The sequence below is a fragment of the Trinickia sp. NRRL B-1857 genome (assembly GCF_050470685.1).
Classification (GTDB): Bacteria; Pseudomonadota; Gammaproteobacteria; order Burkholderiales; family Burkholderiaceae; genus Trinickia.
In genome coordinates, this window is the sequence record NZ_JBFLUK010000001.1 from 860119 (window position 1) to 917789 (window position 57671).

General features: G+C 62.4%; 50 protein-coding genes (1 of these 50 running past the window's edge). 22 read left to right on the top strand and 28 right to left on the bottom strand.

All coding sequences use genetic code 11. The annotated features are described in order from the left end of the window. The 4 genes from cpaB to AB1286_RS03835 all read right to left on the bottom strand — a co-directional run. Window positions 1–849: the 5' portion of a Flp pilus assembly protein CpaB gene (cpaB, locus tag AB1286_RS03820; RefSeq protein WP_430362010.1), read on the bottom strand. 66 nt of this gene lie to the left of the window's left edge; 849 of the gene's 915 nt are visible here — the first part of the coding sequence; it begins with the start codon at window positions 847–849; its stop codon lies off the left edge, out of view. 76 nt (window positions 850–925) lie between these two features. Continuing rightward, entirely contained in the window at window positions 926–1393 is a 468-nt protein-coding gene (locus AB1286_RS03825; RefSeq protein WP_430362011.1) for a TadE family protein, read from the bottom strand. Next, window positions 1390–1899 carry an A24 family peptidase gene (locus AB1286_RS03830; protein WP_430362012.1) on the bottom strand — a complete coding sequence of 170 codons (510 nt, stop codon included), beginning with the start codon at window positions 1897–1899 and terminating at the stop codon, window positions 1390–1392. The genes AB1286_RS03825 and AB1286_RS03830 overlap by 4 nt, the downstream gene beginning before the upstream one ends. Window positions 1900–2027: 128 nt before the next feature. After that, window positions 2028–2195, bottom strand: a complete 168-nt coding sequence (locus tag AB1286_RS03835; RefSeq protein WP_102646698.1) for a Flp family type IVb pilin — start codon at window positions 2193–2195, stop codon at window positions 2028–2030. A gap of 659 nt (window positions 2196–2854) precedes the next feature. On the opposite strand from AB1286_RS03835, the gene AB1286_RS03840 reads away from it, so the two are divergent. From AB1286_RS03840 to AB1286_RS03855, 4 genes are all read left to right on the top strand, one after another. Beyond that, window positions 2855–4141, top strand: a complete 1287-nt coding sequence (locus AB1286_RS03840) for a collagen-like triple helix repeat-containing protein (RefSeq protein ID WP_430362013.1) — start codon at window positions 2855–2857, stop codon at window positions 4139–4141. Between the two features lie 24 nt (window positions 4142–4165). Then, a complete protein-coding gene (locus AB1286_RS03845; protein WP_430362014.1) occupies window positions 4166–5398 on the top strand; it encodes a collagen-like triple helix repeat-containing protein in 1233 nt (410 codons plus the stop codon). 134 nt (window positions 5399–5532) lie between these two features. Further along, the gene (locus AB1286_RS03850) at window positions 5533–7209 is read left to right on the top strand and encodes a ShlB/FhaC/HecB family hemolysin secretion/activation protein (RefSeq protein ID WP_430362015.1); all 1677 of its coding nucleotides are present in this window, start codon (window positions 5533–5535) and stop codon (window positions 7207–7209) included. A gap of 146 nt (window positions 7210–7355) precedes the next feature. Beyond that, complete coding sequence (locus AB1286_RS03855) at window positions 7356–7862, top strand: DUF2147 domain-containing protein (RefSeq protein ID WP_430362016.1); 507 nt, start codon at window positions 7356–7358, stop codon at window positions 7860–7862. A gap of 80 nt (window positions 7863–7942) precedes the next feature. Here AB1286_RS03855 and AB1286_RS03860 read toward each other — a convergent pair whose 3' ends face one another. From AB1286_RS03860 to typA, 6 genes are all read right to left on the bottom strand, one after another. Beyond that, entirely contained in the window at window positions 7943–8353 is a 411-nt protein-coding gene (locus AB1286_RS03860) for a transposase (protein WP_430362017.1), read from the bottom strand. 99 nt (window positions 8354–8452) lie between these two features. Then, window positions 8453–9550 carry a cell division protein ZapE gene (gene zapE / locus AB1286_RS03865; RefSeq protein ID WP_430362018.1) on the bottom strand — a complete coding sequence of 366 codons (1098 nt, stop codon included), beginning with the start codon at window positions 9548–9550 and terminating at the stop codon, window positions 8453–8455. A gap of 105 nt (window positions 9551–9655) precedes the next feature. Further along, a complete protein-coding gene (gene lpdA / locus AB1286_RS03870) occupies window positions 9656–11086 on the bottom strand; it encodes a dihydrolipoyl dehydrogenase (protein WP_430362019.1) in 1431 nt (476 codons plus the stop codon). A gap of 106 nt (window positions 11087–11192) precedes the next feature. Then, window positions 11193–12455: a 2-oxoglutarate dehydrogenase complex dihydrolipoyllysine-residue succinyltransferase gene (odhB, locus tag AB1286_RS03875; RefSeq protein ID WP_430362020.1), complete on the bottom strand. Its 1263-nt coding sequence runs from the start codon at window positions 12453–12455 to the stop codon at window positions 11193–11195. Window positions 12456–12582: 127 nt separating this feature from the next. Continuing rightward, entirely contained in the window at window positions 12583–15444 is a 2862-nt protein-coding gene (locus AB1286_RS03880) for a 2-oxoglutarate dehydrogenase E1 component (RefSeq protein ID WP_430362021.1), read from the bottom strand. Between the two features lie 250 nt (window positions 15445–15694). Beyond that, entirely contained in the window at window positions 15695–17521 is a 1827-nt protein-coding gene (typA, locus tag AB1286_RS03885; RefSeq protein ID WP_430362022.1) for a translational GTPase TypA, read from the bottom strand. Between the two features lie 319 nt (window positions 17522–17840). Here typA and AB1286_RS03890 point away from each other — a divergent pair, with 319 nt between their 5' ends. The 4 genes from AB1286_RS03890 (at window position 17841) to AB1286_RS03905 (ending at window position 22917) form a co-directional block, all read left to right on the top strand. Beyond that, the gene (locus AB1286_RS03890; RefSeq protein ID WP_430362023.1) at window positions 17841–18320 is read left to right on the top strand and encodes a MarR family winged helix-turn-helix transcriptional regulator; all 480 of its coding nucleotides are present in this window, start codon (window positions 17841–17843) and stop codon (window positions 18318–18320) included. 118 nt (window positions 18321–18438) lie between these two features. Beyond that, window positions 18439–19941: an efflux transporter outer membrane subunit gene (locus AB1286_RS03895; RefSeq protein WP_430362024.1), complete on the top strand. Its 1503-nt coding sequence runs from the start codon at window positions 18439–18441 to the stop codon at window positions 19939–19941. 101 nt (window positions 19942–20042) lie between these two features. Beyond that, window positions 20043–21305 carry an efflux RND transporter periplasmic adaptor subunit gene (locus tag AB1286_RS03900; protein ID WP_430362025.1) on the top strand — a complete coding sequence of 421 codons (1263 nt, stop codon included), beginning with the start codon at window positions 20043–20045 and terminating at the stop codon, window positions 21303–21305. A 52-nt stretch (window positions 21306–21357) separates the two neighbouring features. Beyond that, the gene (locus AB1286_RS03905; protein WP_430362026.1) at window positions 21358–22917 is read left to right on the top strand and encodes a DHA2 family efflux MFS transporter permease subunit; all 1560 of its coding nucleotides are present in this window, start codon (window positions 21358–21360) and stop codon (window positions 22915–22917) included. A gap of 76 nt (window positions 22918–22993) precedes the next feature. On the opposite strand, the gene truB is transcribed toward AB1286_RS03905, so the two are convergent. The 5 genes from truB to rimP form a co-directional block, all read right to left on the bottom strand. Continuing rightward, a complete protein-coding gene (gene truB / locus AB1286_RS03910; RefSeq protein WP_430362027.1) occupies window positions 22994–23968 on the bottom strand; it encodes a tRNA pseudouridine(55) synthase TruB in 975 nt (324 codons plus the stop codon). A gap of 58 nt (window positions 23969–24026) precedes the next feature. Continuing rightward, window positions 24027–24395 carry a 30S ribosome-binding factor RbfA gene (rbfA, locus tag AB1286_RS03915; RefSeq protein ID WP_430362028.1) on the bottom strand — a complete coding sequence of 123 codons (369 nt, stop codon included), beginning with the start codon at window positions 24393–24395 and terminating at the stop codon, window positions 24027–24029. A gap of 140 nt (window positions 24396–24535) precedes the next feature. Beyond that, window positions 24536–27451, bottom strand: coding sequence for a translation initiation factor IF-2 (gene infB, locus AB1286_RS03920; protein WP_430362029.1), 2916 nt, complete (start codon window positions 27449–27451; stop codon window positions 24536–24538). A 95-nt stretch (window positions 27452–27546) separates the two neighbouring features. Then, entirely contained in the window at window positions 27547–29022 is a 1476-nt protein-coding gene (gene nusA, locus AB1286_RS03925) for a transcription termination factor NusA (protein WP_430362030.1), read from the bottom strand. After that, window positions 29019–29477, bottom strand: a complete 459-nt coding sequence (rimP, locus tag AB1286_RS03930; RefSeq protein WP_430362031.1) for a ribosome maturation factor RimP — start codon at window positions 29475–29477, stop codon at window positions 29019–29021. The genes nusA and rimP overlap by 4 nt, the downstream gene beginning before the upstream one ends. Between rimP and AB1286_RS03935 the strand changes: the two genes are divergently transcribed. Then, window positions 29437–29604, top strand: a complete 168-nt coding sequence (locus tag AB1286_RS03935; RefSeq protein WP_430365138.1) for a hypothetical protein — start codon at window positions 29437–29439, stop codon at window positions 29602–29604. The two genes, rimP and AB1286_RS03935, sit on opposite strands and share 41 nt — an antisense overlap. A gap of 221 nt (window positions 29605–29825) precedes the next feature. Here the strand turns inward: AB1286_RS03935 and rluB are convergent, their stop codons facing one another. Both rluB and scpB read right to left on the bottom strand, forming a co-directional pair. Next, window positions 29826–31586 carry a 23S rRNA pseudouridine(2605) synthase RluB gene (rluB, locus tag AB1286_RS03940; RefSeq protein WP_430362032.1) on the bottom strand — a complete coding sequence of 587 codons (1761 nt, stop codon included), beginning with the start codon at window positions 31584–31586 and terminating at the stop codon, window positions 29826–29828. A gap of 59 nt (window positions 31587–31645) precedes the next feature. Further along, window positions 31646–32731 (bottom strand): SMC-Scp complex subunit ScpB, encoded by a 1086-nt coding sequence (gene scpB / locus AB1286_RS03945; protein WP_430362033.1) that lies wholly within the window; start codon window positions 32729–32731, stop codon window positions 31646–31648. Between the two features lie 740 nt (window positions 32732–33471). Here scpB and AB1286_RS03950 point away from each other — a divergent pair. Next, window positions 33472–33870 carry a transposase gene (locus AB1286_RS03950; RefSeq protein WP_430362034.1) on the top strand — a complete coding sequence of 133 codons (399 nt, stop codon included), beginning with the start codon at window positions 33472–33474 and terminating at the stop codon, window positions 33868–33870. A 205-nt stretch (window positions 33871–34075) separates the two neighbouring features. After that, window positions 34076–34333, top strand: a complete 258-nt coding sequence (locus AB1286_RS03955; protein ID WP_430362035.1) for a hypothetical protein — start codon at window positions 34076–34078, stop codon at window positions 34331–34333. A 204-nt stretch (window positions 34334–34537) separates the two neighbouring features. On the opposite strand, the gene AB1286_RS03960 is transcribed toward AB1286_RS03955, so the two are convergent. Beyond that, window positions 34538–34849, bottom strand: a complete 312-nt coding sequence (locus AB1286_RS03960; protein ID WP_430362036.1) for a hypothetical protein — start codon at window positions 34847–34849, stop codon at window positions 34538–34540. Between the two features lie 288 nt (window positions 34850–35137). On the opposite strand from AB1286_RS03960, the gene AB1286_RS03965 reads away from it, so the two are divergent. The 3 genes from AB1286_RS03965 (at window position 35138) to AB1286_RS03975 (ending at window position 36690) form a co-directional block, all read left to right on the top strand. Next, window positions 35138–35815: a YdcF family protein gene (locus AB1286_RS03965; protein WP_430364979.1), complete on the top strand. Its 678-nt coding sequence runs from the start codon at window positions 35138–35140 to the stop codon at window positions 35813–35815. A gap of 155 nt (window positions 35816–35970) precedes the next feature. Continuing rightward, a complete protein-coding gene (locus AB1286_RS03970; protein WP_430362037.1) occupies window positions 35971–36261 on the top strand; it encodes a hypothetical protein in 291 nt (96 codons plus the stop codon). A gap of 171 nt (window positions 36262–36432) precedes the next feature. Further along, window positions 36433–36690 carry a DNA-binding protein gene (locus AB1286_RS03975; protein ID WP_102646598.1) on the top strand — a complete coding sequence of 86 codons (258 nt, stop codon included), beginning with the start codon at window positions 36433–36435 and terminating at the stop codon, window positions 36688–36690. A 551-nt stretch (window positions 36691–37241) separates the two neighbouring features. Here AB1286_RS03975 and bamC read toward each other — a convergent pair. The 4 genes from bamC to AB1286_RS03995 form a co-directional block, all read right to left on the bottom strand. Continuing rightward, window positions 37242–38462, bottom strand: a complete 1221-nt coding sequence (gene bamC, locus AB1286_RS03980; RefSeq protein ID WP_430362038.1) for an outer membrane protein assembly factor BamC — start codon at window positions 38460–38462, stop codon at window positions 37242–37244. A gap of 140 nt (window positions 38463–38602) precedes the next feature. Continuing rightward, the gene (locus AB1286_RS03985; protein ID WP_430362039.1) at window positions 38603–38836 is read right to left on the bottom strand and encodes a hypothetical protein; all 234 of its coding nucleotides are present in this window, start codon (window positions 38834–38836) and stop codon (window positions 38603–38605) included. A 991-nt stretch (window positions 38837–39827) separates the two neighbouring features. Beyond that, window positions 39828–40283, bottom strand: coding sequence for a hypothetical protein (locus tag AB1286_RS03990; RefSeq protein WP_430362040.1), 456 nt, complete (start codon window positions 40281–40283; stop codon window positions 39828–39830). After that, window positions 40265–41545 (bottom strand): DUF6402 family protein, encoded by a 1281-nt coding sequence (locus AB1286_RS03995; protein ID WP_430362041.1) that lies wholly within the window; start codon window positions 41543–41545, stop codon window positions 40265–40267. Before AB1286_RS03995 ends, AB1286_RS03990 begins: the two co-directional genes overlap by 19 nt. A 610-nt stretch (window positions 41546–42155) precedes the next feature. On the opposite strand from AB1286_RS03995, the gene AB1286_RS04000 reads away from it, so the two are divergent. Further along, window positions 42156–42818, top strand: a complete 663-nt coding sequence (locus AB1286_RS04000) for a dihydrofolate reductase family protein (protein ID WP_430362042.1) — start codon at window positions 42156–42158, stop codon at window positions 42816–42818. A 789-nt stretch (window positions 42819–43607) separates the two neighbouring features. Continuing rightward, a complete protein-coding gene (locus AB1286_RS04005) occupies window positions 43608–45455 on the top strand; it encodes a DUF4832 domain-containing protein (RefSeq protein WP_430362043.1) in 1848 nt (615 codons plus the stop codon). Here the strand turns inward: AB1286_RS04005 and AB1286_RS04010 are convergent. Further along, window positions 45432–46199: a tetratricopeptide repeat protein gene (locus AB1286_RS04010; protein WP_430362044.1), complete on the bottom strand. Its 768-nt coding sequence runs from the start codon at window positions 46197–46199 to the stop codon at window positions 45432–45434. The genes AB1286_RS04005 and AB1286_RS04010 overlap by 24 nt on opposite strands. Window positions 46200–46373: 174 nt before the next feature. Between AB1286_RS04010 and AB1286_RS04015 the strand changes: the two genes are divergently transcribed. The 3 genes from AB1286_RS04015 to AB1286_RS04025 all read left to right on the top strand — a co-directional run bounded on the left by AB1286_RS04015 (window position 46374) and on the right by AB1286_RS04025 (window position 47624). Next, entirely contained in the window at window positions 46374–46673 is a 300-nt protein-coding gene (locus AB1286_RS04015; protein ID WP_430362045.1) for a hypothetical protein, read from the top strand. A gap of 139 nt (window positions 46674–46812) precedes the next feature. Then, window positions 46813–47160, top strand: coding sequence for an ArsR/SmtB family transcription factor (locus AB1286_RS04020; protein ID WP_430362046.1), 348 nt, complete (start codon window positions 46813–46815; stop codon window positions 47158–47160). Further along, window positions 47157–47624, top strand: a complete 468-nt coding sequence (locus tag AB1286_RS04025) for an SRPBCC family protein (RefSeq protein ID WP_430362047.1) — start codon at window positions 47157–47159, stop codon at window positions 47622–47624. Before AB1286_RS04020 ends, AB1286_RS04025 begins: the two co-directional genes overlap by 4 nt. A 217-nt stretch (window positions 47625–47841) precedes the next feature. On the opposite strand, the gene AB1286_RS04030 is transcribed toward AB1286_RS04025, so the two are convergent. Next, window positions 47842–49080 (bottom strand): MFS transporter, encoded by a 1239-nt coding sequence (locus tag AB1286_RS04030; RefSeq protein WP_430362048.1) that lies wholly within the window; start codon window positions 49078–49080, stop codon window positions 47842–47844. Window positions 49081–49820: 740 nt separating this feature from the next. Between AB1286_RS04030 and AB1286_RS04035 the strand changes: the two genes are divergently transcribed. Next, window positions 49821–51617 carry a S10 family serine carboxypeptidase-like protein gene (locus AB1286_RS04035; RefSeq protein ID WP_430362049.1) on the top strand — a complete coding sequence of 599 codons (1797 nt, stop codon included), beginning with the start codon at window positions 49821–49823 and terminating at the stop codon, window positions 51615–51617. Between the two features lie 46 nt (window positions 51618–51663). Beyond that, a complete protein-coding gene (locus tag AB1286_RS04040; RefSeq protein ID WP_430362050.1) occupies window positions 51664–52062 on the top strand; it encodes a 2-oxoglutarate dehydrogenase in 399 nt (132 codons plus the stop codon). A gap of 30 nt (window positions 52063–52092) precedes the next feature. Here the strand turns inward: AB1286_RS04040 and AB1286_RS04045 are convergent, their stop codons facing one another. Continuing rightward, on the bottom strand, window positions 52093–53049 hold the full coding sequence (locus AB1286_RS04045) for a LysR family transcriptional regulator (protein WP_430362051.1): 957 nt from the start codon (window positions 53047–53049) through the stop codon (window positions 52093–52095). Between the two features lie 81 nt (window positions 53050–53130). Continuing rightward, window positions 53131–54387 carry an MFS transporter gene (locus tag AB1286_RS04050; protein WP_430362052.1) on the bottom strand — a complete coding sequence of 419 codons (1257 nt, stop codon included), beginning with the start codon at window positions 54385–54387 and terminating at the stop codon, window positions 53131–53133. Between the two features lie 287 nt (window positions 54388–54674). Between AB1286_RS04050 and fliD the strand changes: the two genes are divergently transcribed. Further along, window positions 54675–56102: a flagellar filament capping protein FliD gene (gene fliD / locus AB1286_RS04055; RefSeq protein ID WP_430362053.1), complete on the top strand. Its 1428-nt coding sequence runs from the start codon at window positions 54675–54677 to the stop codon at window positions 56100–56102. Between the two features lie 28 nt (window positions 56103–56130). On the opposite strand, the gene AB1286_RS04060 is transcribed toward fliD, so the two are convergent. Together AB1286_RS04060 and AB1286_RS04065 are read right to left on the bottom strand one after the other, a co-directional pair. Next, complete coding sequence (locus AB1286_RS04060; RefSeq protein WP_430362054.1) at window positions 56131–56829, bottom strand: OmpA family protein; 699 nt, start codon at window positions 56827–56829, stop codon at window positions 56131–56133. Window positions 56830–56863: 34 nt separating this feature from the next. Further along, window positions 56864–57628, bottom strand: coding sequence for a flagellar motor protein (locus AB1286_RS04065; protein WP_430362055.1), 765 nt, complete (start codon window positions 57626–57628; stop codon window positions 56864–56866). Between the last annotated feature and the right edge of the window lie 43 nt (window positions 57629–57671).

Genomic DNA, 57671 nt, shown 5'->3' on the forward strand with positions numbered 1-57671 from the left:
CGTCGCATGGGCATACGCGGGTGCACGCGCAGGAGCCGTTTCGCGCGCGAGCTCGCTCAACGAAACACCGGCGGCCGCCTGCGCGGAAGGCGCGTCGTCGGTACGGCGCAATGCACTTACGCGCAGCGCACCGGGCCCCGAACCATTAGGCGCGATGCTTTCCTCATCGCGAGGATTGCGCAGCGCCAGCAGGACATGGCCCGCGCTATCGGCCAATGCAAGCCGGTCGACGTCGGCTGTCGGCACGGCCAATACCGCCGTACGGGCACCTACGCCGAACTGCGAGGGATTGCCCGCGCCCGACGCCGTCGTGCCGAACGCGAGTACGCGTACGCGCGAAAGCAACAACCGAGTTTGCGATTGAGCAATCTCGGCATGCGGCCCGGCACCCATGCCATCGCGCTTGAGCGTGAGGAAGACATCGACGAAGTTACCCGGGCGTACGCGCTCGCCGACGGAGCTGGCCTCATCGACATGGATAGCCACGGCGCGCTCGCCCGGCGCAACTTGTTCCGCGAATCCCGACGACAACGCAGCTTCGAGTACCGGCACGTTCGCACCGATGTCCGCGAGCGGCACCCGCCGCGCAACGAGAGACGGTTCGGCGAAGGCGCCGCTCGGACGCACCGGCAGCATGACGACACGCAAATCCCCATCGGCGATCGGCGCACCGGCCGGCAGCACATGCGTGGCGATCACGACGGGATACGTCACGGGCGCGACGGCAGTCTTTACGACAGTGGGCGCCGCAGTCGGACGCCGGCTCAGCGCCCATGCATAGAACGCGAGCAGCAGCGCTGCTGCGAGCAAGGCGATCGCCGCCATCTTCGTTATGTTCAGATGCCTCATGCTCCGATCCTCGCTCTCACGCTGAGTGCGAGCCTCGCGTCGCCCGGCCCGCTGTGGATGCGCAATCGGCGATGGTTCATAACACGTTCTCCGGATCGAGTTGAACGGTTGCCGCGCTAGACAACGTTTGCGGTAGAGCGAGACTTAAGAGCGGCAGTCTCGGCACGAGCGGATGATTCGCGTAATCGTAGGTGAGCGTGATCCGCATGCACGACATCGCGCCGTCATAGGTACAGCCTTGAACCTGCGAGGCGCACTGCGCGTATGCGCCGAGCCACCCGGTCGATTCGTTCGCCACGATGCATGCGTTGCTGCCGCGTGCCGCCAAGGCCGCTGCGATACTAGTCGCGCTTTGATAATTGAGCGCCGCGCGCGCACCCTCCTCGGCGGCTAGCGTGAGGTTCTGCTCGGCGACGAACAACACGCTGTACGTCACGATGCCGTACAACGCCAAAAACAAGAGCGGGAACACGAGTGCGAACTCCACGGCCGCGCTGCCGGCGCAGCGCATACCTTGGCGCGACGAACGAGCGATGCGCTTCAATGCATCGCTCCCGTCAGCGCACGTCCCAGTAGATGAAGCGATGCGGCGCCGACGAGCAGCGCCGCGTATGGCGTTGCACGGCGCGCCCCAATCGCGAACGTCGGCTGACCGCCCGGCCAGGGCACCCAACGCGAGCCGGCGCCGGATCGCATCCGCGCGTGGGCAAGCAGCGCGACGACGTGCAACGCCGACGCGATACTCGCGATCACCCATACGCCGAGCAACGCCGTGGCCCCGCACCAGGCACCGACTACGGCAAACACTTTCACGTCGGCGGCGCCCATGACACCAAGCACGAAAAACGGTAGCAACGCGACGAAGCCCGCGAGCGCACCGAAAGCGGCCGAGGCCGGCGTGAGCTGAAGCGGCGCGACGTGCATCGCGGCGCACACGAACGCGGCCACGGCGCCGACAGCGGCGAGCGCATTCGGCACGCGGCGTACGCGGCAGTCGAACCAAGCGACGAACACGGCCCAGACGGTAAATACAGCGCTTGAAAGCAGCATGCGTATTATCGAAAAGCCCTAAAACGACCGAACCGATCCCTGCCGATTGCCGAAGCAATCAGCACATTCCCAACGCTCTCGAGAAAAGCGTAAATCGGCTATTTAATATTTCGTTACAACTAGCGCAATCAGGTCTTGATAGCGGCGGCAACGGTGGTGAACACCGCTTGGATATTCGTGCTGACGGAGCCGACCACCGTGGCGATAGCGGCTGCGATGAGCCCGGCGATCAGTGCATATTCGATGGCGGTTACGCCGCGGTCTTCGATAAGGAAACGCTTGACGAGCTTGTTCATGATGCCCCTCGAAAAATCGACGAACGTCGCGCGGGATTCGCTCGCCGGCATGCAACGAAAGGCCGGAGCAAGCTTCGTTGCCCGACTCAAGTGTGCTTCGTGGTGTGGCTTCGCTGATATGCCGTTCGCCCGCAATGCGACTATGGCAGTGCGTTTTAGTAATGAACTGCAAGAGATGACTCGATAGCGACCTCCTGTCTTTTATCGGCGCTGTTTTTTCTCTTATAGCCGATGCGTTGACGATGCGTTTTCACTACAGGGCGACTCTACCCTCATCGACGGCGCCTTGTGATCGCTTCTGAGTTAGGGCTTACGATAGTTTAGATTAGGTCTACTAATTTTCGTCGTCTGCCTCATTCGCCGCGTCGAGGTTCCGAGTTCGACCTTCGGCCCGTGTCACGTTACGGCCTCGCTGGTAACGACCCGGTACCGTCGTTACGTTACATCCGCCTCTTATCGCGCCTAATCGTTTCATCGCTCGTCGCGCGATTGGCCGCATTGCCGTCCGTCCTTGCAGATCGAATTCACCTTCCAGCCTTTGCTGCACCGACATTCCCTCGTAGTCCTAACGATCTCGAACGCAACGCGGCCTCGCGTTGGCATGCCCATTGCAGAGCTTGCGCCGCAACGATTCCGATAAACCACAGCGAGGAGCGGCAATGAACAAACAGAGACGAGACGGGGTTTTACGCAGGACATGGGCAGCGGCAGCCGTGGCGACGACGTTGGCGCTCACGGCGTGCGGCGGATCGGGCACGCTCAGTCAGGGCCTCGGATCCGGCGGCACATCGGGCGGCGCGCTCGCCTCGAGCGGCGGCGCAACGAACGGCGGCTCGGGGTCGGGCAGCGGCGGTTCGACGGGAACGAGCGGCGCGAGCGCGGGGACCGGCACCGGAAGCACCGGCGGCACCGGCACGGGCGTGACGGCGAACGCCGTCGGTCAAGTGCTCGGGAGCGGCGGCGATATCGTCAGCACGACAGGCTCGACGATATCGAGCCTAGGTGCCGCGGTCGGTCAACAAACGCTGCCCGGAACAAATGCGCAAACGACGCAAGCGGCAGGCGCCGTCGTGCAAAGCGTCGGCTCGGCGGTATCTACGCTCGGCAACGGTATCTCTCAAGGACTCGGTCAACTCGGCGCGACCAGCGATCCTATCGGCACCACGCTCGTCAGCGCGGGGCCCGCCGTCACGCAGGCGGGCAACGCCGTCACGAGCGTAGGCACGCTCACGACGAGCTTAGGCGCGAGCGGGCCGCTCTCTCCGCTAGCGCCTCTCACCACCCCGCTCGGTGGAGCACTTGGCACGCTCGGCAATGCCGTGTCGGCCGGGGGCGCAACGCTCGGCGGCACGCTCGCGAGCGGCGCCGTGCATCAGATCACCCAACCGCTCAGCACGGCCATCGTGCCGATCACGTCGACGCTGGCCGTAACGACACAGACCGTCGGCATGACGACCGGCGTAGGTCCGCAGCTCGCCGGCCTGCTCGGCACCGTCAGCGGCGGTCTCAAGCAAGCGGGCACCGCCGTCGCCTCGGCAGGAGGCAATCCCGTAACGAGCGGGATCGGCAATGTCCTCACGTCCGGCGCGGGGGCAACCACGAGCCTCGGCGGGCTCGTTACCGGCACGAGCAGCGGCAATCCGCTTGCGCCGCTCACGGGCGCGCTATCCGGCCTGGCCGGCAGCGCCGGTACAACGGGCGGCGGTGCGAGCGGGAACCCGCTGGCGCCGGTCACCGGGCTCGTCTCGACCGTCACGGGCGCCGTCGGCGCAACGAGCGGAGCGAGTTCGAACGGCAGCAACCCCTTAGCACCGGTCACCGGTTTGCTCACGACCGTCACCGGCGCATTGACCGGGGCCGCTAGCGGCGGCACCACCACCTCTAATCCGTTGAGCGGCCTCACGTCGCTCACGAGCGGACTGGCCGCGCCGCTCGCCAAGAAATAACGCCCCGTCCACGAGGAGCCCATCATGTCCAAGAAACAGCAACGCTTGATCATCGAAGCAGCCCGTACGAATGCAACGACGCTGCGCGCGCCGTTCACCGCTTTCGCCGTCGCGTACTTGCTGTCGGCTTGCGGAGGGAGCGGGTTGACGGCACCGCCGGCCGCCGCCTCGGCCGGCGGCACGGTCACGCCTACGCCCTCCCCCAATCCGACACCCGCAACGGCCAATGCCACCTCGGGCGCATTGACGACACTTGGCTCGAGCGCGAGCGATCTGGGCGGGACCATTGCGTCGACGGCAGTCCCGGGCGTGAACCCCGCGCTGACGCAAGGTGTCGGCGGCACGGTGTCGGCAACGGGCGGCGTCATCGATGCGGCAGCCAATGCGGTAAGCAGCGGTCTGGGCCAAATCGGCTCGACGTCGAACCCGGTCGGCACGACAGCGGCGGGACTCGGCACGACCGTCGGCGCGACGAGCGGCGTCATCGCAGGCGTTGGCGCAACCGTGAACGCGCTCGGCACCGGGCCGTTCGCCCCGCTCGCACCGGTCACGACGCCGGCGGCCAGCACGCTCGATACCGCCGCCAACGGCGTCAGCGCCGGCGGCCAAGTACTGGCGAATACGTTGTCTTCGTCTGCCGTTCAGCAAGTCACGCAACCCCTGAGTTCGGCCATTACGCCGCTGGTCGTCACACTCGGCCAGCAAACGCAAAACGTCGGCGCGACAACCGGGATCGGTGCACCGCTTTCGGGGGCGCTCAGCCAAATCGGCGCAGCGGTGCAAAGCGCCGGCACGCAAGTGGCCGGTACTTCCACGAATCCATTGGCGGCGGACGCCGGCCACCTCGTCTCGAGTATCGGCAACACCGTCGCCAATGCGGGCGGACTCGTCAACGCAAACGGCCCCAACGGCGCGGCGCCGATTCCAGGTCTGATCACGAGCCTCGTCGGCAGCTCCACGACCTCAGTACAACCGGGCAGCCCGTCCACCGGCAGCGGTGGCGGCAGCGGCGCCGGCGGCCCGCTCGCTTCACTCACGGGTGCACTCGGCGGCGCAAGCCCGCTCTCCTCTCTGACGGGCGCGCTCGGCTCGGGTGGCACCAGCACCGGTCCGTTGTCATCGCTGACGGGCGCGCTCAGTTCGGTAGGCAGCACCGGCGGCGGCACGACAGGCTCGGCGGGCTCGGCCACGCCCGCCGGCTCCGGCTTGGGCTCGCTGCTCGGCGGAGGACTCCCGCTCGCCGGCAAGCTGCCGTAACGATCGCATCGACACGCGGGCCGAAGGAGTGGCCCGCGCGGCGCGACCGCTCACCGGCGCGCAGGAGACAAGAAGCAAACGAAAGAGGCGATCCGATCAGGCTCGCCCATCGCCCGGCCGACGAGGACAGAATAATGATTAGGATACCGAACCAATGGCTTTGGCTCGCGCTTGCCGCCGCGACAAGCGCCTCGGCTATCGCGCAGACGAGGTCTTCTGCGAGCGGCAACCCGCTCGAAGCGCTTCCTCGAATTCAAACGCCTAGCCCGGCGCCGAACGTCAGCGTACATATCGCCCCGAACGCCGAGCAGATGCAGCGACTGCTCGACACACACCTGACACCGGCCACGTTTCAAATCGAGGGTGTCAAGGCGATCGCCTTTGCCGACGTCGCACGTCATTTCTCACCGCTCGTGGGCAAGGACATCACGATCGGACAGCTCGTCGCGGCGGCAGACGACGTCACGCGCCTTTATCAAAGCCGCGGCTATGCGCTGTCGTTCGCGTTCGTTCCCGCTCAAACGTTCGCGGGCGGTGTCGTACGCATCGCTGTCGTGGAGGGATTCGTATCGAAAGTGCGCGTCACAGGCAATCCCGGCCGCACGGAGCATAAGATCCGCGAAATCGCCGCTCACATCGTTGGCGAGCGTCCTCTGAAACGCGCCACGTTCGAACGGTACGTCAACGCGCTTGGCCTGTTGCCCGGCTTGAAAATCGCAGCCACGGTCCAGCCGCCGACATCCACCGACGGCGCGACTTCGCTCGATTTGAGCGTCGATCGCAAGCCGTTTAACGTGGCCACCGGCATCGACTTCCACCACCCGGGCGTGCAAGGGCTCGTCACCGTCACGGAGAACGGCCTCGCCTCGCTCGGCGAGGACATCAGCGTCTCCACGCTCGTCCCGAAGGGACGCGACAACCAGACCTATTACGCCGCCAACGGCGCGCTGCCGATCGGCGCCGAAGGTCTTATCGCGAAGCTGGGCGCTTCGCACTACCACGGCAACCCCGTCGACAACCCGGGGCTGCCGTCCTACGTGAAACGCACGGTGGTCAACGACAAGATCGGCCTCTCGGCGGCCTACCCGCTCTATCTGAGCAATGCGCGCAGCATCCTCGGCACGCTCTCGGCGTATGCCTCGCACGATGAGAACAGTTACGAAAACACGCTGACAGGGGCAGCGATTTCATTGCGCTCGCAGGTTCGCGTCGTACAGGTTCAACTCGACTATGTCGATGCCCACCGCCGCGCGAGTTTGAACATGGCGAAGGCATACGATCTGCTTGGCGCATCGAAAGCCGCCGACACGAACGTTCCTGGCGTAGTGCAGATCAATCCCGCCTCGTTGACGTTTCTTCGAACGGGCGCGAGCTTCTCGCAAACGAACGATTGGCCTTTCAAGCTTGCGACCACGATTGCCTTCACCGGTCAGTACAGCGCGGATTCGCTGCCGACCTCGGAGCAGATCGCTTTCGGCGCCCAACGCTTTGCATTGGGTTACGAGCCCGGAGAAGCGTCGGGCGATTCGGGTTTCGGCGCCTCGTTCGAGATCGATCGCGCGATCGCCGTCGGCGCACGCTATATGCAGACGTTTACGCCATATGTTGCGTGCGATATGGCGCGCGTCTACCTGCACACGGGTACGAGCGCGCCGAACAAACTCGCCTCGGTCGCGTTCGGTTTTCGCGTCACCGACAACAAGCATTACAGCTTGGATCTCTCACTCGCCAAGGCCGTGGGCGATGCACCGATCGAAAGTCCATCGCGCAGTCCGCGTTTGAATGCGACGTTCTCGTACCAACTCTATTGAGTGAACGAGATACCGCCAGCCCTTCTGATTAGAGGTACCACTATCAATTGACCTACACTTTTCGCGCGTATCCTCAAAGGATTCCGAGAAGACGCGGCTCGCCGCCGCGCATCGAACGACAGACGGTTCATCACCAGGAGGAACACATGACGCACTTCTCGCAGCAAGCCAAACGGACGGCCTGGCACGCTATCAAACGCGCCACCGTTGCCGGTGCTTTGTTGGCCGGGGCCGCCACCGCATTCGCGCAAGGAACCGATACGCCCGTCGGCGTGTGGCAGACGATCGACGACAGCACGCATCAACCGAAGGCGCTCGTGCAAATCGCGCAAGGCGATGACGGCTCGCTGAGCGGCAAGGTCATCAAGGGCCTCGATCCTCACGACAAACCGGGCAAACTGTGCACGGCTTGCACCGACGAGCGCAAGGACCAACCGGTCCTCGGGATGACGATCATCAAGAGCATGAAGCAGGACGGCGACAAGTGGGACGGCGGCAGCATCCTCGACCCGGAAAACGGCAAGGTCTACAAGTGCAACATGCACCTCGAGAACGGCGGACAAAAGCTCGTCGTGCGCGGCTACATCGGCATCTCGTTGCTCGGCCGCTCGCAGACCTGGGTGCGCCAGGACTCCGCCCAAGCGAAGAACTAACGTATCGAGCGCACTTAGGCGCCGCCGCGCGCGCCTAAGCGTTCATGCCGGGTCGCATGAGCGGCCCGCATCGACACCGCCTAAGCGGCCCGCCGCAGCGAAGCGAGATAAGTCAGCCTCGGTAAATCCACGGTGACGAATGCCGGCGAGGGAGCCGTGCGCGGCTTGGCGGCACGCTTCTCGCGCATGCGTGCTTTGATCGTGTCGCATAGCGCCGCCCCGGTATCGCCGTATAACCGCAGCAAAACCTGCTTGAAAATACCGGCTGCATACCAGGTCATGAAGCGCCGGTGGCAGGTTTGATATGCGGGGTAGCGCTTGGGTAACGAAGCCCATGCCGCGTTGCTATAAATCACCCATAGCACGCCGTTCAGCACCGCGCGTGTATCGGTCACGGGACGCCCCCGGACTCGCCCGCGAGAGCAGAGTTCCGGGAAGAGCGGCACGATGCGCGCCCATTGTTCGTCGGTAATGTCGCAATATGGGCTCATTCGCGCCTCCTTCTCAAAACGAGGAAAAGGCACGATATGCCGTCGCGCTTGCGCTGCCTATCGGAATACTCCGAAAGTTCAGCGCGCGGCACGATGACGTTAGGTCAGCGTCGCATCGACGATCCTACGTGGCGTCTCCAGATATTCCTTCGACCGCATCTCCACGAGACGCGAGACCGTCCGGCCGAACTCACCCGCCATGGGGCCTTCCGTGTACAGCGCTTCCGCGCGCACGGCCGCCGACATCAGCAGCTTGACCTTGTGGTCGTAGAAGACGTCGACGAGCCACGTGAAGCGGCGTGCCTCGGAGGCCATCCGAGGCGACATTTGCGGCACGTCCGAGAGAATGACCGTGTGAAACCGCGTCGCCAATTCGAGATAGTCGTTTTGCGAACGCGGCCCGCCGCAGAGCGTCGCGAAATCGAACCAGACGACGCCGTCGGCGCGCCGCAGCGCTTTGATCTCGCGCTTTTCGATATGTAGTAACGGGCTCTCGTCGGGCACCGCGACCAGTTGCGCATAGGCTGCGCGGAGTTCGCGATCGGCCTGCGCACCGAGCGGCGTGTGGTAGACATTCACCTGCGCGAGCGTGCGCTGACGATAATCGACGCCCGCGTCGACGTTCAGCACGTCGAGCTTGGACTTGATCAGCTCGATCGCGGGCAGCAGACGATCCCGATGCAACCCCTCCGGGTAGAGCGTGTCGGGATCGTAGTTGGACGTCATCACGAACTGCACGCCGTTCGTGAAAAGCCGGTCGAGCAAGCGATACAAAATCATCGCGTCCGCGATATCGGACACATGGAATTCGTCGAAGCAGATCAACCGATAACGCTTGGCCATCCGGCGCGCGAGTTCGTCGAGCGGATCGGCTTGGCCCTTGAGCTCTTCGAGCACGCGATGCACGTCACGCATGAATTCGTGAAAGTGAATACGTGTCTTGCGCTGTACCGGCACGACCGCGTAAAAGCTATCCATCAGAAAGCTCTTGCCGCGGCCGACCCCGCCCCACATATAAACACCGCGCGGCAACTGCGGATGGACGATCAGCTTGCGCAACGCCGACGAGCGACGCGCCTTGTAGGCAATCCACTCCTCGTAGCACTGCTGGAGCCGATCGACGGCCGCGCGCTGCGCCGCGTCCGAAGCGTAACCGCGCGTCTTGAGCTCGTGCTCGTAGTATTCGATGACGTTCATCGTGCAAACACAAAAAGAAGAAGGCGGGAGGGGTCTGCCCTGCCCGCCTTCATCGTGGCGTCTCGCTGCCGGCCAATCGGGAAGCCCCTAGCCGGCGCGTGAGCGTTACTTATTGAGCGAGCGTTTGTCGACGTCGAGCGCCGCTTCGCGCATCACTTCGGACAGCGACGGGTGCGGATGGCAGATGCGGCCGATGTCTTCCGACGCAGCCTTGAACTCCATCGCCACGACGGCTTCGGCGATCAGATCCGACGCGTTCGCGGCAATGATATGCACGCCGAGCAATTCGTCCGTCTTCGCATCGGCGATCATCTTGACGAAGCCGTCCGACTTCGCGATACCGAGCGCGCGGCCGTTGATCGAGAACGGGAACTGCCCCTTCTTGATCTCGCGGCCTTCGGCCTTCAACTGCTGCTCCGTCTTACCCACCCAAGCGATTTCAGGCTCGGTGTAGATGACCCAAGGAATGCAGTTGTAATCGATGTGCGGCTTTTGACCGTCGATGACTTCGGCCACCAGCACGCCTTCGTCTTCAGCCTTGTGCGCGAGCATCGGACCACGGACGACGTCGCCGATCGCGTAGACGTTCGGCACGCTCGTGCGGCAGTGATCGTCGACGTCGATGAAGCCGCGTTCGTTCGCCTTCAGGCCGATCGATTCGAGACCGAGGTTATCGGTGTTCGGCACGCGGCCTACCGACACGATCAGGCGGTCGGCGTCGAGCGTCTGCGCGTTGCCGTCCTTATCCTTGTAGGCGATGCTCACGCCGTCCTTGGATGCCTTGACTTCGCCGATGCTCACGCCGAGGTGAATGTCGAGGCCTTGCTTCTTGAAGACCTTCGCGGCTTCCTTGGCCAGCGCTTCGTCGGCTGCACCGAGGAACGCGGGCAGCGCTTCCAGCACCGTCACTTCGGCGCCGAGGCGACGCCAAACCGAACCGAGTTCGAGGCCGATCACGCCCGCGCCGATGACGGCGAGCTTCTTGGGCACAGCGTCGAATGCGAGCGCGCCTTCGTTATCGGCAACGATCTTGTTGTCGACGGGGATGTTCGGCAGATGACGCGCCTTCGAGCCCGTGGCGATGATGACATTCTTGGCCGAGACGACTTGCATCTCGCCTTCGCCGCTGACTTCGATTTGCACGCCGCCGTCGTTCTTGCCGACGAACTTGCCGTGCCCCTTGAGCCACGTGATCTTGTTCTTCTTGAACAGGTACTCGATGCCGCCCGTCATCTTTTCGACGATGCCGTCCTTGCGCGCCATCATCTTCGTGACGTCCATCTTCACGTCGCCCACGCTAATGCCGTGCACGTCGAGATGATGCGATGCGTTTTCGAACTCCTCCGACGAGGCGAGCAGCGCCTTCGACGGAATGCAGCCCACGTTCAAGCACGTGCCGCCGAGCTTCAAGGCGCCGGCCGGGTTCTTCCACTTCTCGATACACGCGACGGTCTTGCCGAGCTGCGCCGCACGGATCGCGGCGATATAGCCGCCCGGGCCCGCGCCGATCACGACGACGTCAAATTCTTGAGACATGACAATCCTTTTGATTGCGCGGCGGCGCGGCGCTTAAACGCGCGCCGCCGCGGTTTCGGTCATTGCGATTGAGACGCTCGCCCGCCGTAAGCGAGCGCGAGCGACATTACAGGTCGAGCAGCAGGCGCGCCGGATCTTCGAGCGCATCCTTCATAGCGACGAGCGACAGAACGGCTTCGCGGCCGTCGATGATCCGGTGGTCGTACGACAGGGCGAGATAGTTCATCGGGCGGATGACGATCTGACCGTTTTCGACGACCGGGCGCTCCTTCGTCGCGTGCACGCCCAGAATGGCCGACTGCGGCGGGTTGATGATCGGCGTCGACAGCATCGAACCGAACACGCCGCCGTTCGAGATCGAGAACGTACCGCCCGTCATTTCTTCGATCGACAGCTTGCCGTCCTTGGCCTTCTGACCGAACTCGGCGATCTTCTTTTCGATGTCGGCGAGCGACATTTGATCGGCGTTGCGCAGGATCGGCACGACGAGGCCGCGCGGCGAGCCGACGGCGATACCGATGTCGAAGTAGCCGTGATAGACGATGTCGTTACCGTCGATCGACGCGTTCACGAGCGGGAACTTCTTCAGTGCGTGCACCGCGGCCTTGACGAAGAACGACATGAAGCCGAGCTTGACGCCGTGCTCCTTCTCGAACTTGTCCTTGTACTTGTTGCGCAAGTCCATGACCGGGGCCATGTTCACTTCGTTGAACGTCGTGAGGATGGCGTTCGTCTGTTGCGATTCGAGCAGACGCTCGGCGATACGCGCACGCAGACGCGACATCGGTACGCGCTGTTCCGGGCGGTTTTGCAGCCACGATTCGGCCGAAGCCGGTGCTTTCACGTCGGGCAGCGACGGCTTGGCCGGCTTCGCGGCCGGTGCGGCGGCGGGCGCGCGTGCGGCAGGGGCGCCTGCCGACAGCACGTCGCCCTTCGTGATGCGGCCGTCGCGGCCGGTGCCTTGCACTTGATCGGCCGCGAGGTTCTTTTCGGCCATCAGCTTGCCGGCTGCCGGCGAAGCGACGGTCGACGACGCCGTGGCGCTTGCGGCTGCGGCGGGCGCTGCCGCGGCCGGAGCAGCGGCGGGAGCGGCAGCGGCGGCCGGGGCGGCGGCGGCGCCTGCCTTGCCTTCCGTGTCGATCTTCGCGAGCAGTTGCTCGGATGCGACCACTTCGCCGTCGGCAACGATGACTTCGGCCAGCACGCCCGAATCCGGCGCCGGCACTTCGAGCACGACCTTATCCGTTTCGATCTCGACGAGAATCTCGTCGCGCGTCACGGCTTCGCCCGGCTTCTTCTTCCACTGAAGCATCGTACCTTCCGAAACCGACTCCGAAAACTGCGGAACCTTGACCTCAACAATAGCCATTTGATCTTTCCTGAACTCTTAATCTGGTGTGGGAGGCAAACCGGGTTTCGCGTCGCGCCTCGCATTCTTGCGCTTGCACCGACGCGGGAAAGCGCATTCGCGCTTTCCCGGTTCGCCCTCAATCTAGTTATTTAGCGATCTGCGCGCTCTTGAGCCGGCCGAATGCGCCTTCGATCAGCGCCTTCTGTTGCTCGTAGTGCTTCGCGTAGTAACCGACCGCAGGCGAGGCCGAAGCCGGGCGGCCGCTGTATGCCAGCTTCTGCCCTTCCTTCATGCCTTCCTTCAGATGGTGCTCGATGTAGAACCACGGGCCTTGGTTTTGCGGCTCGTCCTGCACCCACACCACTTCCGTCGCGTTGTCGTACTTCTTCATCTCCGCCTCGAACTGCTTGTGCGCGAACGGATAGAGCTGCTCGATACGGACGATCGCGACGTCGTTCGCCTTCGCCTCGCGGCGATGTGCGACGAGATCGTAATAGACCCGGCCCGAACAGGCGACGACACGCTTGACCTTCTTCGCATCGATCGTGCCGTCGACTTCGCCCAGCACCGGCTGGAACGAACCGTTGGCGAGTTCCGACAGATCCGACACCGCTTCCTTGTGGCGCAAGAGCGACTTCGGCGTGGCAACGATGAGCGGCTTGCGGAACAAGCGGATCATCTGGCGACGCAGCAAGTGGAAGATCTGCGCGGGCGTCGTGGGCTGCACGACTTGCATGTTGTGCTCGGCGCACAGTTGCAAATAGCGCTCGATACGCGCCGACGAGTGCTCGGGGCCTTGGCCTTCGTAGCCGTGCGGCAACAGCATCGTCAGGCCCGACACGCGGCCCCACTTCACTTCACCCGAGGAGATGAACTGGTCGATCACGACTTGCGCGCCGTTGGCGAAATCGCCGAATTGCGCTTCCCAGGCCACGAGCGTGTTCGGCTCGGCCGTCGAGTAGCCGTATTCGAAGCCCAGCACCGCCTCTTCGGACAACACCGAGTCGATTACCGTGAACTTCGCTTGACCGTCCGCCACGTTTTGCAGCGGGATATACGTGCCGTCGTTCCAGCGCTCACGGTTTTGATCGTGCAGCACGGCGTGACGGTGCGTGAACGTACCGCGGCCCGAGTCTTGACCCGTCAAACGCACGGCATAGCCCGATGCGACGAGCGATGCGTAGGCCAGGTGTTCGCCCATGCCCCAATCGAGCGGCGCTTCGCCACGGCCCATCGCACGGCGGTCGTTGACGACGCGTTCGACGAGCGGGTGCACCTTGAAGTTTTCGGGAACCGTCGTGATGCGCTCGGCCAAACGCTTCAATTCGGCGAGCGGCACGGCCGTATCGGCCGCGTCGGTCCACTTGCGATTCAGGAACGGGACCCAATCGACCGCGTACTTGCTCTTGTAGTTCGAGAGCACCGGGTCGATCGTGTGGTGGCCTTCGTCCATCGCTTGACGGAACGCCTTGATGAAGTTCTCTCCATCTTCGGCCGTGATCACGCCTTGCTGCACGAGCTTTTCCGCGTACAGTGCGCGCGTGCCCGGGTGCTGAGCGATCTTCTTGTACATCAGCGGCTGCGTGACCGCCGGCGTATCTTGCTCGTTGTGGCCGAGCTTACGGAAGCAGACGATGTCGAGCACGACATCCTTGTGGAACTGCATCCGGAAATCGATCGCGATTTGCGTGGCCAGCACGACCGCTTCGGGATCGTCGCCGTTCACGTGCAGCACGGGCGCTTCGATCATCTTGACGACGTCCGAGCAGTACAGCGTCGAGCGCGCGTCGCGCGGATCGGACGTCGTGAAGCCGATCTGGTTGTTGATGACGATGTGCAGCGTGCCGTGCGTGCCGTAACCGCGCGTCTGCGCAAGGTTCAGCGTTTCCATGACGACGCCCTGACCCGCGAATGCCGCATCGCCGTGAATCTGCACGGGCAGCACTTGCAAGCCGGCTTCGTCGCCGCGACGGTCCATGCGCGCCTTCGCCGAACCTTCGACCACCGGGTTCACGATCTCGAGGTGCGACGGGTTGAATGCGAGCGACAGGTGCACGGGGCCGCCGTCGGTCGCCACATCGGACGAGAAGCCCTTGTGGTACTTCACGTCGCCGGCCGGAAGATCGTCGACGTGCTTGCCTTCGAATTCGGCGAACAGGTCCGACGGCATCTTGCCGAGCGTATTGACGAGCACGTTCAGGCGGCCGCGGTGGGCCATGCCGATGACGATTTCCTGCACGCCCTTCGCGCCGGCGTGACGAACGACTTCGTCCATCGAGGCGATGAAGCTTTCACCGCCCTCGAGCGAGAAACGCTTCTGGCCGACGTATTTCGTATGCAGATAGCGCTCGAGGCCTTCGGCGGCCGTCAGGCGATTGAGGATGTGCTTCTTTTTGTCGGGCGAGAAGCTCGGCGTCGCGCGGATCGATTCGAGCTTTTCCTGCCACCAGCGCTTTTGCTCCGGATCGCTGATGTACATGAACTCGGCGCCGATCGTGCCGCAGTACGTGTCGCGCAGACCCTTGACGATATCGCGCAGCGACGCTTGCTCGAACCCGAAATACAGGTTGCTCGCGCTGAACGTCTGGTCCATGTCGGCTTCGGTGAAGTCGTAGAACGCAGGTTCGAGTTCGGGGATAGCGGGACGCTCGCGGCGCTTGAGCGGATCGAGATTGGCCCATTGCGAGCCCATGAATCGATAAGCGCTGATCAGGGACTGAACGTGGACTTGCTTTCGCGCGGTGGCGAGATTACCGCCGGCTTCGGCTTCGCGCGGAATGAATGCATTAGCCTTCGCGCGCTGGGCGAACGATTCGACGATGGGGCCATGGGCCACGTCGCTGGCCGCGCTGCCGTCCGAGGCAGGCACGTTTTGCAACGCATCGAAATATTCGCGCCAGTTATCGGGGACCGACGCCGGGTTATCAAGGTATTGCTCGTACAATTCTTCGACGTACGGAGCATTGCCGCCGAACAAATACGAGTTCAGCTGGAATTGCTTCATCATGTTTACGCTCACCTTTCTTCGAGCTTCTCGAGAAATAGCGGGTTACTCAACCTTCCGCGACACGGCCTGACCGTTTAGCGGATTGCGCGAATCAAGTCTTGCTTGGAAGGACCTAAAACTAGCTCCGCGGAGCATATCACAGAACGAATAGTCTAGATTGCTGCGAGCGCCCGTCCAGTATAGAAAAAGCCACTTTGAAAAGTGGCTTTTTCGAATGTCGGCGGAATGCCGGCGGCCGGCGGGTTCGACTTTAGTCGACCGAAGCCTCGCGGCTTGCGCGGCGGCGCTCGTGCTCCTTCAGGTGGCGCTTGCGCAGACGGATCGATTGCGGCGTGACTTCGACGAGCTCGTCGTCGTCGATGAATTCGACCGCGTATTCGAGCGACATCTGGATCGGCGGCACGAGACGCACGGCTTCGTCGGTGCCCGACGCGCGCACGTTCGTGAGCTGCTTGCCCTTGATCGGGTTCACGACGAGGTCGTTATCGCGGCTGTGAATGCCGATGATCATGCCTTCGTACAGCGCATCGCCCGGCTTCACGAACATGCGGCCGCGATCTTGCAGCTTCCACAGCGCGTAGGCGACGGCGGCGCCGTCGTCTTGCGAGATCAGCACACCGTTGCGACGCTCGCCGAGCGTGCCTTCCTTGACCGGCGCGTATTCGTCGAACACGTGGCTCATGAGGCCCGTGCCGCGCGTGAGCGTCATGAATTCGCCCTGGAAGCCGATCAGCCCGCGTGCCGGAATCTTGTATTCCAAACGCGTGCGGCCGCGGCCGTCGGATGCCATGTCGAGCAGTTCGCCCTTGCGGCGGCCCAGCTCTTCCATGACGCCGCCTTGGTGGCCGTCCTCGACGTCGACCGTCAAGAGTTCGTACGGCTCGTGCTTGACGCCGTCGACCTCGTGCAAAACCACGCGCGGACGCGACACGGCGAGCTCGTAGCCCTCGCGGCGCATGTTTTCGATCAGGATCGTGAGATGCAGCTCGCCGCGGCCCGACACTTCGAAGACCGTTTCGTCGCCGGTGTCGCGCACACGCAACGCCACGTTGTGATTCAGCTCTTTCGTCAGACGATCGCGGATCTGGCGGCTCGTAACGAACTTGCCTTCCTTACCGGCGAGCGGCGACGAGTTCACGAGGAAGTTCATCGTCAACGTCGGCTCGTCGACCGTGATCATCGGCAATGCTTCCGGCGTCTCGGGGGCGCAGATGGTCGCGCCGATCCCGATATCTTCGATACCGTTGATCAAGACGATGTCGCCCGCTTGCGCCTCTTCCACTTGCACGCGATCGAGCCCGTGGAACGACAGCACTTGGTTGATCTTGCGATTGAGCACGGCGCCCTCGGGCCCGAAGCGCAGCGCAACGGGCTGGCCGGGCTTGATACGGCCGCGCGCAATGCGCCCGACGCCGATACGGCCGACGTAGGTCGAATAATCGAGCGACGTGATTTGCAACTGGAGCGGACCGTCCGGATCGGCGTCGCGCACGGGCACGTGCTCGAGAATGGCTTCGAACAGCGGGCGCATGTCGCCGTCGCGCGCACTCGCGTCGAGCGAGGCGTAGCCGTTGAGCCCCGACGCGTAGATGATCGGGAAATCGAGCTGCTCTTCCGTGGCGCCGAGCTTATCGAACAGGTCGAACGTCTGGTTGATGACCCAGTCGATCCGGGCGCCGGGACGGTCGATCTTGTTGACGACGACGATCGGCTTGAGACCGAGCGCGAGCGCCTTTTTCGTCACGAAACGGGTTTGCGGCATCGGACCTTCGACCGCATCGACGAGCAGCAGCACCGAATCGACCATCGACAGCACGCGCTCGACCTCGCCGCCGAAGTCGGCGTGACCCGGGGTATCGACGATGTTGATGTGCGTGCCCTCGTACTCGACCGCGCAGTTCTTCGCCAAGATCGTGATGCCGCGCTCTTTTTCGATGTCGTTCGAGTCCATCACGCGTTCCGCGATCTGCTGGTTCTCTCGGAACGTGCCCGACTGGCGAAGCAGTTGGTCGACGAGCGTGGTCTTGCCATGGTCGACGTGGGCAATGATGGCAATGTTGCGTATAGCGCGAGTCATAAGAATAAGGGGCGGTTGCGTGCGCGAAACAGGATGCGACGGGAGAGCCAAAACGGGTGCGCGCACTTTCTGGGTAACTCGGGATTCTACCACGCGGTCGTGACATCGAACGCGCCGGTTCCAACTACTACATCTCCGCCGCATACGCCGTGCCGATTTGCGCCCCCGCCAGCACGGTTATGAGGAAAGCCTCATAATAGCCATCCGCTTTAAGGGTTTGCTTAAATCGTACGGGTGGCGCCATCCGATGCTTGCCGTGTCAAACGATTTGCATCTATAATCATGCCTAGTCAACTATTGCAATCGCACGGAAACCGCCATGACGAAAACACCCGCGCCGCTGCCGCCCGAGGTGTGCAACTACCAGTTGGACGAAAGCGTCGGCTACCTGATTGCCCGCGCCAAATCGAGCTTGTCCAACCTGGTGACGCAAAGCACGCTGGATCAGCTTGGCATCACGAGCACGCAGGCCAGCATGCTGTTCATGATCGCAAGCGGGCGCTGTTCGCTGGCGGCGGAACTGGCCCGCGACTACGGGATTGACGCAAGCGCGGTGACTCGGCTGATCGATCGGCTGGAAAAGCGTAATCTGCTGTCGCGAGTACGCAGCTCCGAAGATCGCCGCGCGGTTCACCTTGCCGTGACCGAGGAAGGCCGCGCGCTGGCCGCACGGATGCCGGCGATCTTCGGCGGCGTCGTCGAGAAGGCGCTTGCGGGCTTCACGCCCGAAGAAGTGGGATTCTTGAAAAGCATGCTTCGGCGGATTCTCGCCAACACCGCCGAGTCCGCGGCGGATTAGCGGCGCCGGCAGCGCCTGACGTCGGCGCGGTTGGCTGACATGGCAACGAGTTTCGACCTTCAATCGTAAAAAATAAGTTGCAAAGTCCATGATTACACTCACCTCGAAAGGCCGGGCGATGACCTCCTCTCTCACCGCCGCTCGCATTAAGACGGTCCGGGCCGCGGTCGCGGCCGCTGCCGCCGTGCTCGCGATGGCGGGATGCGCCAATTACGCGGGGATCAAGAGCGACAAGCAGATCACGTCGGCCACCTCGCTCGAATCGGCGCAGAGCCTGCCGAGCGAGGGCGGCGCGTGGCCGACGCTCGATTGGGCCAAGAGCTTCGGCGACCCTCAACTGCCGACGCTCATCGACGAGGCCTTGCAAGGCAATCCGTCGATCGCGCAGGCTCGCGCGCGGATCGCCAAGGCGCAGTCCTACACCGAGAGCGCGCGCTCGACCTTGCTGCCCACCGTCGACGGCAGCTACTCGGTCACTCGCGAGCGCTTCTCCGAGAACGGACTGTATCCCCCGCCCTTCGGCGGCGGCTGGTTCACCGAGCACAACGCGCTCGCCAGCGCTTCGTGGGACCTCGACCTATGGGGCAAGAACCGCGCACGCGTGAACGCATCGCTCTCGCAGGAGAAGTCGGCCGAGGCGGACATGCAAGAAGCGCGCGTGACGCTCGCCTCGTCGGTCGCGCGTACCTATAACCAACTGGCCCAGCTCTATGCGCTGCGCGACATCGCGGCGCGCGAAATCCGCAATCGCCAGGAAGTCGGCACGATCACGAACGGCCGCGTCGCGGCCGGCCTCGACACGAACGTGGAAAAGGAAACGGCGCGCGGCAACGTGGCGTCGAGCCAAGCCACGCTGTCCGACCTCGACGGTCAAATCAAGGCCGTGCGCTTCCAATTGGCCGCACTGCTGGGCAAGGGCCCCGATCGCGGACTCGCCATCGCCGAGCCTGCGCTTGCGGCCGGCGGCGCGGTAACGCTGCCCTCGAATCTGCCGGCCGACCTCGTCTCGCGCCGCCCCGACATCGTCGCCGCGCGCTGGCAGGTGCAAGCCGCGCTCGCGAACGTCAAGGAAGCGAAGGCCGAATTCTTCCCCGACATCAATTTGGCGGCTGGGATCGGTTTCGACGCGTTCGGCTGGGGGCACTTCCTGACGGCGGCGAGCCGCCAGATCCAAGGGGGCCCTGCGATTCACCTGCCGATCTTCGATGCCGGCGCCCTGCGCGCGCAACTGAAGGGCCGCTATGCCGACTTCGAACTCGACGTGGCGAATTACAACCAGGCACTGATCAACGCGATGTCCGACGTCGCCACGCAAGTGGCGTCGATCCGCTCCATCGACACGGAGATGAGCGATGCGCAGCGCGCGCTCGACGCATCGACCCAGGCCTACCGCTTGGCGGTGATCCGCTATAAGGCCGGCCTGTCGCCGCAGTTGCAGGTGCTAACCGCCGACAACAACCGGCTCGCCGCGGAGCAAACCGTGACAAACCTCGCGATGAAGCGCCGCGATCTTCAGTTCGCGCTGATTCGCGCATTAGGCGGAGGCTTCGACGCGCAGTCGGCCGGCGTAGCCCTGCCGGCCTCCGAAGCCACGGCCGCGCAAGCGCCCTCGGCGGGCTGAGCAGTAACAGTCAGAGCAAGAACAGAACAGATTCATCACTCAAGCAAGATTCAACGATAGAGCTTCGACAAGTCGAGACTCGAGAAACGGAGAGCATTTCCATGAGCGACACTCAACAAACCGCCGCGAGCGTGCAGTCGCAGAACAACAATAGACGCAAGCGCTTGATGACCCTGCTCGTCGGCGTCATCCTCGTCGCGGCCGTCGCATACGGCTTGTACTACTTCCTCGACGCGCGCTTCCACGAGGATACCGACGATGCGTACGTGAACGGCAACGTCGTCCAGATCACGCCTCAAGTGACGGGCACGGTCATCGCCGTGAACGCCGACGACACGCAGACGGTGACTGCCGGCGCGCCGCTCGTCGTGCTCGACGGCGCGGACGCGCGCGTCGCGCTGCAACAAGCCGAGGCGAATCTCGCGCAAACCGTGCGGCAAGTGCGTGGCTTGTTCGTGAACAACGACCAGTTCCAAGCGCAGATCGCCCAGCGCGAAGCGGACTTGTCGCGGGCGCAGGACGACCTGCGCCGCCGCGTCGCCGTCGCGCAAACCGGCGCGGTGTCGCAAGAAGAAATCTCGCACGCTCGCGACACGGTCAAGGCGGCGCAGGCCGCGCTCGATGCGGCGCAGCAGCAGCTCGCCTCGAACCGCGCGCTGACCACGAACACGACGATCGCCACGCATCCGAACGTTCTTGCGGCCGCCGCGAAGGTGCGCGACGCGTACCTGAGCAACGCCCGTAACGTGCTGCCCGCCCCGGTGACGGGCTATGTGGCGAAGCGTGCCGTGCAAGTGGGCCAACGCGTCTCCCCGGGCACGCCGCTGATGGCCATCGTGCCGCTCGAATCGGTGTGGGTCGACGCGAACTTCAAGGAAGTGCAGCTCACGCACATGCGCATCGGCCAAGAGGTACAGCTCACGGCCGACATCTACGGCTCGTCCGTGGTTTATCACGGCAAGGTCGTGGGCTTCTCGGCCGGGACCGGTTCGGCGTTCTCGCTGCTGCCGGCGCAAAACGCAACCGGCAACTGGATCAAGGTCGTGCAACGTCTGCCTGTGCGGATCGCGCTCGATCCGGCCGAGCTGCGTGCTCATCCGCTGCGCATCGGTCTTTCGATGCAAGCCGACGTCAATATCAAGAACGACTCGGGTAGCCAGTTGAGCACCGCGCAAAACACCGTCTATCAAACGAACGTGTTCGACAAGTACGGCGACGAAGCGAATGCCGAGATCGCGCGCATCATCGAGCAAAACGCCGGCGGCAACAACGGCCTTGCGCAGCAAAAGCAGCCGAGCGCGAGCACGCATGCGTCGGCGAGCCATGCCGCGAAGGTCGCGAGCAGCGGCGCGAAGCTGATGTAAGCGCCGATTCGCCTGTCGACAACATAACGAACGCTCCGAGGTCAACCGCTCAATGGCTCAGCCCCAAGCCCCTCATCCGCCGCTGACCGGCGCTCAACTGGTGATAGGCACGATCGCCGTATCGCTGGCCGTGTTCATGAACGTGCTCGATACGTCGATCGCGAACGTGTCGATTCCGACCATCTCGGGCGATCTCGGCGTGTCCTCCGATCAGGGCACGTGGGTGATCACGTCGTTCGCAGTCGCCAACGCGATCTCGGTGCCGCTCACGGGCTGGCTGACCGAACGGCTCGGCCAAGTGCGGCTGTTCCTCGCGTCGATCGTGCTGTTCGTCATCTCGTCGTGGATGTGCGGACTTGCGCCGACGCTGCCGTTCCTGCTCATGTCGCGCGTGATCCAAGGCGCCGTGGCCGGCCCGATGATTCCGCTGTCGCAAACGCTGCTGCTAGCGAGCTATCCGCGCGCGAAAGCGCCGCTTGCGCTATCGATGTGGTCGATGACGACGCTGATCGCCCCTGTCGCGGGGCCGATTCTCGGCGGATGGATCTCCGACAATATCTCGTGGCCGTGGATCTTCTACGTCAACATTCCCGTCGGTATCGTGGCGGCGATCGCCACCTGGGCCATCTTCCGCACGCGAGATTCGGTCATCAAGAAGGCCCCGATCGATTCGGTCGGCCTCGCGCTGCTCGTGATTTGGGTCGGCTCGCTCCAGGTCATGCTCGATAAGGGGAAAGACCTCGATTGGTTCTCCTCGACGACGGTTGTCGTGCTCGCGTTGACGGCGCTGATCGGCTTCGCATTCTTCGTGGTCTGGGAGCTGACGGCCGAACACCCGGTCGTCGACCTATCGCTCTTTAGGAAACGCAACTTCACGGGCGGCACGATCGCACTGTCGATCGGCTATGGGCTTTACTTCGGCAACCTCGTGCTGCTGCCGCTGTGGCTTCAAACCGACATCGGCTATACGGCGACGGATGCCGGCCTCGTCATGGCGCCCGTGGGACTGTTCGCGATCTTGCTCTCGCCGATCACCGGCAAGTTCTTGCCGCGTACCGACCCGCGCAAAATCGCGACGGCCGCGTTCGTCGTCTTTGCGCTTTGCTTCTGGATGCGTTCGCGCTATACGACCGGGGTCGACACGTGGTCGCTCGCATTGCCGACGCTTGTGCAAGGGATCGCGATGGCCGGCTTTTTCATTCCGCTCGTATCGATCACGCTATCGGGCCTGCCGGGCAATCGCATCGCGGCCGCATCGGGGCTCTCGAACTTCGTGCGGATCATGTGCGGGGGGATCGGCACGTCGATCTTTACGACCGCTTGGGATCACCGCACGAGCTTTCACCATGCGCAGTTGACCGAGCGTGCGAGCATATTGGATCCGACGTTCAGTCAATCGATGACGCAACTGGGCTCGTTCGGTCTCGACAATGCGCAGCGCTACGGCATGTTCGACCGGCTCGTCACGCAACAAGCGGCGCAGCTCGGCGTAAACGACCTGTTTTATATCTCGTCGGTCATCTTCATCGTGCTGATCGCGCTCATTTGGATCACGCGACCGGAACGCTCCGGCGGCGGCGATTCGAGCGCCGCGGCATCGGCGGCGCACTAGCCGACGCACAAAACGCAAAACGCCTGGTCGGTTCATTGAACCGCCAGGCGTTTTTTTTCGTCGTGCATGTCTGCGATTATGCGGAGACGGACGCCGTCACGATCAGCCGCTCGGGTGCGAGCACGCCCTGCTCCGCCCGCGCCACCCCGAGCAACGCGCCGTCTTCGTCGCGATAGACGCGCACGCGCGTATCGCCATGCCCGCGCGGGACGGCTACTGCTTGGGGATCGACCGGCGCCGGCGGCGGCAAATCGGCCAGACGCAGCCGCTGCCCCTGAAGGAACCGCTTCGCTTCGACCGAGCCCAGACGCATGGCCGGGAACGTCGAAAGCAGCGCATCGACGGGACGCAAGCACGCGTCGCGCTCGGCAGGCTCCATCGCCTCCAATGCGTCGAGCGTCACCGCATGCTCGAGCGTGAGCACGCCGACTCCCGTGCGTCGCAACGCAACGAGGTGCGCGCCGCAATCGAGCGCCGCGCCGATATCCTCTGCTAGCGTACGCACGTAGGTGCCTTTGCTACAGGTGACTCGAAACGTGACGTCAGGCAATGCGGAGCCCAGCAACTCGAGCCGGTGGATCGTCACCTCGCGCGCGGCGCGCTCCACGACCTGGCCGGCGCGCGCGTATTCGTAAAGCGGCTTGCCGTCGCGCTTAAGCGCCGAATGCATCGGCGGCACCTGCGAGATCGGCCCGCGAAAACGCGCGAGCGCCGCCTCGATGCGGGGCACGTCGACTTCGACAGGTCGAGTTTCGAGCACTTCGCCTTCGGCATCGCCGGTACTCGTGCGGATCCCGAGGCGCATGGTGGCCTCGTAGGTCTTATCCGCTTCGAGCAAGTCTTGCGAGAACTTCGTCGCCTCGCCGAAACACAGGGGCAGCAAACCCGATGCAAGCGGGTCGAGCGTACCGGTGTGGCCCGCTTTCTGAGCGAGCAAAAGGCGCTTGGCGCGCACGAGCGCGTCGTTGCTCGACAGCCCGAGGCCCTTATCGAGCAGCAAGACGCCGTCGAGCGCGCGGCGCGGCACGCGTGGACGTTGAGGTGGTTTCATCGAATCGTTTCAAAAGCGCGAACGGCGGGCACGACAAGGCGGCCCGGCTCACGTTCGTTCAATCGTCTTTCGCGCGCGTGGCGTTCGCCTCGTCGATCAAGCGCGACATCTCCACCGCTTTCTCGATCGACTTATCGTAGTGGAAATGCAGCGTAGGGACCGTGTGGATGTGCAAACGCTTGAAAAGCAGATTGTGCAGGTGCCCCGCCGCATGATTGAGCGCGACTTGCGTGGCTTGCGCATCTCCCGTCAGCGTCGTGAAGTAGACCTTGGCGTGCGCGTAGTCGGGCGTCAGCTCGACGCTTTGAATAGTGACGAGCCCGACGCGCGGGTCCTTGACCTCGCGCATGATGAGCTCGGACAGATCGCGCTGAATTTGATCGGCGATCTGGACGTTGCGATTTGGGGATGTACGTTTCTTCGACATGATGAACCCGCCTAGCGGTTAGGGCGCATTGTCATGACCGATGCACCCCGGCGGACGCTCAAAAGCTTGAGCGCCGCTATAAAAACAACGGGGCGGAGGAGGCTTGCCGCCCGCTCCGCCCCGAGCCGCGCATTTGCGTATCAGAGCGTACGCGCGACTTCCGTGACTTCGAACACCTCGAACTGATCGCCTTCGACGATATCGTTGAAGTTCTTGATCGACATACCGCATTCGAAGCCTTGCTTCACTTCCTTCACATCGTCCTTGAAGCGCTTGAGCGAATCGAGCTCGCCCGTGAAGATGACGACGTTGTTGCGCAGCACGCGAACCGACGACGAACGCTTGACGAAGCCGTCCGTGACCATACAGCCCGCCACCGCGCCGATCTTCGGCACCTTGAACACTTGGCGCACTTCGACCATACCTGTGACGACCTCGCGCTTCTCGGGCGAGAGCATGCCCGACATCGCCGCCTTCACCTCATCCACTGCGTCATAGATGATGTTGTAGTAGCGGATATCGATGCCGTTCGCCTCGGCCAGCTTGCGCGCCTGTGCGTCGGCACGCGTGTTGAAGCCGATGATGACCGCCTTCGATGCCGTCGCGAGGTTGACGTCCGATTCGCTGATGCCGCCCACGGCGCCGTGCACGATCTGCACGCGCACTTCGTCGGTCGACAGCTTTTGCAACGACTGAACCAGCGCTTCTTGCGAACCTTGCACGTCGGCCTTGACGATGAGGGGCAGCGTTTGCACTTCGCCCTCGCCCATCTGCTCGAGCATGCTTTCGAGCTTCGCGGCCTGCTGCTTCGCGAGCTTGACGTCGCGGAACTTGCCTTGACGGAACAGCGCGATTTCGCGCGCCTTACGCTCGTCGGGCAACACGATGACTTCTTCGCCGGCCGCCGGCACTTCCGACAGACCTTGAATTTCGACCGGAATCGACGGACCGGCTTCCTTCGTCGGCTTGCCCGTCTCGTCCAGCATCGCCCGCACGCGGCCGTATGCACTGCCGGCGAGCACGACGTCGCCGCGCGAGAGCGTACCCGACTGCACGAGGATCGTCGCCACCGGGCCCTTACCCTTGTCGAGCTTCGCTTCGATGACGAGACCCTTGGCCGGCGCTTCCACCGGAGCCTTCAACTCGAGGACTTCGGCTTGCAGCAGCACGTTCTCGAGCAGGTCGTCGATGCCCGTACCCATTTTCGCCGAAACCGCGACGAACGGCGAATCGCCACCGTACTCTTCCGGCACGACGCCTTCGGCGACGAGCTCTTGCTTGACGCGATCGGGGTTCGCATCGGGCTTGTCGATCTTGTTGATCGCCACGACGATCGGCACGCCACCGGCCTTCGCGTGGGCAATGGCTTCCTTCGTCTGCGGCATCACGCCGTCGTCGGCTGCCACCACCAGAATGACGATGTCGGTCGCTTTCGCACCGCGCGCACGCATGGCCGTAAAGGCCTCGTGACCCGGCGTATCGAGGAACGTGATGACGCCGCGCGGCGTTTCGACGTGATAAGCGCCGATGTGCTGCGTAATGCCGCCCGCTTCGCCGGCCGCCACCTTCGCACGGCGGATGTAGTCGAGCAGCGAGGTCTTGCCGTGGTCGACGTGACCCATGACCGTAACGACCGGCGGACGCGGCAGTTGCTCCGCATCGGTCGCTTCGCCTTCGACGAGCAACGCTTCCGGATCGTCGAGCTTGGCCGCTACCGCATGATGGCCCAGTTCCTCGACGATGATCATCGCCGTTTCCTGGTCGAGCATCTGGTTGATCGTGACCATCTGGCCGAGCTTCATCATCACCTTGATGACTTCCGACGCCTTCACGGACATCTTGTGGGCGAGGTCGGCCACGGTGATCGTTTCCGGCACGTGCACTTCACGCACGATCGGCTCGGTCGGCGCTTGGAACGAGGTCGCCGAATCCTGATGCTTGCCGCGTCCCTTCGGACCGCCGCGCCAGCCGCGGTCTACACCGCCGCTCGAATCGCCGCGCGTCTTGATGCCGCGACGCTTGGCGGCATCGTCCTGCCAGCCGCCCTTGCCGCCTTGCTTCTTCTTGTCGGCCGAGCCCGGTGCCGTGGAAGGCTGTGTGCTCGACGGCGCCGCAGTGCCGCCGGCGGCCGGTTTGCGCGCTTGCGTAGCGGGCCGCGGTGCTTCGCCGGCCGGTCGCACGGGCTTGTGCAGCGTACCCTTCGCCTCAGCCGCCTTCGCGGCTTCAGCCGGCTTCGCGGGCGGCGGCGGTTCGGGCGCCTTGACCTGCGCCTTACGCGGCGTATTCATCATTTCGCGGATGGCGCGTGCTTCGGCCTCGGCCTTTTCACGGCGCTTGCGAATCTCGTCTTGCTCGGCGCGAGCCTTCTCGGCGGCTTCCGCGCGCGCCTTTTCGGCAGCCTCGCGAGCCGCATCCTCGGCCTTCTTGGCCGCTTCGCGCTGCGCGGCGCGTTCCGCCTCGGCGCGCTCGTCCTCGCCGGCGACGCGTTCGGCTTGCTCGCGAGCCGCGGCTTCCGCACGCGTTCTCGCCGCCTCTTCCTCGGCGCGCTGACGCTCCGCTTCGGCGGCCTTTTCGCGCGCCTGACGCTCGGCTTCTTCGCGCTCGAGCCGCTCTTGCTGCTCGCGCAGCTCTTGCGCCTGTTTCTCGAGCAACTCCGCTTCGCGGCGCGCTTCTTCCTCGCGACGCTGCAACTCGGCGCTTTCGTCCACGGAGGACGCTTGCGCCGCCACGGCTTCCGCCCCGGCTTCGCCCGCCTCGTCGCGTTTCACGAATACACGTTTCTTGCGCACTTCGACCTGAATGGTGCGAGCCTTGCCCGTCGCGTCGGATTGCTTAATCTCCGACGTGTGCCGGCGAGTCAGCGTGATCTTGCGCTTGTCGGTATCGGCCGAGCCGTGCGACTTGCGCAAATGATCGAGCAGACGCGCTTTGTCCGCTTCGGACAGTGCATCGTCCTCGCTCGCTTTCTGGACACCCGCCGCCTGAAGCTGCTCGAGCAGCACTCCAGCCGGCATTTTCAGTTCCGCGGCAAATTGGGCTACGTTGTTACTCGCCATTCATTCCTCTTAATGCAAGGACCGATTCCTTGCGGTTAACATCGGGTCATGCGATCCAAAGATCGCTATCTAATCAGTGCGCCATGGTCATTCACTCACTGGAACCAGTGTTCACGTGCTTTCATGATCAACGCCTTCGCGGCTTCCTCTTGCATTCCGGTCATTTCGACCAATTCGTCGACAGCTAGCTCGGCCAGCTCGTCGCGCGTTTGAATCTGGTGCTCGGCGAGCTTGGTGAGCAGGTCGGCATCCATCCCGTCGAGGCTCTTCAGATCGAGCGCCACGCCCTCGACCTTCTCCTCGTTCGCGATCGCCATCGTCAACAACGCATCGCGCGAGCGATTGCGCAACTCGTGGACGGTGTCTTCGTCGAACGCCTCGATTTCGAGCATCTCGTTGAGCGGCACGTAGGCAATCTCTTCGAGGCTCGTGAAGCCTTCGTCGATGAGGATGTCGGCGACTTCCTCGTCGACGTCGAGCCGCGCCATGAACAAGTCGCGCAAGACGCCGCGCTCCTGGTTCTGCTTTTGCGCCGACTCGTCGGGCGTCATGATGTTGATTTGCCAGCCGGTCAATTCGCTGGCGAGACGCACGTTTTGGCCGCTACGGCCGATCGCGACGGCGAGTTCGTTTTCGTCGACGACGACGTCCATCGAGTGCTTCTCTTCATCGACGACGATCGACTGAACCGCGGCGGGCGCAAGCGCGCCGATCACGAACTGGGCGGGATCCTCGGACCATAGCACGATGTCGACGTTCTCGCCGCCGAGTTCGTTACGCACGGCCTGCACGCGGGAGCCGCGAATGCCCACGCAGGTACCGATCGGATCGATGCGCTTATCGTAAGCCACCACGCCGATTTTCGCCCGCACGCCGGGATCGCGCGCCGCCGCCTTGATCTCGAGCAGGCCTTGCTCGATCTCGGGCACTTCCATTTCGAACAGCTTCATCAGGAACTCGGGCGCCGTGCGCGAGAGTTCGATCTGCGGGCCGCGTGCCGTGCGGTCGACCTTCGCGATATAGGCGCGCACACGGTCGCCGACGCGCAAGTTTTCCTTCGGAATCAGTTGATCGCGGCGCAGCAGCGCTTCGACACGACCCGATTCGACGATGAAGTTGCCCTTGTCCAAACGCTTGACCGTGCCGGTCATGATCTTTTCGCCGCGCTCGAGGAAATCGTTCAGGATTTGCTCGCGCTCGGCGTCGCGCACCTTTTGCAAGATGACTTGCTTGGCAGCCTGAGCGCCGATCCGGCCGAATTCGATCGACGGAATCGGCTCTTCGATGTGTTGGTCGATTTCGATTTCGGGTTCTTGCTCGCGCGCTTCGAACAGCAGGATTTCTTGATCCGGTTCTTGCAGGCCGGCCTCGTCCGGCACGACGCGCCAACGGCGATACGTTTCGTGCTCGCCCGATTCCCGATCGATATGCACGCGAATGTCCACGTCTTCTTCGAAGAGCTTCTTGGTGGCCGACGCAAGTGCGGCTTCAAGCGCAGCGAACACCACATCTTTATTGACGTTCTTCTCGCGCGCCAGTGCATCGACCAGCATCAGTACTTCGCGACTCATTGTTTCCGGCTCCTAAAGTCAACGTGCGGGACCAGGCGTGCGCGGTCCATGTCCGCGAGCGTGAAATCGAGCATCGCGGCGCCTTCCTTTCCTTCAAATTCCAAACCGATCGTTTCGCCGTTCGGCGCATGCAGGATGCCCCGGAACGTCTTGCGCCCGTCCAACGGCTTTTTCAACGTCACGACGACTTCGCTACCGGCGAAACGCGAAAAGTCCGCCAATTTCTTGAGCGGACGATCGAGTCCCGGCGACGATACTTCGAGCCGTTCGTAGTCGATGTTCTCAACCGTCAGAACGTGCTGGAGCTGACGCGTGACTTTTTCGCAATCCTCGATCGCGATACCGGCCGGCTGGTCGATATAAATGCACAGCATGCCGCGCCCGGTGCGCTCGAGGTCCACGAGCTCGTAGCCCATGCTCGAGACCGTGGTTTCTATCAGTTCCGTCAGTTGCACAGTGCCCTCTAAGGTGTTCGCGCTCGCGCGTTTTACCCAAGGGGCCGCGCGCCACGCCATGCGGACGCGCGAAATGGTGCTGCTGGCAGAGATGCCGAACCGTTACCGCCAAAAAAAAATGGGCTAAACGCCCATCATCTTCTTACCGGTGGTCGCACCTGAGCCGCACAGAAAGCCGCACGCCCAGCGACTTTGTAAGTTTAGCATTTTTCGCGACGCGTTGCAAAGCAACCGCCGCGTGAATACCCCGGCGACGGGGCGTTCACGCAACAGATGCAGCCGCAAGAAAAGCTTGCGCGCCTCGCCGCGGTACGCGATCGTTCGCGGCGAGGCGAGCGCAAACGGGGCCTAGCGACCGCGCGAACGACCGCGCGGCGCTGGGCCTTGACCGCCGCCGCGATTACCGCCGCCACCGGAGCGGTTACCGCCCGGGCCACGATTGCCGTTGGCATTGCCGCCGCCGAAGGCACGCTTGCCGCCTCCCGGGGAGGACGAGGACGGTGCACGATTGCCGTCGACATCGCGCGGACGACCGCCTTTTTGGCCACCGCCACCGGCACCGCCCACGCCGCCACCGGCACCGCGCCCGCGGTTACCGTAGCCGCCGCCGTGCGTATCGCCGAAGCCGCCCGCGCCCGCGCCGAAACCGCCCGCACCGCGACGGCCGGCGCCGCGTCCAGGCTGCTCGAAACGTCCATGCGCGGTCAGCACGGGTTCGCGGCTGATGAAGCCCATCGACGTTTGCATCGGATCGGGCTGGCGCCGCTCGGCGCCCTGGCGCTTCGCGCCTTTCTCCTCGGTAGGCGCCTTCAGCCCGACGGCTGCCATCAGGCTGCGCACTTGGGCTTCTTCGAGCTCCTCCCAGCGGCCGCGGTGCAAACCGCGCGGCAGCGAGATCGGGCCGTGACGCGTGCGAATGAGCCGGCTAACCATCAGACCCACCGCTTCGAACATGCGTCGCACTTCACGGTTGCGCCCTTCGGCAAGCGCGACGTGATACCAATGATTCGTACCTTCGCCGCCGCCGTCGCGGATCCGCAAGAAGTTGGCGGGACCGTCGTCGAGCTCGATCCCGTGCAGCAGCTTCTGCCGGGAACTCTCGGAGAGCTCACCGACAACCCGAACCGCGTACTCGCGCTCCACGCTGTAGCGCGGGTGCATGAAGCGGTTGGCCAGATCGCCCGAGGTCGTCAGCATCAACAGACCTTCGGTATTGAAGTCGAGCCGGCCCACGGCGAGCCACTTCGCCGTCTTCATCGGCGGCAGCTTATCGAACACCGACGGGCGCCCTTCCGGATCGGCGTGGCTGACGATTTCACCGGTCGGCTTGTGGTACAGCAGCACGCGCGGCGGCTTGGTTTGCACGCGGCGCTTGACGGGCTTGCCGTTGATCCGCACTTGATCGGTCGGCATGATGCGCTGGCCGATATGCGCAGGCTCGCCATTGACCGATACGCGACCCGCGACGATCAGCTCTTCCATCTCGCGGCGCGAGCCCATCCCGGCTTCGGCCAGAACTTTATGCAGCTTGGGCGCATCGTCATCCGGCGCGAGCACGCGCTTTGGGGGCGCCTGCCGTCCGCGACGCAGCATCGGCGCGCGCACGCCGCCCGTCGTGCCGTTGTCGGCGTCGAACGCGGGGGACGTAACGTAGGCGAACAAATCGTCCTGAGCGCCCGCTGCCGGCTGCTCGACGCGCTTCGCCGGCTTGCCTTTTTCCTTGGCCTCGCGCTCCTGGCCGCCGCCTTCTTCGCGGCGATTGCCGGCTTGCTTGCGGCCGCCCTTTTGCGCGGCCTTACGCGGCGCGCGCGTAGGTGCGGGGGCATCGACGTCCGCGGACGGCGCCGCGGTGGGCGCTTGCGCCTCATCGCCTTCGGGAGCATCCTGGCCGGGCACCGCGGCGCCGGCTTCGCCCTTCGTCTTGGCGGCGGCGCGCCGCCGCGCAATCAGACTGCGCGGGCCTCGCCGTAAACCGCGGCGGGGACGCTCTTGATCGCCCGTCTCCGCGATATGGGCGCCGTGCTCGGATTCACCCGGCGCATCGTCGCGGCCCGCAGCGTCTACGGCATGCCCGGATGCGGACAAATCGGTGTCGTGGGTATTCGTCAAAACAACCTCAAATGTCAATTGCGCGCACCCGTTGCAGGCGCAGCGTGCGTTCGATTACGTCAGGCACTTCGCGACGCGGGTTCGTCGTCTGTATAAGCGTCAGCGTCGTCGGCCGATTGGCCGTTCTCGGGCGCGCGTCTACCAAAGGTATCCGCCGATTGGGCATCGGCGCTCGGTAAAGCGCCCTCTCCTTGCCCACGCCCTTGCGGTTCGGCGTCGACCTCGTCGGACGCCCCATTCCCCGGCAAACCGCGACTCTCGTCGCGCTCGCCGCTGTCGGCAGCGCTCGCATCGCCGATGGACGGCGCAACGTTTGCCTGCCCGTCGCGCAATGCGCTCGTATCCGTGTTCTCATGTTCGCCGCAAGCCGTCTCTTCCCGAGCGGATACGGACGGTTCGGCGTCGGTCTGGACAGCGCTTTCGTCACCCGCGCTCGCGCGGGCGTCGCTCTCCGTCAAACCAACGTCTAGCAAACCAACGGCCTGCTCGGCGCCGGCTGCCTCACTCGGCTCGGCAGCGCTGTGCCCATGCGCATCCTCGGCCGCACTCTCTTGCGCCAGGCCTTCGACGAGCGCCGCATCGTCCGGAAACTCGATCGCATGTTGCGCGAGCAGGTCGGCCGCGTTTTGCCTCGTCGGATCTTCGAGCGGCGGCAGCTCGTCGAGCGCCTTCAGCCCCAGATCGTCGAGAAACTGCTTCGTCGTCGCATAGAGCGCAGGGCGGCCCGGTACGTCCCGGTGCCCGATCACTTCGACCCAACTGCGATCCTCGAGCTGCTTGATCACCTGCGTATTGACGGTGACGCCGCGAATCTCTTCGATGTCGCCGCGCGTGACCGGTTGCCGGTATGCGATGATCGCGAGCGTCTCGAGAACGGCGCGCGAATACTTCGGCGGCTTCTCCGGATGCAAGCGATCGAGATAACCGCGCATACTCGGCTTGCTCTGAAAGCGCCAGCCGGTTGCGAGCCCGACGAGTTCTACGCCTCGCCCGGACCATTCGTTTCTCAGATCCTCAAGTAACGCACGGACTGTATCCGCCGATACGGCATCGGCGAAAAGCTTGCGCAAATCGCCGACCTTGAGCGGCTCCTGCGCGCAAATCAAAGCAGTCTCGAGGACGATCTTCGCCTCTTGGGTATTCATGCAGCTAGGTCAGACCCTGTGGTCAACGAACCGGATCAAACAGACGAAATGGAACTGAAGACGCGCTCGCCCGATTTTGATCGGTCATATTGATGGGAGCACGGACCGGGGGGCGGCGAATCGAGCAGCGCTCGAGCCAAGCCCAGCCGGACGAAGCAGCGGTTTTCCGGAGAAGGCGCCGCGTGACTGAACGCCATCTTACGCAAAAAGCCCGGGGGCGTAAAGAACGAATCAAACGACGCCACCGTGGCGTAAAGCGCACCGAAGTCCAAATATTGAACAGGCTCGCAGCGTCCCGAAGCAACGTCTAGACCCTTTGGTATTGCTGCAATAGCAAAGCAACTCGCATACGTCGCATGCGCCCGTCACAAGCGAGAGACAGGCCGCCTCGGCGTTCGTCCGCACGCCGATTTATCGCATCGCAATAAGCGGGCACCGGCGCACTTTCGGCGCGCGAGGGTGCACTAGATTGGTGATTGCCCTGATTTCCGACCCCGGCGTTTTGGCGTCTTATACGCCCCTAGCTGACGCCCCAACAAGCCCGTGGCACAGGGGCTTCCAGGCATTCGCCATCGACATGGCACGGTCCATGCATTGCTCGGCGCGCTGCGGTCGGCGCGCTGTTCGATGATCAACATCGTACCGGCGCCGACCGGCTCGCTCGACACCCCAAGAGGGTGTCTTAGGGGTGTGCGGCACGGGGCAGCGCACCGGGGTCAGTTTCGCTGAGGTGAGGACATATGGTGTTCGACGATTTGAGAGATAACGAGTGGGCGCTGGTCGAAGCGCTGTTCTGTGCCGAGCCCGCAAGGAGCGAGCGACGCGGACGCCCGCGCGTCGAAGCGCGTGCCGTTGTCAACGCAGTGCTGTGGGTCTTATCCACTGGCGAGGGATGGTCGAAGCTGCCGGGCCGCTACCCGTCGCCGCCTACTTGCCGGCGCCGCTTCGACGAGTGGCAAACGGACGGCACCCTCGTTGAAATCGTCAAACGTCTGAGCAGCTGTGGCCGTCAAGTCTCGCTGCGCGGACGGATCGGCGCGACTGCGGTCAAACCGCCCGCGCCGCGTAGCCCGGAACGCTTGCGCGGCGCGTTCTGGACCAACCCGGAATCGTGGCGGGCGCCGGTCAAGATGGCCTAACGCTCCCGCACGCTCGCAACAAGCGCACCGCATCCATAGCCGGCGGCTGAGCATCAGCCGCCGCGCCCTACCCGCTTCCTCGCCGGTTGGCGTGGCAGTGCGACTCCGAAACATCCATTTACTAATATTTACAGCGCGCTTTCGCTCGCACGCCTATCGTGTCGGCATGCCGACACGCCGCCGGCATTTTGTGCCGGACATTCGAATGAAGTTAGTCATTCACGCAGCGGGTTTGCTCGTATGTAGCCTCGGCATCGCTGTCGCACAGTCGACGCTCGCCCGCGCGCAGCCTACGCAACCGTCGACGCGGCACCCACCGGAGATGTCGGCGGGTTGGCACGCCCCGACAGCGCCCGCGCCCAGCGGCGCTTCGGCCCCGCGCGGCAATTTGCGCAGCGACATCGAGAGCAATGCGCGCTGGAATGAAAACAGCGCTCGCCCTCGCGGTCCGCATCGGCGTTGACGTGAAAGGCGCAATCCGCCAATCGAACAACGCGAATCGAATCGACGGGAACCACTGGCCGTTCAGCCAGTCGGAGTATTTGCCATGAGCACAGCGTGGCAGCAGAAATATCCGGTACCCGTATCCTCGCGATACGGGTTTTTTTATTGGGATATAGGCGACGCACTAGGCCGATTGGCTGAGGCGGTACGACGCGCTTGCGGACTAGGAGCGTAGCTCGATTGCGGCGGCCGCTTCACTGGGCGCGTATTCGCCGGCTTTCGCATCCGTCCAGCTGAGCGCCCGCTCCTCGCGAGCCAGCCGATTGAATTCCGCGCGTCCTTTCTCGGTCAGAACGGCGATATCGACGGGCGCATGAAAACCCGCGCCAGGTGCAACCGTACGCTGGCGGACCGTTTCCATCAGACCCAACCCGCGTAAATATTCGAACACACCGGGGCGTTTAGCCCAGGGAACCTGACGATATTGCACTCGCCTAAGCGCTTCGAGCACCGCTTCGTTGGAATACGTGGTCATCTCGACTCTTTCTTAAAGTGCGGCCGCCGTCACGCGTGACGGCGCATGCCTTACGGCGGCCGGTACGGTGAGCGCCAGCCGTCGAGCCGGGGCGGCAACCGGCTGTACCGGTCCCGTCATATCGTGCGTACTGCCTATAATCGGGCCCTTCGCCGCATCTCGGAATGCGCGATTGCCCATGGTCCATTCAACGTATCGCCGCCGCAAGCGGCGCTATCCCCGAAACCATACGTTACCCTATCTCAATTGATCATATTCACTTTATTCGCGCTTTTTTCAGTGCTTTTCGTGCTTTGGCGGCGCGCGAGGAAGGCGATCGCCATTGCCGCCCTCGCATTGTTTTGGCTCCTCTCCGCCGGGTGGCTGACCGCCCCGCTCGTGGCGTCGGTGCAAGGCGATGCCGAGCACGCACCGCCACCCCGTTTCGGCGAGCGCAACGTCATCGTCGTGCTGGGCGGCGGGACCCGCTACGATCAGTCCGGCCGACTCGTGCCGAAGCCTGACGTCATGCCTCGCCTCGAGAAAACCGCATCGCTATATGCGCAATGCAAGCAGCAAACGCAGCACTGCGAAGTCATCGTAAGCGGCGGCAATCCTCAACGGCATACGGCATCCGAAGCACAGACCTATGCGCCGTATCTGTTACAAGCGCATGTCGAAGCAGCCGATCTCGTGCTCGAAGACGCGAGCCGAACGACATACGAAAACGCCGAGTACGTCGCACGTATTTTGCGCAGCGAACATTACGATTCGTTGATGCTCGTGACGTCGGCTTACCACATGCCGCGCGCGCTCATGGATTTCCGGCGGTTTGGCCTTATGCCTCAGCAAAGCGCATCGGACGGCCGCACCGTTCGCTGCGGCCTGCTGCCGCGCCGGCCGAACTTGGCCGCAGCCAACATCGCGCTGCATGAACTGATCGGTATGGTCCAGTTCCATGTGTATCGAGCCTTGGGCTGGTTCTGACGACGAGATCCCGACATGTAACGAGACGTAACCGACCGTCGCATTTGCTCCACACGAATCTCGTTGTTGGGCTTATGCTGGCTAGAATTTGCAATGTCCAGCCGGACGGGCAGCATCTGGACCACCATCCATCCATTTTTCGCACGGAGGCAATAATGAAGAAAGCGTCCCTGACTGTCTTGTTTTCCCTTTCGCTGCTGGCCGGCGCCGCTTATGCGCAAACCGATGAAGGCGGGGTCATGATGAGTACGGACCCGGCCAAGGCCGCCGATGTCGAACAGCGGGCGCAAGCGCTCCAGCAACAGCAACAAGAAATGCCGATGCAAGAGCACGAAAAAATGCCGATGCATCACAAGCCCATGCACCATAAGCCGATGCACAAGCATGCGGCGAAGGGCAGCGCAAAGGCCGACAACGCAGCGGCGGCCAGCGGCGCGAGCCAGTAACCGCCGACCCGCGGCCGCGATGCGCCGCGGTTGCTCGATGAGCCGAAGCCGGTCCCGCCGGCTTCGGCTTTTTCGTTTGACGAGGTCGCGCGCGGGGTATGCTAAAGTCGCGCACCCGAAACACCCGAACATTTCGCAACCCGCGCGCACCATGGTGCGCCAGAGGACAGCATGAGCAACATCCAGTTGGATATCGAATGGACTGAAGCGGCATCGCGCAAGATCGAGAAGCTGATGCCGCGCGGTTCGCAAGAAGCGTTTCTCGCCCTGCCGCCCGTCGAATGCTTGCCGATGGAAGGCGACGTGCTATTCCTCGGCCCGGCCGGCAAACAGCAACCGTTTATCGTCGTCGAGCGCCAATACCACCATGATGGCGATGCCGATTGGACCATCATATTGATCCTCGACGTGCCGCAGGCCAATCATTGATCGGCGTAATCGAATTGATTGGTTGTCCTAAGGAACGCGATTAACGGCCGCTCAAAAAAATACCCGCGTTCCGTGGAACGCGGGTAAAACCGTCGCCCTACGAGGATAGGCGACGGGGCCACCGTCGCTCGCGCGGGCACACGCGAGCCGTGTCTTTACGAGGCAAGACTCAGAATCGATCTGGACTTCTTTGGGCTCGCGTCGAACGACGACGCCCTTGCGATCGCCTATTTTTTGGCCGAAGGCCCGCCTCATTCCTCCCTGCATTTTTGCCCTGCGGGCTCAATAAAAGCAGCTTGCATGCCACCCTAAGATACGCGGGCAATTCGCTGATTTAAAAAGAAAAAATGCGACTGTGCGAGCCCAAATCGTTTCCCGGCCGAAACGGCGCGCCGTGACGTTACGGCGTAACGTCACGTGACATCGTGGGTATCGAACGGAACACAACGGAATGGGATCGGTATGACGGGTCGATAAACTGAGACCCGAAAAAAAACCCGCCGAACGGAAGCGGCGGGTTTCGGTGTACGGCGCGTTACGCCGAGACTCGATCAGCGCAGTTGATCGACGAGCAGCGACATGATTTCCTTCGCGGGGCGCGAGGTCTCGACGTTGCCTTTGTCGTCTACTACCGCGACGCGGGTTTGGTTTTCGGTGACCGCCTTTACGTTGACGAAGTATTGCTTCGCCACCTTCTCCTTGCGGCCATGGAACACCTGGCTCCAGAACCCTTGCTCCTCCGAGCTCTTGTCATGCGGATCGACGTAGCGAACCTGATACAGGCCCTTCGTCGAATCGCGGTCGTCGATCGTGAAATTGGAGCGGTCGAGCGCCAGGCCCACGCGCGCCCAAGCTTGATCGTACGACTCGTCCAGCGTGAGTTCGGTCGACGTGTACTGCGCGTTTGTCGCCGCGCTTTGCGCGGCTTGCGACTGTCCGGCCAGTTCCGCGTTACGAGCCGCAACGGCAGCAGCGGCGGCGTCCGCCTTACCGCCCTTGGCCGCGGCGGCATCGCTTGCGGCATTGGGTGCGATATCGGCGGCAACGGGGCCCGCTTGATCGCCGCGCGCGTCGGCCAACGCAAGTCCCGCCATCAAGCGCTTCAGATATTCGAGTTCGAGCGCGGGATCGTTGGGCTTCGCCTCCCACGTGGTCGTATCGTTGTTCACGCCGCTGAGCGCTTCGCGCATGCCCTTTTGGCTGATGAAAACATAAGTGCCGCCGTTGGGCGCCGTCTCGAGACGCGTGCGGAATTTGTTGCGCTCGGCTGCGACGTACGCGTTGCCCATCGCTTTCGACAGCGTGTTGCGGATGATCCCGAGATTGATCTGGGGACGCGTTTCGTTCCAATCCGTTTCGAGCACGTGCTTGTTGCGCTCGTCGACCACGAGCAAGAAACCCTGTTCTTGCCAGAAGCGGCGCACGCGCGGCCATACTTCGTCGGGCGTGCGGCTATCGATGACGAGCCAGCTCTCGGTGCCGTCACGCTGGATGTGCATGCCCTTGACCGGCGGCATCACGGCGTTTTCAGGCGGAGCGGCCTTTTGCACTTGAGCGAGCGCCGAGGCGGACGTTGCGCCGCCTTGAGGCGGCAACGAACGTTGATCGGCGACCTCGTCGAGCATGTTCGGCGGAACGGCCAGCGAGGCTTGCTTCGACTTTGAATCGCTTTTGTAATCGACCTTGGTGGGAGACGAGGTGCTGCAACCGGCAACGAGGCCGCCGGCCAAAACCAAAGCGGCGAACCGCGAGGTAAAACGAAGATCGGTCATGTTCGGGAAATCCTTGCGCTTTCGCCGCCAGTATGTGAATGGGTCAGCCGAGCATTTTACCGGGCCCGGCGAGGCATGTGTAAAAACACACCCAGGCCGCCACGCTTAAGCGTCGATCGATGCGCACATCGTTATGCAAATCAGGTCGCGCCGCCTTGTTCGAGGATATGCTCGAGCGCGGCCGATTTGGCGGCCTCCTCGGCTTGCTGCTCGGTGGGAAACGGGCCACGCGCCACGTGAATGACCGGCCAGTTTGCTTCGTCGCCGGCCTCGCCCGACACCCTGAAGCGAGCAGCATAGCCGCTCGGCTCGGCAGGCACGATTTGAATATCGACGCAAACGCCTTCCATGTGATGTCGCAGGAAACCATCCATAGCCACCTCCTCGTCCCGTCGGAACGGACATGGCGATCATGCTAGCACTGCTCGTGCAAGAGGGAATCGCGCTACGCGGGCAGCAAGTTGCCGCTCGGTGGAGGCTCGGGGAGAAACGCTGCGGGACACGCGATTGAATTCGGCGCGACCGGTGGTAGAATCGCGTCCGCCCTGCCTGGGTGATGAAATTGGTAAACATAGCGGACTTAAGCAATTGAGTGCCCGGCCGGAAACGACCGGTGCAGAACCCTTCAAATTCGGTGAACCCCCTGGCCGATCGCATTCGCGAAGACGCCGAGGCAACGCCGAGCCAAGCCCGAAGCGCAGCTGCAATGCTGCTTCGCGGAAGGTGTAGAGACTAGACGGGGGGCGCCTAATGCGGCTTGCGCGATCAGCATCGTGTACGCCGACGGCGAAGGCATAGTCCAGCGCACGAACGGCAATGCTCGCATCGCCGGCATCGAAAGATGCAGTGTGACGAAAATCCGCCGCCTCACGGCTTGCCGGTTCGAGTCCGGTCCCAGGCACCAGAACTCGCGATCAAAGTGTTGGTTTTGTGAGGGTTCCGCCTTCGTATGGCGTAAATTTGGCGTAGTGCGATGTATGAGCAACTACGCATAGGTTCTCTACAGATCCAATAGGCAACTTAAGGCAAGTCATCGATGGCCGCGGAGCTCGAATGCTTCGCTGTTCGTTGTAAGACGGTGCTCTGAATGAGGACCTGGCGACACGGCGCTCCATCGAAGACGTTGTCTGTTGCGCTTCGCCTCAATTCTGATAGGACCGCTGCCGTTGCAGTAGATCCTGTACCAGATTCGCCGCTCAATTTTTCGCGGCGGCAAGTATGTCATTGGCATCTATTGCAGATCGAGGGGCGCCGTCGCACGCTCCCACTCAGGAATGTCTCAGCGCTTGCAGACCCAATCGGTCCACGCTCAATGGCTCTCATCCAAAATCACTTGATTTACCGCGGCTCCTTGCCTGTCGCGAACTAACTCAATAGCGGCAATCTCGCCCTCACCCAATCCCACCACGTGGGAGGCATGCTGATTCGATGCTCGGAGTTGTCCTGTCGTGAAGCATCGTAGTAAATCAGATAGCTCGAACCATATTCGAGCTCATTCGGCCAATTCGTCATCATCCAGTTAACATAGAATTTGCGCTGCGCCAGCAACACTCCATTTTCAGAAAAAACCTGCAATCTTATTTTGTCATTCATGCGACTTTCGTCGCCACCCGTCCCGCACAGTACTATCCGGTATTTTCTCCCATCAAAAATCTTGACACCACCCTTTAAATCCATCGTATCCCGCCCGCACTCGTAAAATCTATCGGGAAAATTTTTATCAAGTACAAATATTGCCCCGTACAGCACAAAAACAGAAATTAATAATCGCTCGACGATTCTCCATGCCGCCTTAGTCCACCTCATCTTCCCGGCCTGCATATTTCCTCCAAAGTGAACCGAATCGTCTTCGGCAGCCGTACTCGCCTGCGATCCGAATAGATCAGAAAGTCGCCACCGCGATTATACTTCTCCCTCCAAGCATTGTAATCACCATTATAGACGGGGTAATAAACATCCTGCCTCCTCATGCCACCCCCAAAAAGCCCATTTATGACATCCACCGGCTTCTTGAAACCATTATCGTAGAGTAGCGGCAGCGGTGGGGTGCCTGGGTGATTTCCCCATTTAAAATCCCCGCCTTTTTCGCTGCCATTATTTATAAGATTCGCAACCACAGCTGAGGGCACCATAATTACACCATATCGATTCCAATGACCGAGGTATTGCGACGCCGTCCTTCCCGGCCTGTCGGCGAAAGAATAGCTGTCGCGCGCATATACATACACATGCGTCACTTCCACCGAAGATCTACAGCAAAATTCCGGATTAGGCCCAGTGTATTTATAGTATTTCTCTGAATACACTTTCGCGTTCGCGAGCGCAGCCAAGAAAAAGAAATTCCCTAGCGAGGCCGTCAAATCAGTCACCCCACCATTTGCATCGATCGTATCTAGGTCAGTGACCCTCTCCAGTTGAAATTGATAGCCATTATGAAAATCCTGAATCTTACCACCTGACAATTTCCAAGCATCAATATCACCCGTAAGTGCCACTCCCTCATTAACAAATCGCTCCTCGATTATTCTACGCATGATTCTTTTCAATGCCTTTATCGCATTAATGCTGTATATCGATTTATTGAGCAAAGTCCTGAGCCTCGCCTCCGCACCACCATATTTTAGCGTAAAATCCAGTGTGACCGTCTCAGCATCGACCATATTGTCGGGATATGGATCAGCTTTATTCGTCGGGAGAATATATTTACGCCCGTTAAACCAACGCCAAGCTAACTTGGCTGCGACATGAAAGCCCATCTTTTTCATCGCGCCCGGAATATCGAGCATATCGAACGGCGGCGGCGTGCGGCAGTCGTCGTCCCCGTCATCTTTGCTTTTTACCGGCGAGGCGGACGTTGGGGGATCGGGAAGCGGCTTTTCGGGCTCCCTCTGAGCCTTATCGACGGCCTTCAGTTCCTCTGCCTTCCGCGGTGGCGGCGTCCATCCTTTAGGTGCCCTGTCCATCAGGATACGCGCCTGCGGATTGCTCAACGGTTTACAAAGATCCTTTTTCCACTTCGTTTCAGTCGAAAAGAAGCCAACCCTTTCCGGTTTAAAGTACGGAATTCTATTAGGCATTGTCATTGAAGTTATTTCTACTACCCTCGGTATCGCAGCGAACAGCGCACCCCGTCAGATCCCGTTTTCAACGATCGCCAGCGGCAATCGCCTAAGTAAGTGAAAATGAGGCGGGCGAATGCCGCGTGAGGCAAGGGTGCGGTGAACTTACAGCGTAACTACCGAAGGTGAGCCTGTCGGCAAGCCGCCGCCATTATCAGACGAGTTCACGGTCTGCCAAGATCTGCGGCCGAATTCGAAAATCGCCCGGCCGCACAGTGCCCAGCCTAGCTCTAACGTAGGCACGCAAACACTCTTAATGGTCGCAATCGCGCCGTCTCGGTCGGCCGAACGATCGGCGAGGACCGGGGGCTGTATGAGCGATTCCCTGAGCCCTTGAGAGGACAGCGGTTATCTATACTGGCCGTGGTGATCAACTAGCGCGAAGTCAGAAGAGAAAGAACCGTTGCCCCCGGATTAGAGGATCCCCAGAAAAAGCTGCCGCCTTGCAACGACCTGCGCTAACCCCGCGCTCGCCTGCAACGGACCGAGCATTTTGGCTGGACTAATATGGACCAGTCGATAAACGCCGCGCCGAACGAGCCCGTCCGGTAGGCGATCAAACCGGAGACAAACGATGACCCGAGTTCGCGTTCATGGCTTCACGATTTCGCTCGACGGATATGGAGCAGGTCCAGACCAAGACGTCAATAATCCCCTTGGCGTCGGGGGGACCGAATTGCACCAATGGCTACTGCCAACCCGGACGTTCCAGCAGACGCTCTTCGGCAAGGACGCCGGTACAACCGGAATCGACGACGAGTTCGCCGCCCGCGGCTTTCGGAACGTCGGCGCCTGGATCCTCGGAAGGAATATGTTCGGTCCCGTTCGCGGCGCGTGGCCGGACATGAGTTGGACCGGCTGGTGGGGCGACAATCCGCCCTATCACGTTCCCGTCTTCGTCTTGACTCATCACGCTCGTCCCTCTATCGAAATGGAAGGCGGCACGAAGTTCCACTTCGTCACCACAGGCATTCGCGACGCACTCGACCAAGCGCGGAAAGCCGCTGCCGGCAAGGACGTGCGCATCGGCGGCGGATCGCATACGATCCGGCAGTATCTTCGCGAGGGCCTGATCGATGAATTGCACATCGCTATCGCGCCGGTCCTGCTTGGCCGAGGAGAATCGCTGTTCGATGCGATCGATTTGCGGGCGCTCGGGTACGAATGCGTGCAATCCGTCGCGTCGGAGAAGGCCACACACGTCGTTCTGCGCCATCGAGAAAATTCGGACACCTAATCAGCTCGCTCGCATCGACATCCGACCACTAGCAGCGAACGGCCGCGTTGAGTAAGCTGAAATCGATCGAAAACCGGCGAGCGCGGCGCAATCTCCGGCGCTCATTTCCAATCGCAAAAAAAGGGACGAGACCGTGAAAACACCTCTCCTGATAGCGCTCGCTTTAGGAACGATGACCCTCGCCGGATGCGGCAAAAGCAGTGATGAGCCTCCTGCACCGGCGGCGTCGGACACCGCCGCCGCAGCGCCGAGCGAGGCTCCACCTGCGCCGGCCGTATCGAGTCCCGCAACGGATACGACCTCCGCTCCTGCGGCCGTGATGTCGCCTACCCCTGCCCCTCCGCTCGTTACCACGCCTCCAATGGACTCGGGCGCCTCAGGTCCGGAGCAGATGGGAGGAGGACATGCGGGGATACCGAACAGCGCGAGCGAGTGACGCATCGACCGGCCCGACGAAGGTCGCGTGGGCGAAACGTGGCGATACCGGCAAAGTACGGCGAGCGAGCGCATCTTGTCGTTCACGGATGTGCGCAAGCTCGAAGACCACGGAGCGATGTTCGCCGAGCCGCACAGGTTGAAGGAACTGAGCTTCTTGCTTACCACGCCGCGCACAATCGCGTTAGCGCAGCTAACGGATCTGGCCTACCGCGCGCGATGCCACGGCCGATCTCGGCCCTTGCTCTTGCCGCAATCCCCTACAATTATTCACCGACTGAGCGAGGCAATAATCGCCGAGCGTTCGCAGTCAATAGCCCACCGCCATTCAAACGAACGACGGGAGATGTCGATATGCACGCCCAGCTTTGTCGACAGGTCAGTCTATCTGCGATGTTCTTTTGCGCCGTTTGGCTCATGACATGCGCGCTGGCGAGTCATGCAAAGGAGGCCGCCGAAACCGGCGTTCAACGCCTAACGCCACGGCAGCTTGCGCCCGCCTCGGCCCAATTCGATCCCGCGACAAATCAATGGCGGGTCACCGGCGAGCTATTCAATCCGACCAGCGGCTTTTATATCTCAGTCGCACAACGGGCTATCGGACGGAACAATCCGCCTTGCGCATCGTGCGCGCCCGATCTCGATTTCATTCCCAACAGATCCGATTCCGCGCCACTGCCCGGTACCCCGGCAAACGTCTATGGACGTGTCTCGTGGCATACCCTCGAGGCGACTGAAGGACGTTACGACTTCTCGGTCATAGACCGCGTCCTCACACCGTGTCCCTCGCCGCCGGGCAAAACGGCGTGCTTACCCGAAGGCGGCACATTCGGCTTTCGTGTGATGGCCTTCAATCCGCAAATCAAGCTCGACACGAACGTCACCTTCGGCGCCGACGGCTATCCCGTTTATAGCGACGCACCCGCCTATTTGCTGAGGGACAACACCGGCCGCGCGCACGGCTGGCTCCTACCCGTTTCGCCGTCCGATCCTTCGCAAGGCCACTATTTCGTGCCCGATTGGAACGACGAATTCGTCATCGATAAAATGACCGCCCTACTTGCAGCTCTTGGCCGTCGCTACGATAACGATCCTCGGATCGGGACGATCGATATCGGTCTCTACGGCAGCTGGGGGGAATGGCATACAGGGGGACTTCCGGACACGCACGATTACAAATGGGGCCGCATTCCGTACTCGCCTACCGATACCGAGTACATATTGAATATCCAAGCTTACCTCGCGAACAACGGCGTAATCGGTGCGTACCGCCCCGGCACCACAGCGTCGAAGTCGGCAATCATTCAGGCCCACGTGCGCGCCTTCCCGGATAAGCAGCTCGTCATGCTTACCGACGATTCCGACTCGCTATGCGAGGCTATGCGTATCGACACGGGCAACCTGCCGATCGGCCTACGACGCGACAGTCTCGGCTCCTATACGGGATGGCGCGCCGGCTTCCCGGCGATTTCGACTTGCCGTTCGGCTGACGGCACCGATCTCGTCGCCACGCGATGGCAACGCGCACCGTTCATCGTCGAGCCTTTCGGCAACGGCAGTTCGCCTACGTTTCCGTGTCAGACGTTCGAGATCGATCCAACCACGAATCGACTCGCGATTCTCGAACAGGTCCGGCAATACCATATCGCCGATATCAAGAACGCCTCGTTTTGCACAGGTTCATGGTCCGCGTTGACGCGAACCCAACAGTCGGCCATTTGGGCCGCGGGTCTATCGGCGGGATATCGGTACGCGCCCGCGTCGGTCGCGGTTCGATTCGGCGCCGCGGCTGCGACCTCACCATCTCCCGATAAGCGCCTCTCGATCACCACGGAATGGCGCAATACCGGCATTACGCCCACGTATGCTCGATGGCGCATCGAGTTTCGGTTGCGACCGCTATCGACGACGACGTCTCAACCGGCCGCACATTTCACGTCGGCGCTCGACTTGCGCAAGGTACTGCCCGAAAACTGCACCGCGTTCGAAGACCAGTTCGTCCTACCGGAAGGCATACGCGCCGGAAGTTACGAACTCGATCTGCGCGTCGTCGATGCGCGACGCCACGCCCTCCCGATGCAACTCGCGCTGGCGACCGCGCAAGATGACGGCTATTACACGCTAGGCACGGTTCAGGTCCCAACCTACCGCGGCACGACTTCGATCGAATCCGCCGCGTCAGCGTCCGGCCATGGCCGCTAGCGCCGATTGCGCACGCGTCAGCCATTCGCGATTGTGCTCGCGGGCATGTCGCGGCCAATGCTTGCCGTCTCGCACGATGTCCTCGTACAGCGCCACGGCACGCGCGCGGTCGGCTTGCGCGGGTTGGGCGGCAAGCCAATCGGCGAATAGGCAACGCGGTGCCGCATCGCTCGCGCACGCCAATGCCGTCTCGAACGCCTCGCGCGTCCCTGCCGCGCCCAGCGCCGCAAGAGAACGGGCATATAACAACGCCGGTTGCGACTGATTGCGCGCCTGCGGATCGACCGTGAAAAGCCGCGTCAAGGTGACATCGGCGTCCGCGAAACGCGCTAATGCAAACTGAGCGCGCGCCAAGCCGAGCAACAGCGCGGGGTCGTCCGCAAACGGACCGGCCGCGGCGGCTTGATAATGTTCGATCGCCTCTTGCGCATTGCCCGCCTCCAATAAAGCGGCGCCCAGACGCATACGGCTCGCCACGGTAGGCGCGCGATCGAACTGCGCGCGGCTTTCGCGGACGGCACGATTCGGATCGACGAACTGCGTGATCGCGCGCGTGGCGACGTATGCACCGCGCGATTGCCGAAAACTGGGTAGATAGACCGCGAAAAAATACACGAGGCTGCCGAGCATCGGGAAGGCAAACAGCATGAACAACCAATAGATGTTCTGCTGGTGACGAACGGCATGCACCGCAAAGTAAACCGCGACAATGACGTGAAGACCGATTCCAAAAAAATAAGGCATGTGCGTTTGTTCAACTCTCAATTCGGAAGCCGCCTCAAAACATGAGACTGTCCATGCTCGACAATGTCGCTCCAGCCCCTTAAGCCACACTTAAGGGACAACTGCCTTCATGCGCTCCGGCGAACTCGGCGCCATCGAGGCGGTCATATTGCATATCCATGGAGAATCGTCATCATGAAGGGCTTTCGCTACGCCGTCGCGTCTATCGTTATCGCCGCCGGCTCGCTCTCGGCGCTATGCTACGCCAGCGCCGAAACCGCACGGTCCACGCGCACGGCCCCCGACGAATGCAATGTGAGCGCCGATGCATCGGCCGCCCCCGGCGCGACGTCGACACGGCCGGCCCTCACCGTCGGAGTCAGCGATCCGAATACGAAGTTGAATCTCCCGTGGTTTTTGACCGACCTCGTCAATGCCGTCAATACCCATCAATCGCCCCATTGCTTGATGCGCGCGCTTCGCAACGGCATCTGAGCGTTCCTCTTAGTTAGCTCTCCCTCCTCCCCTCGTTTCGTTGCACGACCGGGTAGCACGCGCCCACCCGGCGCTTACCCGCATGCGAACACTTAACCGTTTGCTTGACTTTCCCTCGGAACAACTCTAACTTAAGCAAATGCTTGAGTATCCATCCCAACAGCTCGATTTGGCTTTTCATGCGCTCTCGGACGCTACGCGGCGAGGAATGCTCGATCGCCTGTCGCGCGGCCCCGCCTCCGTGAGCGAACTGGCGGAGCCTTACGGCATGTCGCTCGCCGCGATTCATCAACACGTGCGCGTCTTGGAGGCGAGCGGACTCGTGACAACGGAAAAGCATGGACGCACGCGTGAATGCCGCATTTCCAGCGAGGCGGTCCAGCGCGTCGAAAGTTGGCTCAGCGAACGCCGGCAACTTTGGGAAAGCCGCTTCGACCGCCTCGGTCGATTGCTCGAAAGCGATTCATTCAAAGGAGAGCAGCCATGACGCAACCGCACGTCCCGTTTTTCCACGGTACGTTTACGCTAAACCGCGTCTGGGCCGCCACGCCCGAGCGCGTCTTTGCCGCTTGGTCCGACCCGCAAGTGAAAGCGCAATGGTTCACGGGGCCGGCGGATCGATGGTCGCTCATCCGACGATCGATGGATTTTCGCGTGGGCGGTCAGGAAGTGTTGGAAGGCCGCTTCGACGAAAGCGGCGTAGAGACGCTGTTCGACGCGCGCTTCCATGTCATCGAACCGGCCCGTCGCTTGGTCTATGCCTACGACTTGCATCACTCGGGACGTTTTCATTCGGTCACGTTATCCAGTCTCGAGTTGGAGCCGAGCGGCCAATCGACCCGGGTGTCCTACACGGAGCAAATCGTCTTTCTGGACGGCAGCGATGGGACCGAGAAACGCCGCGAAGGCACCGCGTTGCAGTTCGAGATGATCGAAATCGCCTTGCGATAGCACGGAGCTCTGCAATGACGATGCTGGAATTTTATGGGCACCCATTCGCCTCGTTCGTCGGAAGCCGCTCATCGCGCTTTACGAGCGCAATGTCCCCTTCATGTTTCGCTTGATCGCCCCCTTCTTCCCGCTCGGCGCTCCCGACCGGGACTAGACCCGGCATACTCTCGAGTATCCGAGGATCATCTAACGTGGAGCATGCCGGCAGCTTTCGTCTTTAGACCGCAGCCGCCGCGGGGCGAGCGCGCCGCGCGGGCAAGAAATACCATACGGCGGCCACCGCTTGCAGCGCGATCAACGCCGTCCAGACCGTTATGTGCCCCTCCGCCGCATAGTGTCCGCCCTGCATCGGCCAGTGTCCCAACGCCGCACCGATCGCGACTTGCAACGCAAAGATCGCGAGAAAAATCACAAGCGTGAACGTGGTATTCACGCGTCCGAGCAAGCGCGCCGGGAAGTGCTCGGCCAACACGGCATAGGTCAAAATCCCTGTCCCGCCCAATGCGCCATAGGCACCCCACAGCATGGTTTGAGGAAAGGGAACGCGCGCAGCGATCATTGCCTGAACGACGACGAACAGCACCATCGTGGCCCCCGAGGTCAGATACACGCTAATACCCCTCCGCTCCAACGCACGCGCCAAGGCGCCGAAGCCTACGTTGCCCGCGATGAACGCGCCGCCCAGCACGGACACGAGCGTCGCTGCGCGAGCGGGGCCTTCGTTCGTACCGGCGAGCGCAACATCGCGCATGAATGCCCCCACCCAAAGCGACTGCATCGCATAGAAAACGCTTTGCGTCAGGCCTGAAAACGCCGCCAGCTTCCAAAACGCGCGGCTAGTCAAAATATGCCATGTCCCCTTGAATTGCTCGAGCAAACCCGCGCTCGAACGAGTCTCATGCTTGGTCGGCGCGCCGATCCAAATCGCCGCGGCCGCCGCGGCCGTCAGTACCGCGAGACCCGTCGCGATCGCACGCCAGCCGGCGACCGAGAGCAACCATGAGAGCGGCGCGCCCACGACCACCCCGCCGAGCCCACCCGCCGCCATCACCAAGCCGTTCACGAGCGTGAGCCGGCCGACGTCGAAATGCTGGGCCGTCGCCTTGAATGCACCGCCTAGACAGGCCGATACGCCCACCCCGATCAGCAAACGCCCGACCATCATTGCGCCAAGGCCGCCCGCCCGGCCGAAGATCAGCGCACCGATGGCCGCCACCAACATCACACACGCGGTTACGCGACGCGGACCGTAGCGATCGAGCATGACACCGACGGGAATTTGCGCCCCCGCGAAGCCAAGGAAATACATGCTCGTCAACGTGCCCAAGTCGGCAGGCGAGACGTGTAGGTCATGGATGATGAACGGCGCAAATCCGAGATTGACGCCTCGGAACAGGTACGAAATGAAATACCCGAGCGAAAAGACGGCCAGTAGTCGCAGTTGAGTGGAGGTCATGGCGAGTGCGAGATAGGTGAGAGGCGAGGTCCGGCTCCATTATTCGCGACGATACGCGGACGTGCCAACAAGAGATTTCGCAAGTTACTACAAAAAATTCGATGGCACGAGCGGCTTTAGTGCCCCCAAAACCATCGCTTATGCTGTGCTCGCCGCAGCGGGATTACGGAATTCGCATCGAATCATTCAATTTTTTTAAAACACATTTCGGGATTTAAACGAGAAAAGACAAAACGAACCGACCATTTTGTTCGGCGTTTCGCGCTGCGCCGCTTCCGGTCTTCGTCGTCACCTATAGCGCATGAGCGGGACTCGTGTGACGCGCTACCCCATGGCGAACGGGCCTTTCTGTGCATATCGCGACAGCCCCAAGCCGGAATCCTTAGCATGCGCGATAGGCATTCCGTAGTCGCTCGGCACCTTGTCAAATTTCATTTGGCCTCGTACGTTGTATAGCGCCGATTCGAGACTTCGACAAAACCGATTAAATTCGTAGTCGATTCGGCGCTATTTAGAGCCGTCATGTCCAAGCATTAGAAGACTAAGCACTAGAGGGTTAGGCAGTTGTTTCCCGCGAGAGACCACGACTCTCGCGGCAATTCGAGAATCACGGAATCGAAGCTCGATACGCGCCGTCGTTAGCGACGCCGTGCGCGCGCGTCCTCGCTCGTCGAAGACGCGCAGGCCGACTCGTCGACGAACCGGCTCGATGACAACCTCACTTTCCAGCAGGGACAGAGATGAAAACAAACCGTAGCAAGATCGCCCATCCGCGCGGCCTACCAGGCCGGCTCGCAGGCTTTGGCGCGTTGACGTTCGGCGCGCTGCTGCTCGCCGCCTGCGGAGGCGGCAATGGCGCGGCATCGTCGGCCACGGCCGCCAATGCGCAACAGCCAAGCCGTGCGAAAGCGGCGGATGCAAACCAGCCCTACACCGATCAAGTCGCCTACTCGATGAATGCCGGCGACAGCCTCGATCCTTCGCAAGTGAACGAGGGGGCCGCCGTCATGCACTATCAATGGAGCGCCGGCTCGACGACGGTCAACTATACGACGACCACGGGCCATTTAACCGCGTCGGACGCCAACGGAAATCCCGAAGCGTCGATGTCGTACGTCGCCTACACCGCGCCGAGCACGAACGGCAAACCGCGCCCCGTTACGTTCTTCTATAACGGCGGACCCGGCTCCTCGTCGGTCTGGCTGCGGCTCGGCTCGTTCGCGCCGACGCGCGTCGCCACGCCCGATCCGCTACTCACGAATTGGCCGAACTTCCCGCTCGTGAACAACGCGCAAAGCCTCATCGCCACCACCGACATGGTCTTTATCGACCCGCCCGGCACGGGGCTATCGGAGGCCGTCTCGCCGAACACGAACCAATCGTTTTGGGGCTGCGACCAAGACGTGACCGTCATGCGCGATTTCATTCGCCGCTACATCGCGGCCAACAATTTAAGCGGCTCGCCCCTTTATTTGTACGGCGAGTCGTACGGCACGCCCCGCACCGACATGCTCGCGCTGTCGCTCGAAACGGCGGGCGTACCGCTGACCGGTATCGTCCTGCAATCGGCGATTCTCAACTACTTCGCCGATGCGACGGAAGCCGTGGCGGTCACCCAATCGACGAGCGGCCTCGCGCTCGCGACCGATACGCTGTCGGGCTATTTCCCGGGCTACGCCGAGGTCGCGGCGTACTTCAACCAAGTATCGCCGGCACCCGCGAGCCAGGCGCAGTACGCGCAGCAGATGGAAAACTTCGTGACCGCGAAGTACAACAGTTTCGGCGCCTATTCGCAGTCGTGGACGCTCAGCCAGATCGGCGATCCGAATGGGCTCGGCTCGCCTAGGCTGCCGAGCCGATCGACGCTTCAATCGTGGGAATCCGGTTCGAGCCTCACCTATCAAGCGCTCAAGGGCTACTTCAGCACCACGCCGTTCCAAACTACGCTGCTGCCGGGCACCACGATCGGCCGCTATGACGGGCGCGTGTCGTTGCCCAATTCGGATTCACGCTTGCAAAACGATGGCGACCCATCCGACATTCTCATCTCGCAGCCGTTCACGACGACGCTACAAACCCAGTTGCCGGACTACCTCGGCTACTCGGCGCCGAACGCGACTTACACGCCGCTGAACGACAGCATCATCGGGTCATGGGACTTCTCGCATGCCGGACAAGCCCTGCCGGACACGATCCCCGACTTGCTCGGCGCGTTGCAGTTGAACCCGAGTCTGAAGGTGCTTTCGATCAACGGGTATCACGATCTGGCCACGCCGTTCTTCAACACGGAAAAGCAACTCGCTCGGCTTCAAACGGTGCAAAACCTGAACGCGAATCTGCAAGTCACGTCCTATCAAGGCGGCCATATGGTCTACCTGGACGACACGGCTCGCGCGCAGGTGAAGTCCGACCTGGACAACTACTTTGCCGGCACTCCGATTCCGACCGCGTTGACGCTAAGCACGCTGCCGGCGGCATGGGCCGACGAAAGCCCGGCGGGCACGCCGACCGTCATGGCGCAGGCGTCGAAACGCTAACCCGGGGCCGTGGGCTCTTTCCGTATTCCTTTTTTGCGAGTCAATCATGTCTCTTATCGAAGTAGTACGGCGCACGTGTGCGCTCATCGCACTGGGCACCCTGGCCGCCGGTGCCCATGCCGCGGGATTCCAGGCCGTCGCGCCCGTTAAGCTCCAACAGCGCACGGGCGGCGTGGACGGTCCGTATTTTCCGAAGACGCGGGTCGCCGCCGTCGCGCCGACGACGGGCAATGCGTTGCAGCAGCAAGCTCAGCAGCGGATCGAAGCGCGGCTCGGTGCGAACGGCGTGCTGGCCAACGGCGCCGCGATCACGAAGACGCAAGCGTCGAGCAACGGCCTAGGCTACATCGCGCAGCACTTCAAGGAGATCGACGCCGCACATTCGGGCCGCGTCTCGATGGACGACGTTCGTCGGTACTTGCAAGCCAAGCAGATGCAGCAATGACCCCTGCCTGATCCCCGCGCTGGATGCGCCCTACCGCGCATCCAGCGCGGCGTCGCGCCGTGTGCGGACGGCGGCCGGGACGTCGGCGATCGGCTCGATGGCCCGCGGCAAATGCGCCTCGAGGATCGTTAGCACCGCTCGCGTTTTGGAGGGCACGGGGCGCGTGACCGGTAGCAGCGCATGCAGCTCGAATCCCGGCACCGTATAACCGGGCAACAAGCGCACGAGCGTTCCGCGCGCCAACGCATCGGCGCATACGGGCTCTTGCAATACGCCAATGCCTGCTCCGCCGAGCAGCAGCTCGTAGACGGGCCGCCAATGGCTTACGCCGATCGCGACATCGATGGGTGCCGAGTGCGAGGCGTTCGTGCCGTCGCGAAGGACAAGGCGGCCGTCCGTGAAAAGCCCCGCCACGCGAACGAACGCATGCGCAACGATATCGGCCGGCTCGCGCGGCGCCCCATGCCGCTCGATGTAGGCCGGCGACGCGACGAGCACGCGCCGCACGTGCCCAAGCCGATGCGCGCCGAAGCTGCCGTCTACCAACTGCCCGAGCCGCAGCGAAATATCCACGCCTTCGGTGACGGGATCGATCAGTTCGTCGTTGAGCACGAGTTCCAAGCGCAATTGCGGATGCCGCTCGCGGATCGCCGCCAAGATGGGCGGCAACACCACTTCGCCGACGCCGTGCGGCGCTGCAAGACGGATGCGCCCGCGAATCCCGTCGGCCTCGGGCGATACGGCCGCATGCGCCTCGTCGGCCGCATCGAGCACGATCTTGCTCTTTTGATAAAAGAGCGAGCCTTCGTCGGTACATGAAACGGCGCGCGTACTGCGCAGCAGCAGCTTGACGCCGAGATGCCGCTCCAGCCGCTCGATACGATCGCTGACGGTAGGCTGCCCGAGCCCCAGGTCTTTCGCGGCGCGCGACAGGTTGCCCCGTTCGACGACGCGCACGAAGATGCGCATTGCTGCCAAGACATCCATGGATTCACCGCCCGTCGAAAACGAAGCCGAATTATTAGCATAAGTGCGCGCGGCGCATCGATTCGCCGGCACGTACGGACGCTAGACGCGCGTCGCGACGCCGATCGCCGGCGCGGACCATCTGCGGCCGTACATCGTCATCGTTGCAAAGCTGAGCATGAAGCTCACGCCGCCCACGACGAGGAGCCCCAATTCGCCGAGGACCGGAAGCAGATTCGTGAGCAAGCCTGTCACGACCCATGCGATGGCCATGACCGAACCGGCTACGCCGAGCGCCCATCCTTGGCGATCTTCGGTCACGGCATCCGAGTAGGCCGTATACATCGTCGTATAAGCGACCATGTCGAAGCAGCCCACGATCATGCCGAGCACCCAGAGCGCGCCTTCCTGCGGCATGAGGGCCGAAAGGATCTGCCCCATTCCCGCGATCAGCAAGCCCAGCTTCGCGATATCCACGACGTTCCACACCTTCAGCATGAGACGCACGATCACGGTCAACCCGAAGACGAAGCAGATACCGATCAGGCCGCTGAACAAGCCGAGCCGCGAACTCGCGTAATGAAACCTCGTTTGAAGCACAAGCATGATCGTCTGTAGATAGAGGCCATAGCCGACCTGCATCAGAAAAAAGACGACCGACAACAACCCGATCCGCCGATGCATGCCCGCTTGGACCACGATACGCAGCGGCAGCAGCGGGTCGATGCGCGCGGCGCCCTTCGGAGGCAGCGCGTCGCGGTAAAAACCGAGCGTCCATAAGCCGCAGAAGAGCGAGAGCACCGAAACGAGCAAGAACGGCGTACCGTAACCGAAGATCGGCGCGATCGTTCGATCGGAGGTCACGCCGCCGAGCACGGGCCCCACGATGACGCCGGCGCTGAATGCCATCGACATGATGCTCATGTTGTAGGCCTTCGTTTGCGGGGTGCTCATATCGGAGATCGCGGCTTGGGCGATGCCTTGGCAGCCCGCCATGAGACCGCTGAGCCCCCGGCCGGCGAGCAGCAACGCAAGGCTCGGCATCCACGCACCGAGCGCCATCAGCAGGTAGGCAAGCGCAAGGCCGAACAGGCAAACGAGCATGATGGCGCGCCGGCCGTAACCGTCGGACAGCTCCCCCATCAACGATGAGCCGAAGAACATACAAAGCGGATAAACGCCGTAGCCAAGGCCCAAATAAAAGTTACGCAAATGGTCGGCAGTATCGGGACCGACGATTCCGGAATGCGAATCGGAAAAGATCGCGGCCATGATCGGATATACAAGGCCAAAGCCCATTGCATCGATTGCAATGGCAAGCAGGCATGGGCCGAGCAATTTCAAGTTCAATTTCGACATTGGCATCCTCGATGAGTGCGATGCCCGTAACGGTAGGGGATGCGGCCTCGCGCGAGTAGAGCGCTCGCGACGATTTGACCTATCGGGTTTACCGATAAATGACAGTGCGATGACAGCGCGATTCGCGCACTTTCAATGCACCCAAACTGCCACCGCTATCGCGTCCCGCTTAAATCGGCTCAACTGCCGCAGGAGGCATTACAAAGTATTTCCAAATGTTACTTTGCTAGATTACAATCCGCCTTCGAAGGAAAAACAATACAACCCAGCCACGCACGGAGCCTTGCATGAGTTCGGTGTCTTTACCGTCGGGAAACTCGAGTACGCAACCCTCGCCGATTCAACAAGCGGCGCAATCCATCCTGAGCGGCGCAACGGGCTCCGCGCTCGACGTCAATACGCTCGTCGCGGCGCTCGTGACCGGGAATACGGCCGGTCGCGCATCCGCGCTCGCTCGTCAGCAACAAACCGATAACACGGTGCTGTCCTCTCTGAGCACGCTCAAATCGGTCATGTCCGCGCTGAAAACGTCGCTCGAAGGTCTCGCGGACGGCAGCATCTTTTCGCAATTCGCGGCCAGTGCAACGGGCAAAGGCATCGTCGCGACGACGTCGAGCGGCGCCGCGTCAGGCGCCTATTCGGTATCGGTAGAACAGCTCGCGAGCGCGAACCAAATCTCCTCGAAGCCGTTCGCGCACGATGCAACGCTCGGCAGCGGCACGCTCACGATCGGCGTCGGCAATGCATCGATGTCGGTCGATATCGATGCCAAAAACAACAGCCTCAACGGCATCGCGGCGGCGATCAACGGCTCCACGCACAATCCAGGCGTAACGGCAGCCGTGGTCAAGGGTAGCGACGGCGAACACCTCGTGCTCACGTCGAAGGAAACGGGCGCCGTCAACACGGTGTCGGTCTCCGGCACGAACGGTCTCGATGCGGGACTCGCCACGGCGAATTTCAAGCAGGTCACCGCGGCGCAAGATGCGAAGCTCACCGTGAGCGGCAACCCCGTCACGAGCGCGAGCAACGTCGTCAAAGACGCGCTGAACAATGTCACGCTCGCGCTGAGTTCGGCCGCCGTAGGCACCACGCAGACGATCACGGTCGAGCCCGATCCGTCGGCGATCGGCAAGGCGGTCCAAAACTTCGCCAATGCGTACAACGCTTGGGTTAGCACGCATAAGCAACTCTCCGCCTACGATCCGAACACGAGGCAAGCCGGCCCCCTGCTCGGCGACTCGATGCTGACCTCGGCCGTCAACGGCCTGAGCCGCATCTTGGCAAGCGGCGTGACGGTCGACGGCAAGACCTACAGCCTCGGCCAAATCGGCCTCGATCTAAAGCACGACGGTACGCTCGAATTCTCCTCGTCGAAGCTGCAATCGATGCTGACGTCGAATCCGTCGTTCGTGTCGTCGGTGTTCAACGGCAAGAACGGCATCGGTCAGCAATTGGACAAGATGCTCGGGGACTACACGCTGACCACCGTCGGGCAGATGGACAAGCGTTCGGCTTCGCTCAACGAAGAGCTGAAATCGCTGACGAAGCAACAAGGTGAATTGACAACGTATCAACAGACGCTCACGGCGCAATACAACGCGCAGTTCACGGCGTTGAACCGGCTGCTCACGTCGCTGAACAACAGCAAGACCTATTTGAACGCGCTCTTCGGCGGCAACGGCTCCGCCGGCACGCTCAACAAGCGCGACTGATCGGCTCGCGCGGCGAGCCGTCGTGACGTTACTGCTGCACGAGTATCGTCACCCGGCGGTTGGCCGCGCGCGCAGCCGCATCCTCACCGAGTACGAGCGGCACGTTGTCCGCTCGGCCGATCGCGGCCAACCGGTGCGGCTCGATACCCTTTTCGACGAAGAAACGCACGACGGCGCCTGCACGCGCAGCCGACAACTCCCAGTTGGACGCGTATTGCGCGTTGGCGATCGGGACGCTGTCGCTATGCCCTTCGACCAAAATGTTTTTCGCCGAATGCGTGGCCAATACTTTGGCCACGCGCTCGAGCACGCCGACCGAATCGGGCAATAGACGCGCGTCGCCCGAATTGAAAAGAATCTTCGCGTTGATCGCGATTTCCACGCCCTGCGGCGATTGCGCCACCGTGATCGCATGCTGGTCGCTGAGCGGTTCCAGCAGTGCAACGAGTGCCGCTTGCGCCGCCGTGCGGCGCGCGTCGAGCGCCTTGTTCGCGTTCGTTACGCTCTGCGCTCGCGTGCTGGCGACCTGCGCTTCCAATGCCTTCGTCTGCAAATCGCGGTCTTTCGCGAGTTCGAGCACGTACAGCGCGAGGAAAAACACCATGAGCGTCGTAATCAGATCCGCGTAGGAAATGAGCCAACGCTCCGAATGCTCGTGCTCCGCGTCGTGCGCGTCGTGATCTGCTTGGCCGGACCCGGCGCGTTTTCCGTCCGTCAACGTGCTCATCGGCAGTCACTCCAATCCGTGGCGAGCGAGCGCATCAGGCCAGCGATTCCGCCGCCCGCTCGCGCACCTCGGCGGCAAGTCGCGTCTCGATCGTCTGCGGCGATTCCTTGCGAGAAATTGCAAGCAAGCCATCCATATAAAGGCGCCGAAAGCGCAGCTCGCTATCGACTTGCGCCTTGATCTTTCCGTACAGCGGCAAAAAGACGAGGTTGGCCAGTGCGAGGCCGTACAGCGTCGCGGTAAAGGCCGTCGCGATGCCGCTGCCGAGCTGCGCCGGCTCGAGGACGTGGCCGGTGACGTGAATCAAGCCGAGCACCGCGCCGAGGATGCCGAACGTCGGCGCGTAGCCGCCGGCCTGCTGCCAAATGCGGGCGGCGGCCATCCGGTTGCGCTCGTAGGCCGCAATTTCCCGATGCAGCGCATCCTCGAGGACGGCCGTCGAGACGCCGTTCGCCAGCAGCTCCAGTCCGCGCTTCGCGAATGCATTGATGCCGGTCGCATCGATCGACTCGAACGCGAGCATCCCGTTCAGCTTGGCCTGATCGCCCCATTCGAGCAGCGTCGACAAACTGTCGCGATCGACTTGCCGCGCCTTCATGAAGGCGAGGTGAAGCTGTTTGATGCCGTCGAAAAAGCGCGACCACGTGTTTTGAATCATCACCGCGCTCAACGTGCCGCCAAGCACGATGACGAACGCTTCGCCTTGAAGCAGCGTCGAAAAATGCCCGCCTTCGAGCCAAAAACCCACACCGATGGCCGCCGCGCCGAATAGCGCGCCGATAACGGTTAGCAGATCCATAAGAGGTCTCCGAACGTTTTTACGTTTGCCACGCGGCCCGAGC

Coding starts and splice junctions, on each gene's coding strand:
- AB1286_RS04020 (WP_430362046.1), top strand. CDS start 46,813: ATGCTTGAGTATCCATCCCAACAGCTCGATTTGGCTTTTCATGCGCTC.
- AB1286_RS04015 (WP_430362045.1), top strand. CDS start 46,374: ATGAAGGGCTTTCGCTACGCCGTCGCGTCTATCGTTATCGCCGCCGGC.
- nusA (WP_430362030.1), bottom strand. CDS start 29,022: ATGAGTCGCGAAGTACTGATGCTGGTCGATGCACTGGCGCGCGAGAAG.
- AB1286_RS03985 (WP_430362039.1), bottom strand. CDS start 38,836: ATGGATGGTTTCCTGCGACATCACATGGAAGGCGTTTGCGTCGATATT.
- AB1286_RS03995 (WP_430362041.1), bottom strand. CDS start 41,545: ATGACAATGCCTAATAGAATTCCGTACTTTAAACCGGAAAGGGTTGGC.
- bamC (WP_430362038.1), bottom strand. CDS start 38,462: ATGACCGATCTTCGTTTTACCTCGCGGTTCGCCGCTTTGGTTTTGGCC.
- AB1286_RS03850 (WP_430362015.1), top strand. CDS start 5,533: ATGATTAGGATACCGAACCAATGGCTTTGGCTCGCGCTTGCCGCCGCG.
- AB1286_RS03935 (WP_430365138.1), top strand. CDS start 29,437: ATGCTCGAGACCGTGGTTTCTATCAGTTCCGTCAGTTGCACAGTGCCC.
- AB1286_RS04045 (WP_430362051.1), bottom strand. CDS start 53,049: ATGGATGTCTTGGCAGCAATGCGCATCTTCGTGCGCGTCGTCGAACGG.
- AB1286_RS04050 (WP_430362052.1), bottom strand. CDS start 54,387: ATGTCGAAATTGAACTTGAAATTGCTCGGCCCATGCCTGCTTGCCATT.
- truB (WP_430362027.1), bottom strand. CDS start 23,968: ATGAAACCACCTCAACGTCCACGCGTGCCGCGCCGCGCGCTCGACGGC.
- AB1286_RS03960 (WP_430362036.1), bottom strand. CDS start 34,849: ATGACCACGTATTCCAACGAAGCGGTGCTCGAAGCGCTTAGGCGAGTG.
- AB1286_RS04040 (WP_430362050.1), top strand. CDS start 51,664: ATGTCTCTTATCGAAGTAGTACGGCGCACGTGTGCGCTCATCGCACTG.
- AB1286_RS03950 (WP_430362034.1), top strand. CDS start 33,472: ATGGTGTTCGACGATTTGAGAGATAACGAGTGGGCGCTGGTCGAAGCG.
- odhB (WP_430362020.1), bottom strand. CDS start 12,455: ATGGCTATTGTTGAGGTCAAGGTTCCGCAGTTTTCGGAGTCGGTTTCG.
- AB1286_RS03830 (WP_430362012.1), bottom strand. CDS start 1,899: ATGCTGCTTTCAAGCGCTGTATTTACCGTCTGGGCCGTGTTCGTCGCT.
- lpdA (WP_430362019.1), bottom strand. CDS start 11,086: ATGTCTCAAGAATTTGACGTCGTCGTGATCGGCGCGGGCCCGGGCGGC.
- scpB (WP_430362033.1), bottom strand. CDS start 32,731: ATGAATACCCAAGAGGCGAAGATCGTCCTCGAGACTGCTTTGATTTGC.
- AB1286_RS03880 (WP_430362021.1), bottom strand. CDS start 15,444: ATGATGAAGCAATTCCAGCTGAACTCGTATTTGTTCGGCGGCAATGCT.
- AB1286_RS03905 (WP_430362026.1), top strand. CDS start 21,358: ATGGCTCAGCCCCAAGCCCCTCATCCGCCGCTGACCGGCGCTCAACTG.
- AB1286_RS03970 (WP_430362037.1), top strand. CDS start 35,971: ATGAAGAAAGCGTCCCTGACTGTCTTGTTTTCCCTTTCGCTGCTGGCC.
- AB1286_RS04025 (WP_430362047.1), top strand. CDS start 47,157: ATGACGCAACCGCACGTCCCGTTTTTCCACGGTACGTTTACGCTAAAC.
- AB1286_RS03975 (WP_102646598.1), top strand. CDS start 36,433: ATGAGCAACATCCAGTTGGATATCGAATGGACTGAAGCGGCATCGCGC.
- AB1286_RS03860 (WP_430362017.1), bottom strand. CDS start 8,353: ATGAGCCCATATTGCGACATTACCGACGAACAATGGGCGCGCATCGTG.
- AB1286_RS03955 (WP_430362035.1), top strand. CDS start 34,076: ATGAAGTTAGTCATTCACGCAGCGGGTTTGCTCGTATGTAGCCTCGGC.
- typA (WP_430362022.1), bottom strand. CDS start 17,521: ATGACTCGCGCTATACGCAACATTGCCATCATTGCCCACGTCGACCAT.
- AB1286_RS03990 (WP_430362040.1), bottom strand. CDS start 40,283: ATGCAGGCCGGGAAGATGAGGTGGACTAAGGCGGCATGGAGAATCGTC.
- AB1286_RS03895 (WP_430362024.1), top strand. CDS start 18,439: ATGACCTCCTCTCTCACCGCCGCTCGCATTAAGACGGTCCGGGCCGCG.
- AB1286_RS04060 (WP_430362054.1), bottom strand. CDS start 56,829: ATGAGCACGTTGACGGACGGAAAACGCGCCGGGTCCGGCCAAGCAGAT.
- AB1286_RS03900 (WP_430362025.1), top strand. CDS start 20,043: ATGAGCGACACTCAACAAACCGCCGCGAGCGTGCAGTCGCAGAACAAC.
- fliD (WP_430362053.1), top strand. CDS start 54,675: ATGAGTTCGGTGTCTTTACCGTCGGGAAACTCGAGTACGCAACCCTCG.
- infB (WP_430362029.1), bottom strand. CDS start 27,451: ATGGCGAGTAACAACGTAGCCCAATTTGCCGCGGAACTGAAAATGCCG.
- AB1286_RS03855 (WP_430362016.1), top strand. CDS start 7,356: ATGACGCACTTCTCGCAGCAAGCCAAACGGACGGCCTGGCACGCTATC.
- AB1286_RS04030 (WP_430362048.1), bottom strand. CDS start 49,080: ATGACCTCCACTCAACTGCGACTACTGGCCGTCTTTTCGCTCGGGTAT.
- AB1286_RS04010 (WP_430362044.1), bottom strand. CDS start 46,199: ATGCCTTATTTTTTTGGAATCGGTCTTCACGTCATTGTCGCGGTTTAC.
- zapE (WP_430362018.1), bottom strand. CDS start 9,550: ATGAACGTCATCGAATACTACGAGCACGAGCTCAAGACGCGCGGTTAC.
- AB1286_RS04005 (WP_430362043.1), top strand. CDS start 43,608: ATGCACGCCCAGCTTTGTCGACAGGTCAGTCTATCTGCGATGTTCTTT.
- AB1286_RS04035 (WP_430362049.1), top strand. CDS start 49,821: ATGAAAACAAACCGTAGCAAGATCGCCCATCCGCGCGGCCTACCAGGC.
- AB1286_RS04000 (WP_430362042.1), top strand. CDS start 42,156: ATGACCCGAGTTCGCGTTCATGGCTTCACGATTTCGCTCGACGGATAT.
- AB1286_RS03890 (WP_430362023.1), top strand. CDS start 17,841: ATGACGAAAACACCCGCGCCGCTGCCGCCCGAGGTGTGCAACTACCAG.
- AB1286_RS03835 (WP_102646698.1), bottom strand. CDS start 2,195: ATGAACAAGCTCGTCAAGCGTTTCCTTATCGAAGACCGCGGCGTAACC.
- AB1286_RS04065 (WP_430362055.1), bottom strand. CDS start 57,628: ATGGATCTGCTAACCGTTATCGGCGCGCTATTCGGCGCGGCGGCCATC.
- AB1286_RS03845 (WP_430362014.1), top strand. CDS start 4,166: ATGTCCAAGAAACAGCAACGCTTGATCATCGAAGCAGCCCGTACGAAT.
- rbfA (WP_430362028.1), bottom strand. CDS start 24,395: ATGTCGAAGAAACGTACATCCCCAAATCGCAACGTCCAGATCGCCGAT.
- AB1286_RS03840 (WP_430362013.1), top strand. CDS start 2,855: ATGAACAAACAGAGACGAGACGGGGTTTTACGCAGGACATGGGCAGCG.